At 33.1% G+C, this 56,395-nt stretch carries 71 protein-coding genes (2 of these 71 only partly in view); 34 read left to right on the top strand and 37 right to left on the bottom strand.

Going from position 1 to position 56,395, the window contains the following annotated elements; translation table 11 throughout:
* The 3 genes in view from WDZ98_RS10465 to WDZ98_RS10455 are tightly spaced (at most 4 nt apart) and all read right to left on the bottom strand, a layout consistent with a single transcriptional unit that may run on beyond the window.
* A protein-coding gene (locus tag WDZ98_RS10465; RefSeq protein ID WP_368057626.1) for a type II secretion system F family protein crosses the window boundary here: on the bottom strand, positions 1–223 show its beginning. Its footprint begins 683 nt before the window's first position; the window shows 223 of its 906 coding nt (coding positions 1–223); the start codon lies at positions 221–223; its stop codon lies beyond the left edge, outside the window.
* Positions 224–227: 4 nt separating this feature from the next.
* On the bottom strand, positions 228–1,151 hold the full coding sequence (locus tag WDZ98_RS10460) for a type II secretion system F family protein (RefSeq protein WP_368057628.1): 924 nt from the start codon (positions 1,149–1,151) through the stop codon (positions 228–230).
* Positions 1,148–2,815, bottom strand: coding sequence for a type II/IV secretion system ATPase subunit (locus tag WDZ98_RS10455; protein ID WP_368057630.1), 1,668 nt, complete (start codon positions 2,813–2,815; stop codon positions 1,148–1,150). Before WDZ98_RS10455 ends, WDZ98_RS10460 begins: the two co-directional genes overlap by 4 nt.
* 88 nt (positions 2,816–2,903) lie before the next feature.
* On the opposite strand from WDZ98_RS10455, the gene WDZ98_RS10450 reads away from it, so the two are divergent.
* The 4 genes from WDZ98_RS10450 (at position 2,904) to WDZ98_RS10435 (ending at position 7,096) form a co-directional block, all read left to right on the top strand.
* Entirely contained in the window at positions 2,904–4,055 is a 1,152-nt protein-coding gene (locus WDZ98_RS10450; RefSeq protein WP_368057632.1) for a hypothetical protein, read from the top strand.
* Positions 4,052–4,570 carry a hypothetical protein gene (locus WDZ98_RS10445; RefSeq protein ID WP_368057634.1) on the top strand — a complete coding sequence of 173 codons (519 nt, stop codon included), beginning with the start codon at positions 4,052–4,054 and terminating at the stop codon, positions 4,568–4,570. Before WDZ98_RS10450 ends, WDZ98_RS10445 begins: the two co-directional genes overlap by 4 nt.
* Before the next feature lie 7 nt (positions 4,571–4,577).
* Positions 4,578–5,297 carry a hypothetical protein gene (locus WDZ98_RS10440; RefSeq protein ID WP_368057636.1) on the top strand — a complete coding sequence of 240 codons (720 nt, stop codon included), beginning with the start codon at positions 4,578–4,580 and terminating at the stop codon, positions 5,295–5,297.
* Positions 5,298–5,398: 101 nt separating this feature from the next.
* On the top strand, positions 5,399–7,096 hold the full coding sequence (locus WDZ98_RS10435) for a hypothetical protein (protein WP_368057638.1): 1,698 nt from the start codon (positions 5,399–5,401) through the stop codon (positions 7,094–7,096).
* Between the two features lie 73 nt (positions 7,097–7,169).
* On the opposite strand, the gene WDZ98_RS10430 is transcribed toward WDZ98_RS10435, so the two are convergent.
* Positions 7,170–8,597 carry a hypothetical protein gene (locus tag WDZ98_RS10430; RefSeq protein WP_368057640.1) on the bottom strand — a complete coding sequence of 476 codons (1,428 nt, stop codon included), beginning with the start codon at positions 8,595–8,597 and terminating at the stop codon, positions 7,170–7,172.
* 68 nt (positions 8,598–8,665) lie between these two features.
* On the opposite strand from WDZ98_RS10430, the gene WDZ98_RS10425 reads away from it, so the two are divergent.
* Entirely contained in the window at positions 8,666–9,310 is a 645-nt protein-coding gene (locus WDZ98_RS10425) for an archaellin/type IV pilin N-terminal domain-containing protein (RefSeq protein WP_368057642.1), read from the top strand.
* Between the two features lie 64 nt (positions 9,311–9,374).
* Positions 9,375–12,080, top strand: coding sequence for a hypothetical protein (locus WDZ98_RS10420; protein WP_368057644.1), 2,706 nt, complete (start codon positions 9,375–9,377; stop codon positions 12,078–12,080).
* On the opposite strand, the gene WDZ98_RS10415 is transcribed toward WDZ98_RS10420, so the two are convergent.
* Complete coding sequence (locus tag WDZ98_RS10415; protein WP_368060988.1) at positions 12,077–12,289, bottom strand: hypothetical protein; 213 nt, start codon at positions 12,287–12,289, stop codon at positions 12,077–12,079. The two genes, WDZ98_RS10420 and WDZ98_RS10415, sit on opposite strands and share 4 nt — an antisense overlap.
* An 84-nt stretch (positions 12,290–12,373) precedes the next feature.
* Between WDZ98_RS10415 and WDZ98_RS10410 the strand changes: the two genes are divergently transcribed.
* The 6 genes from WDZ98_RS10410 (at position 12,374) to WDZ98_RS10385 (ending at position 15,535) form a co-directional block, all read left to right on the top strand.
* Positions 12,374–13,258 (top strand): prenyltransferase, encoded by an 885-nt coding sequence (locus WDZ98_RS10410; protein WP_368057648.1) that lies wholly within the window; start codon positions 12,374–12,376, stop codon positions 13,256–13,258.
* A gap of 38 nt (positions 13,259–13,296) precedes the next feature.
* Positions 13,297–14,397, top strand: a complete 1,101-nt coding sequence (locus tag WDZ98_RS10405; RefSeq protein ID WP_368058418.1) for an aldo/keto reductase — start codon at positions 13,297–13,299, stop codon at positions 14,395–14,397.
* 64 nt (positions 14,398–14,461) lie between these two features.
* Positions 14,462–14,827: a DUF6659 family protein gene (locus WDZ98_RS10400; protein WP_368057650.1), complete on the top strand. Its 366-nt coding sequence runs from the start codon at positions 14,462–14,464 to the stop codon at positions 14,825–14,827.
* Positions 14,828–14,893: 66 nt separating this feature from the next.
* Positions 14,894–15,088, top strand: a complete 195-nt coding sequence (locus WDZ98_RS10395) for a hypothetical protein (protein ID WP_368057652.1) — start codon at positions 14,894–14,896, stop codon at positions 15,086–15,088.
* Positions 15,085–15,336 carry a hypothetical protein gene (locus WDZ98_RS10390; RefSeq protein ID WP_368057654.1) on the top strand — a complete coding sequence of 84 codons (252 nt, stop codon included), beginning with the start codon at positions 15,085–15,087 and terminating at the stop codon, positions 15,334–15,336. The genes WDZ98_RS10395 and WDZ98_RS10390 overlap by 4 nt, the downstream gene beginning before the upstream one ends.
* 52 nt (positions 15,337–15,388) lie before the next feature.
* A complete protein-coding gene (locus WDZ98_RS10385) occupies positions 15,389–15,535 on the top strand; it encodes a YHS domain-containing protein (protein WP_368057656.1) in 147 nt (48 codons plus the stop codon).
* Here WDZ98_RS10385 and WDZ98_RS10380 read toward each other — a convergent pair.
* Positions 15,532–16,476, bottom strand: a complete 945-nt coding sequence (locus WDZ98_RS10380; RefSeq protein WP_368057658.1) for an asparagine synthase C-terminal domain-containing protein — start codon at positions 16,474–16,476, stop codon at positions 15,532–15,534. The two genes, WDZ98_RS10385 and WDZ98_RS10380, sit on opposite strands and share 4 nt — an antisense overlap.
* 108 nt (positions 16,477–16,584) lie before the next feature.
* On the opposite strand from WDZ98_RS10380, the gene WDZ98_RS10375 reads away from it, so the two are divergent.
* Positions 16,585–17,001 (top strand): transcriptional regulator, encoded by a 417-nt coding sequence (locus tag WDZ98_RS10375; RefSeq protein ID WP_368057660.1) that lies wholly within the window; start codon positions 16,585–16,587, stop codon positions 16,999–17,001.
* On the opposite strand, the gene WDZ98_RS10370 is transcribed toward WDZ98_RS10375, so the two are convergent.
* A complete protein-coding gene (locus WDZ98_RS10370; RefSeq protein WP_368057662.1) occupies positions 16,998–17,312 on the bottom strand; it encodes a DNA-binding protein in 315 nt (104 codons plus the stop codon). The genes WDZ98_RS10375 and WDZ98_RS10370 overlap by 4 nt on opposite strands.
* Positions 17,313–17,363: 51 nt before the next feature.
* A complete protein-coding gene (locus WDZ98_RS10365) occupies positions 17,364–17,879 on the bottom strand; it encodes a DNA-directed RNA polymerase subunit K (protein WP_368057664.1) in 516 nt (171 codons plus the stop codon).
* A gap of 52 nt (positions 17,880–17,931) precedes the next feature.
* Between WDZ98_RS10365 and WDZ98_RS10360 the strand changes: the two genes are divergently transcribed.
* Positions 17,932–18,318, top strand: coding sequence for a cyclophilin-like fold protein (locus WDZ98_RS10360; protein WP_368057666.1), 387 nt, complete (start codon positions 17,932–17,934; stop codon positions 18,316–18,318).
* On the opposite strand, the gene WDZ98_RS10355 is transcribed toward WDZ98_RS10360, so the two are convergent.
* Positions 18,300–18,611 carry a winged helix-turn-helix transcriptional regulator gene (locus WDZ98_RS10355; protein ID WP_368057668.1) on the bottom strand — a complete coding sequence of 104 codons (312 nt, stop codon included), beginning with the start codon at positions 18,609–18,611 and terminating at the stop codon, positions 18,300–18,302. The two genes, WDZ98_RS10360 and WDZ98_RS10355, sit on opposite strands and share 19 nt — an antisense overlap.
* Before the next feature lie 106 nt (positions 18,612–18,717).
* On the opposite strand from WDZ98_RS10355, the gene WDZ98_RS10350 reads away from it, so the two are divergent.
* Positions 18,718–18,930 carry a hypothetical protein gene (locus WDZ98_RS10350; protein ID WP_368057670.1) on the top strand — a complete coding sequence of 71 codons (213 nt, stop codon included), beginning with the start codon at positions 18,718–18,720 and terminating at the stop codon, positions 18,928–18,930.
* Here the strand turns inward: WDZ98_RS10350 and speY are convergent.
* Positions 18,927–20,015, bottom strand: coding sequence for a deoxyhypusine synthase (gene speY / locus WDZ98_RS10345; protein ID WP_368057672.1), 1,089 nt, complete (start codon positions 20,013–20,015; stop codon positions 18,927–18,929). The genes WDZ98_RS10350 and speY overlap by 4 nt on opposite strands.
* A 103-nt stretch (positions 20,016–20,118) precedes the next feature.
* Between speY and WDZ98_RS10340 the strand changes: the two genes are divergently transcribed.
* Both WDZ98_RS10340 and WDZ98_RS10335 read left to right on the top strand, forming a co-directional pair.
* The gene (locus tag WDZ98_RS10340) at positions 20,119–20,454 is read left to right on the top strand and encodes a hypothetical protein (protein ID WP_368057674.1); all 336 of its coding nucleotides are present in this window, start codon (positions 20,119–20,121) and stop codon (positions 20,452–20,454) included.
* A gap of 73 nt (positions 20,455–20,527) precedes the next feature.
* Entirely contained in the window at positions 20,528–20,659 is a 132-nt protein-coding gene (locus WDZ98_RS10335) for a hypothetical protein (RefSeq protein WP_368057676.1), read from the top strand.
* A gap of 13 nt (positions 20,660–20,672) precedes the next feature.
* Here WDZ98_RS10335 and WDZ98_RS10330 read toward each other — a convergent pair whose 3' ends face one another.
* Both WDZ98_RS10330 and WDZ98_RS10325 read right to left on the bottom strand, forming a co-directional pair.
* Positions 20,673–21,170, bottom strand: coding sequence for a pentapeptide repeat-containing protein (locus WDZ98_RS10330; protein WP_368057678.1), 498 nt, complete (start codon positions 21,168–21,170; stop codon positions 20,673–20,675).
* 59 nt (positions 21,171–21,229) lie between these two features.
* Complete coding sequence (locus WDZ98_RS10325; protein WP_368057680.1) at positions 21,230–21,382, bottom strand: hypothetical protein; 153 nt, start codon at positions 21,380–21,382, stop codon at positions 21,230–21,232.
* A gap of 162 nt (positions 21,383–21,544) precedes the next feature.
* On the opposite strand from WDZ98_RS10325, the gene WDZ98_RS10320 reads away from it, so the two are divergent.
* The 3 genes from WDZ98_RS10320 to WDZ98_RS10310 all read left to right on the top strand — a co-directional run bounded on the left by WDZ98_RS10320 (position 21,545) and on the right by WDZ98_RS10310 (position 25,089).
* On the top strand, positions 21,545–23,413 hold the full coding sequence (locus WDZ98_RS10320; RefSeq protein ID WP_368057682.1) for a threonine--tRNA ligase: 1,869 nt from the start codon (positions 21,545–21,547) through the stop codon (positions 23,411–23,413).
* Positions 23,414–23,416: 3 nt separating this feature from the next.
* The gene (speB, locus tag WDZ98_RS10315) at positions 23,417–24,292 is read left to right on the top strand and encodes an agmatinase (RefSeq protein ID WP_368057684.1); all 876 of its coding nucleotides are present in this window, start codon (positions 23,417–23,419) and stop codon (positions 24,290–24,292) included.
* A 224-nt stretch (positions 24,293–24,516) separates the two neighbouring features.
* Positions 24,517–25,089, top strand: a complete 573-nt coding sequence (locus WDZ98_RS10310; protein WP_368057686.1) for a CDP-alcohol phosphatidyltransferase family protein — start codon at positions 24,517–24,519, stop codon at positions 25,087–25,089.
* A 2-nt stretch (positions 25,090–25,091) separates the two neighbouring features.
* Here WDZ98_RS10310 and WDZ98_RS10305 read toward each other — a convergent pair whose 3' ends face one another.
* Complete coding sequence (locus WDZ98_RS10305) at positions 25,092–25,379, bottom strand: 30S ribosomal protein S26e (RefSeq protein WP_368057688.1); 288 nt, start codon at positions 25,377–25,379, stop codon at positions 25,092–25,094.
* A gap of 261 nt (positions 25,380–25,640) precedes the next feature.
* Here WDZ98_RS10305 and WDZ98_RS10300 point away from each other — a divergent pair, with 261 nt between their 5' ends.
* Complete coding sequence (locus WDZ98_RS10300; RefSeq protein WP_368057690.1) at positions 25,641–26,510, top strand: PfkB family carbohydrate kinase; 870 nt, start codon at positions 25,641–25,643, stop codon at positions 26,508–26,510.
* Between the two features lie 40 nt (positions 26,511–26,550).
* Positions 26,551–27,549 (top strand): NAD(+)/NADH kinase, encoded by a 999-nt coding sequence (locus WDZ98_RS10295; RefSeq protein WP_368057692.1) that lies wholly within the window; start codon positions 26,551–26,553, stop codon positions 27,547–27,549.
* Positions 27,550–27,558: 9 nt separating this feature from the next.
* Here WDZ98_RS10295 and pyrG read toward each other — a convergent pair whose 3' ends face one another.
* Complete coding sequence (gene pyrG, locus WDZ98_RS10290; RefSeq protein ID WP_368057694.1) at positions 27,559–29,172, bottom strand: glutamine hydrolyzing CTP synthase; 1,614 nt, start codon at positions 29,170–29,172, stop codon at positions 27,559–27,561.
* A 131-nt stretch (positions 29,173–29,303) separates the two neighbouring features.
* Between pyrG and WDZ98_RS10285 the strand changes: the two genes are divergently transcribed.
* Entirely contained in the window at positions 29,304–30,077 is a 774-nt protein-coding gene (locus tag WDZ98_RS10285; RefSeq protein WP_368057696.1) for a plastocyanin/azurin family copper-binding protein, read from the top strand.
* 189 nt (positions 30,078–30,266) lie between these two features.
* Here the strand turns inward: WDZ98_RS10285 and trpA are convergent, their stop codons facing one another.
* Genes trpA through WDZ98_RS10255 form a run of 6 tightly spaced genes read right to left on the bottom strand, consistent with a single transcriptional unit; the run spans position 30,267 to position 35,992 of the window.
* On the bottom strand, positions 30,267–31,067 hold the full coding sequence (gene trpA / locus WDZ98_RS10280) for a tryptophan synthase subunit alpha (RefSeq protein WP_368057698.1): 801 nt from the start codon (positions 31,065–31,067) through the stop codon (positions 30,267–30,269).
* Positions 31,054–32,244: a tryptophan synthase subunit beta gene (gene trpB / locus WDZ98_RS10275; RefSeq protein WP_368057700.1), complete on the bottom strand. Its 1,191-nt coding sequence runs from the start codon at positions 32,242–32,244 to the stop codon at positions 31,054–31,056. Before trpB ends, trpA begins: the two co-directional genes overlap by 14 nt.
* Positions 32,241–33,017, bottom strand: coding sequence for an indole-3-glycerol-phosphate synthase (locus WDZ98_RS10270; protein WP_368057702.1), 777 nt, complete (start codon positions 33,015–33,017; stop codon positions 32,241–32,243). Before WDZ98_RS10270 ends, trpB begins: the two co-directional genes overlap by 4 nt.
* A complete protein-coding gene (gene trpD, locus WDZ98_RS10265; RefSeq protein WP_368057704.1) occupies positions 33,007–34,056 on the bottom strand; it encodes an anthranilate phosphoribosyltransferase in 1,050 nt (349 codons plus the stop codon). Before trpD ends, WDZ98_RS10270 begins: the two co-directional genes overlap by 11 nt.
* Positions 34,053–34,646, bottom strand: coding sequence for an aminodeoxychorismate/anthranilate synthase component II (locus WDZ98_RS10260; RefSeq protein ID WP_368057706.1), 594 nt, complete (start codon positions 34,644–34,646; stop codon positions 34,053–34,055). Before WDZ98_RS10260 ends, trpD begins: the two co-directional genes overlap by 4 nt.
* Positions 34,643–35,992, bottom strand: coding sequence for an anthranilate synthase component I family protein (locus tag WDZ98_RS10255; protein WP_368057708.1), 1,350 nt, complete (start codon positions 35,990–35,992; stop codon positions 34,643–34,645). Before WDZ98_RS10255 ends, WDZ98_RS10260 begins: the two co-directional genes overlap by 4 nt.
* A gap of 151 nt (positions 35,993–36,143) precedes the next feature.
* Here WDZ98_RS10255 and WDZ98_RS10250 point away from each other — a divergent pair, with 151 nt between their 5' ends.
* Positions 36,144–36,332 (top strand): hypothetical protein, encoded by a 189-nt coding sequence (locus tag WDZ98_RS10250; RefSeq protein ID WP_368057710.1) that lies wholly within the window; start codon positions 36,144–36,146, stop codon positions 36,330–36,332.
* A 72-nt stretch (positions 36,333–36,404) separates the two neighbouring features.
* Complete coding sequence (locus WDZ98_RS10245; protein WP_368057712.1) at positions 36,405–37,235, top strand: thermonuclease family protein; 831 nt, start codon at positions 36,405–36,407, stop codon at positions 37,233–37,235.
* A gap of 287 nt (positions 37,236–37,522) precedes the next feature.
* Here WDZ98_RS10245 and WDZ98_RS10240 read toward each other — a convergent pair whose 3' ends face one another.
* Positions 37,523–40,162 (bottom strand): DEAD/DEAH box helicase, encoded by a 2,640-nt coding sequence (locus tag WDZ98_RS10240; RefSeq protein ID WP_368057714.1) that lies wholly within the window; start codon positions 40,160–40,162, stop codon positions 37,523–37,525.
* 238 nt (positions 40,163–40,400) lie between these two features.
* Between WDZ98_RS10240 and WDZ98_RS10235 the strand changes: the two genes are divergently transcribed.
* Together WDZ98_RS10235 and WDZ98_RS10230 are read left to right on the top strand one after the other, a co-directional pair.
* Positions 40,401–40,811 carry a hypothetical protein gene (locus WDZ98_RS10235; protein WP_368057716.1) on the top strand — a complete coding sequence of 137 codons (411 nt, stop codon included), beginning with the start codon at positions 40,401–40,403 and terminating at the stop codon, positions 40,809–40,811.
* Between the two features lie 41 nt (positions 40,812–40,852).
* Positions 40,853–41,518: a PD-(D/E)XK nuclease family protein gene (locus WDZ98_RS10230; protein WP_368057718.1), complete on the top strand. Its 666-nt coding sequence runs from the start codon at positions 40,853–40,855 to the stop codon at positions 41,516–41,518.
* A 3-nt stretch (positions 41,519–41,521) separates the two neighbouring features.
* On the opposite strand, the gene WDZ98_RS10225 is transcribed toward WDZ98_RS10230, so the two are convergent.
* Entirely contained in the window at positions 41,522–42,058 is a 537-nt protein-coding gene (locus WDZ98_RS10225) for a hypothetical protein (RefSeq protein ID WP_368057720.1), read from the bottom strand.
* Between the two features lie 682 nt (positions 42,059–42,740).
* On the opposite strand from WDZ98_RS10225, the gene WDZ98_RS10220 reads away from it, so the two are divergent.
* The gene (locus tag WDZ98_RS10220; RefSeq protein WP_368057722.1) at positions 42,741–42,863 is read left to right on the top strand and encodes a hypothetical protein; all 123 of its coding nucleotides are present in this window, start codon (positions 42,741–42,743) and stop codon (positions 42,861–42,863) included.
* A gap of 8 nt (positions 42,864–42,871) precedes the next feature.
* Positions 42,872–43,036 (top strand): rhodanese-like domain-containing protein, encoded by a 165-nt coding sequence (locus WDZ98_RS10215; RefSeq protein WP_368060996.1) that lies wholly within the window; start codon positions 42,872–42,874, stop codon positions 43,034–43,036.
* 3 nt (positions 43,037–43,039) lie between these two features.
* On the opposite strand, the gene WDZ98_RS10210 is transcribed toward WDZ98_RS10215, so the two are convergent.
* Positions 43,040–43,390, bottom strand: a complete 351-nt coding sequence (locus tag WDZ98_RS10210) for a hypothetical protein (protein WP_368057724.1) — start codon at positions 43,388–43,390, stop codon at positions 43,040–43,042.
* A gap of 69 nt (positions 43,391–43,459) precedes the next feature.
* On the opposite strand from WDZ98_RS10210, the gene WDZ98_RS10205 reads away from it, so the two are divergent.
* A complete protein-coding gene (locus tag WDZ98_RS10205) occupies positions 43,460–43,687 on the top strand; it encodes a hypothetical protein (RefSeq protein WP_368057726.1) in 228 nt (75 codons plus the stop codon).
* 724 nt (positions 43,688–44,411) lie between these two features.
* Here the strand turns inward: WDZ98_RS10205 and WDZ98_RS10200 are convergent.
* The 6 genes from WDZ98_RS10200 to WDZ98_RS10175 all read right to left on the bottom strand — a co-directional run bounded on the left by WDZ98_RS10200 (position 44,412) and on the right by WDZ98_RS10175 (position 47,095).
* The gene (locus WDZ98_RS10200; RefSeq protein WP_368057728.1) at positions 44,412–44,873 is read right to left on the bottom strand and encodes a hypothetical protein; all 462 of its coding nucleotides are present in this window, start codon (positions 44,871–44,873) and stop codon (positions 44,412–44,414) included.
* 231 nt (positions 44,874–45,104) lie between these two features.
* Positions 45,105–45,338, bottom strand: a complete 234-nt coding sequence (locus WDZ98_RS10195) for a hypothetical protein (protein ID WP_368057730.1) — start codon at positions 45,336–45,338, stop codon at positions 45,105–45,107.
* Between the two features lie 286 nt (positions 45,339–45,624).
* A complete protein-coding gene (locus WDZ98_RS10190) occupies positions 45,625–45,774 on the bottom strand; it encodes a hypothetical protein (RefSeq protein ID WP_368057732.1) in 150 nt (49 codons plus the stop codon).
* Between the two features lie 132 nt (positions 45,775–45,906).
* Entirely contained in the window at positions 45,907–46,236 is a 330-nt protein-coding gene (locus WDZ98_RS10185; protein WP_368057734.1) for a hypothetical protein, read from the bottom strand.
* A 23-nt stretch (positions 46,237–46,259) separates the two neighbouring features.
* The gene (locus tag WDZ98_RS10180; RefSeq protein ID WP_368057736.1) at positions 46,260–46,850 is read right to left on the bottom strand and encodes a hypothetical protein; all 591 of its coding nucleotides are present in this window, start codon (positions 46,848–46,850) and stop codon (positions 46,260–46,262) included.
* A 41-nt stretch (positions 46,851–46,891) separates the two neighbouring features.
* Positions 46,892–47,095: a hypothetical protein gene (locus tag WDZ98_RS10175; RefSeq protein ID WP_368057738.1), complete on the bottom strand. Its 204-nt coding sequence runs from the start codon at positions 47,093–47,095 to the stop codon at positions 46,892–46,894.
* Between the two features lie 544 nt (positions 47,096–47,639).
* Here WDZ98_RS10175 and WDZ98_RS10170 point away from each other — a divergent pair.
* From WDZ98_RS10170 to WDZ98_RS10160, 3 genes are all read left to right on the top strand, one after another.
* Positions 47,640–48,542, top strand: a complete 903-nt coding sequence (locus WDZ98_RS10170; protein WP_368057740.1) for a matrixin family metalloprotease — start codon at positions 47,640–47,642, stop codon at positions 48,540–48,542.
* A 563-nt stretch (positions 48,543–49,105) separates the two neighbouring features.
* Positions 49,106–49,639 (top strand): hypothetical protein, encoded by a 534-nt coding sequence (locus WDZ98_RS10165; RefSeq protein ID WP_368057742.1) that lies wholly within the window; start codon positions 49,106–49,108, stop codon positions 49,637–49,639.
* 53 nt (positions 49,640–49,692) lie between these two features.
* Positions 49,693–49,836: a hypothetical protein gene (locus WDZ98_RS10160; protein WP_368057744.1), complete on the top strand. Its 144-nt coding sequence runs from the start codon at positions 49,693–49,695 to the stop codon at positions 49,834–49,836.
* Here the strand turns inward: WDZ98_RS10160 and WDZ98_RS10155 are convergent.
* The 3 genes from WDZ98_RS10155 to WDZ98_RS10145 all read right to left on the bottom strand — a co-directional run bounded on the left by WDZ98_RS10155 (position 49,833) and on the right by WDZ98_RS10145 (position 51,050).
* Positions 49,833–50,099 (bottom strand): hypothetical protein, encoded by a 267-nt coding sequence (locus WDZ98_RS10155; RefSeq protein ID WP_368057746.1) that lies wholly within the window; start codon positions 50,097–50,099, stop codon positions 49,833–49,835. The genes WDZ98_RS10160 and WDZ98_RS10155 overlap by 4 nt on opposite strands.
* 327 nt (positions 50,100–50,426) lie before the next feature.
* A complete protein-coding gene (locus WDZ98_RS10150; RefSeq protein ID WP_368057748.1) occupies positions 50,427–50,669 on the bottom strand; it encodes a hypothetical protein in 243 nt (80 codons plus the stop codon).
* 63 nt (positions 50,670–50,732) lie between these two features.
* Positions 50,733–51,050 carry a GIY-YIG nuclease family protein gene (locus WDZ98_RS10145; protein WP_368057750.1) on the bottom strand — a complete coding sequence of 106 codons (318 nt, stop codon included), beginning with the start codon at positions 51,048–51,050 and terminating at the stop codon, positions 50,733–50,735.
* Between the two features lie 96 nt (positions 51,051–51,146).
* Here WDZ98_RS10145 and WDZ98_RS10140 point away from each other — a divergent pair, with 96 nt between their 5' ends.
* A complete protein-coding gene (locus WDZ98_RS10140; RefSeq protein WP_368058422.1) occupies positions 51,147–52,829 on the top strand; it encodes a helicase C-terminal domain-containing protein in 1,683 nt (560 codons plus the stop codon).
* Positions 52,830–52,839: 10 nt separating this feature from the next.
* On the opposite strand, the gene WDZ98_RS10135 is transcribed toward WDZ98_RS10140, so the two are convergent.
* From WDZ98_RS10135 to WDZ98_RS10115, 5 genes are all read right to left on the bottom strand, one after another.
* Entirely contained in the window at positions 52,840–53,037 is a 198-nt protein-coding gene (locus tag WDZ98_RS10135; RefSeq protein ID WP_368057752.1) for a hypothetical protein, read from the bottom strand.
* Positions 53,038–53,071: 34 nt separating this feature from the next.
* A complete protein-coding gene (locus tag WDZ98_RS10130) occupies positions 53,072–53,281 on the bottom strand; it encodes a hypothetical protein (protein WP_368057754.1) in 210 nt (69 codons plus the stop codon).
* 179 nt (positions 53,282–53,460) lie between these two features.
* On the bottom strand, positions 53,461–55,134 hold the full coding sequence (ilvD, locus tag WDZ98_RS10125) for a dihydroxy-acid dehydratase (RefSeq protein ID WP_368057756.1): 1,674 nt from the start codon (positions 55,132–55,134) through the stop codon (positions 53,461–53,463).
* A 69-nt stretch (positions 55,135–55,203) separates the two neighbouring features.
* On the bottom strand, positions 55,204–55,815 hold the full coding sequence (locus tag WDZ98_RS10120; RefSeq protein ID WP_368057758.1) for a transcriptional regulator: 612 nt from the start codon (positions 55,813–55,815) through the stop codon (positions 55,204–55,206).
* A gap of 50 nt (positions 55,816–55,865) precedes the next feature.
* Positions 55,866–56,395, bottom strand: the 3' portion of a protein-coding gene (locus WDZ98_RS10115) for a response regulator (RefSeq protein WP_368057760.1). Its footprint extends 100 nt past the window's final position; the window shows 530 of its 630 coding nt (coding positions 101–630); its start codon lies beyond the right edge, outside the window; the stop codon is at positions 55,866–55,868.

Genomic DNA, 56,395 nt, shown 5'->3' with positions numbered 1-56,395 from the left:
TTAACTGATGTATAGTTAATGGTATTATCCCTACCATTATTCCAAAAATTAATCCTACATCTCTAATTGTAGTCGAGTCTGAAAATTCTGAAAAATAGAAACTCATTGTCAGTACACTGATAGATGCAATTAATGAAAATGTGATTGTCTTTAGAATGTTATTTTTTAATATTGATTCTGAAGGCTCTAATTTACTAGTTTGTTTTCTTTTTACTACTTCCATATCTTTACCTCTTTGGTACCATAGTGTCCATCATTACTAGCATCAACACTCCACTAAGTGGAATTACTGCAAATGTTAGTATGTTCATTAATGTGAGTAGATCAAATCCTGCAAGACTGGGACTCATTATACCCATAATTGATAACATAATTACTGCGAGTAATGGAAACACAATTAGTAAAATAGTATAAATTTCCGCAACACTGCCTAATGATTCTGTAGTTTTCTGCATTAGCATTTTTTTTTCTTCTAGCTGAACTTTTGCAGTTGCGTTAAAGTATTCTTTAAGATCTCCTCCTGACTGAACAGTCACAATTGCACCTTCTAATAATTCTGAATATGGTCCAACAGGGGTTCTGTGAACTAAATCTCTGATGGCACTAATCAAATCCATACCTAAAATATCTATATTTCTGACGATATATCGTGCATCCTTTACCATGTCCTCATCTGTCTCTTCTTTTGCAATGGCTTTGAAAATTCCCTCTAAAGTTAGACCACTTGTAGCTAGTGTTGACATGTACCCAATAAAATGCGGAATCTCTTCGATGAGTTTTGCTGATCTGTTTTTTACTCTGATTGCTGGAATGATTTGTAACACCACAAATGTCATTCCAAACAACATTAATCCACTTAACAATGGAAGGATCATTCCAATGCTGGCTGGCTGAATGTTGATAAATTGAGATGCAATTAATCCCATAACTGCACCACATGCACCTGCAATCATACTAAAGAACACCATGCTTGAAACATACACTTCAAATGGAATTGGCATCATTGCCTGTTTGATTGATTTGTCTAGCGATGTTAGTTTTGGATGTAAGAATTTCACATGTTCGTTTAGTAGTTTATAACTATACACGTGTAACTGTCCTACCGATTCTTCTTGTTCTTTTCTTTTTTGTTTACTGTTTGCTAGTTTCAAACTTGTACCTCTAATCTTTTTCTTTCATAGTATCTTTCAGGGTCTGCATAATAGTCCATTACATTTGAAGATACTTCCTTATGATCTCTGATATCATTTTTAACCATCCATTCTAATGCTAATCTTCTCTTTGTCAATTCATAGTTGATCTTCTCTTCTGTATCTCCATCTCGCTCTTTGAGTTTTTTGAAAATTACGCTATTTCCCATGTATTCATGAATGTCTGTTTTTGGATTCCATTTGAAAATCTCATGAGTTTTAATTTGGCCTGTTGTTTCATCAATACCATCAATTTCCGAAACCTGAATGATTCTTCTCAGAGATTTATCTCCTACTCTGATCTTTAATTGAAGTGTAATCAAATCTAGACTGTTTGAAATTAGTGCTTTTGGTACATCCATTGGAGACGAGGTTAATCTTGTTAGTGTTGCCTCTACAGAATCTGCGTGAATTGATGAGAATCCTCCGTGTCCTGTAGCCATCGCTTGAAATAGTGTGTATGCTTCTCTTCCTCTGGTTTCTCCTACGATGATGATATCTGGTCTCTGTCTTAGAGCTGCTCTGAGAAGGTCGAATTGATTAATCTCTCCTACCTGTGTATCTGTAAAATTTTGTCTAGATACTGCTGGAATCCAGTTCTCATGAGGTAGGTTAAGCTCCTGTGTGTCTTCAATGCTTACTACCTTTTCTCCTGGTCTGATAAACGTGGCAAGTGCGTTAAGGGCTGTGGTTTTCCCGCTGGCAGTGCCTCCTGCAACAAGCATGGTTGATTTTTTTTCTGCCAAATACCACATGTATGCTGCAATATCTATTGACATTGTTCCAAATTTTATCAAATCAATGACTGTGATTGGATCAGCCCTGAATCTCCTGATTGTAAATGTACTTCCTCGTTTTGTAATCTCATGACCTAAAGTTAGATTGATTCTGCTTCCGTTTGGTAAAGACGCATCGATGATCGGATCTGCCATGGAGACATGTTTCCCACAAATATATGCCATTTTTCTTGAGAAGTTATTTAGCTCTACATCTTTTTCAAATATGATATTAGTTGGCATTGATTCATGTTCTCTATGCCAAATGTAGATTGGAATATTTGTTCCATCGCAACTAATCTCTTCGATCATATGATCCCTCATTAATGGTTCAATCTTTCCAAGGTATACAAAATCTCTAACTGCAAAATAGTTAATCTTTGCAATATTTTTTGGTGGTATCTTTAATCTGTATTTTTTTATCATTGATGTGATTTTCTTTTTGAGTCTTCGTTCTGCATCTTTTTTTGATTTAATGTCGTGTAACGAAACTGTAAGCTCTGTCATCAATAATTTTTTTATGATTTCAAAAGCCTTTTGGTCTCTTTCTGAAAGTACTGGTTCTATCACTTGATATCTTAATCCTCCCTTGGCTGTAGGGTCTTTGATTATCCCTGCATGAATTTCATTATTGTCCCAATCAAGCTTTGATAATGTCATGTATTTTGGAATGTTGAAATCGTCTTCTAGTTCCTCTGAAACTGTTTTATGATGTATTTTAGTTGGTTTGTGTTCAAACATGTTTACTGGTTGCAGTTTTTGTAACACTGACAAACTATCTTTAAAAATATTAAATTTCAATTTCAGCATATGTGCGTCAGATATGCGTTTTAACACTTGTTCGTTCATTTGAACAACATTTTCCTTTTACTCTCTGCAGTGTATAGAAAACTACCATGGCAGAGGATATGTTCACATTGTGTGAGGTAGTGATATAATGTTTAGAAAAAAAGTAGCGCCAGATGTATCTTTAGATGTAAAATCTGGGCACAAAATATCTAATCTTGGAAACATATCTTCTATTTTTAAAGGAAATTCGAATAATTCTAATGAATCTGAGCCTCAACCATCTTCTGTTGAAGAACCCATTTCATTAGAAACTGACGTTATCAAACCTTCTACAAACAAGGCTGTAAGATTAATTCAAGAAGTTCAAAAACTAGAAGATAGGACAATCAAACCATTTGTAGATTATAACAAGGGTCTTTTACTCTATCCAATTTTATCAAAAATAGATGAAATGCAAGACAATGTTTCTTGTCTTGATGATCTGGTTTCTGATGGGATTTTAGAGAAAAAAGTATATGAAAAATTAATTGTTTGTCCTGTTCATCCTGAAACTTTTTCATCTAGCATGCGCCTTTATTGTCCAAAATGCCATTCAATGAATGTTGAAAAGCTTAATCTATTTGAACACAAAAGATGTGGTTACATTACTGAAAGTACAAATTTTGATTTCTCAGATCATGAAAATTCAATCTGTCCTTCATGTAAAAAACAAATTAAAAATTTTGAAAAAGAAGTACGTGTACCTGCAATGTGGTATCAATGTAATGATTGCAATGAAAAATTTGACAACGCAGTAATTAAATTACATTGTAGAAAACACGAACATGATTTTGATACTAATTCTGGGCAATTCATTACAACTTTTAGCTACAAGCTGAAAAATTCAGAAATCTCCATCAACTCAGATACCAATCAAATCAAAGATGAACTGTTAAAATTATTACAGGGATTCAATTTTGATGCTAAACTCAATATTTCAATCAAAGGAAAAAGCGGTAACATTCATGAAATTCCAATATATGCAAAAAGCAAGACAACTGGTGAATCTATTTTAATTTTCATCCGAAATCAACCAAGCGGCGTTGACCAATCTGATATGAATTCTATATTGGTTCCAAAATTAGATATTGATCCAACTAATACCTTATTGGTCACTGTATCTGGTGTTAATGATGGAATAGAGAATCTGGCCACCCACTATGGTATTCATTTGATATCTGAACCTGATTTCTCACAAATTCTCTCACGCGTTGAAGAATTTGTTTCTGAATGGTATTCTAAAAATGGTGGAAAAAAATGAGTCATGGTTTGTCTTATTTTCCAAAAAATAGGCGTGCAGTAAGTCAAATAGTTGGCAGTGTCGCAATTTTGGGAATTGTTGCCTCTGTAGGTTCTGTAATTTTGTTTAATGGTATGGAAAGTATTAGTGCTTTTACATATGATTTATCTTTTCATGAAGCATCAAAGAACCAAATTCATAGAGAAGATATTGTGTTTGAACATATCCGATTTGAACCTGGCACGAATAATCTTGAAATTGATTTAATAAATGTCGGAACTGTTGATTCTGATATTTCCACAATAACAATTGTAAATATAGATAATCAGGAAATTGTTGCAAATTGGGTTGACATAAATCAATTTATTCAAATTAAAGACAATCAACGAATCTCTTTAGGCGGCACTGATATTTTATTGCCTTTAGGTTCTGGTACTTGGGATGAATCTGTATATCGTGATGCAAATTACAAAATATCATTAACTACTGTCCGAGGTAATTTTTTTACAACTATTGCTAGTCCGTATAATACTTAGAATTAATATGAATGAATCAGTACAAAATCCAAATTTAAAAAAGAAAATCTCACCTCGTCTAAAACATCGACGTGCAGTAGCTGATATTATTAGTACGATGTTGTTGATGGGTGTGACTGTAACTGGTGCTAGCACTTTGACTTATTTTATGAATGATGCATTTGTCTCTGGTACTCTTGGGACTGCAACGACCTTGGATTCTTCGTCATTAAATGTATTGCTACTAGCATATGATACACGTGATGCTTCATCCCTAATGTCTTTGAGTACAATTAATAATGAAAATACAATTAACAAATTTTTATGTGGTGTCACCTGCAGTGGAAATCAAAATCGTATTCCTCGTGATAGTCCAGGTGGTACTGAGTTTATTGTATTTCAAATTCAAAACAACCACCTTAACTCTCTGTTTCTTGAAGATGTTATAGTTAATGGTGTTGTTCATTCTTGGGATCCGCTTACAGGGAATGGTGTCACATTAGATGCTTCAACAAGTGCTCCACTTAGTGGAAAATATCCTGCAGATGGGATGTTTTCCATAGTTCCAACTAATACTCTAATTCAAAAAAATAACATCCAAATTCAAAGTGGGGAAATTGCAAATATTTTAGTCAAATTAGGTCCTGACGATTCTGATATTGACCTCAATAAGGGCATTCAAGTCAAGCTAAATGTTGGGAAAATCCATCTTGTGGAATTCATACTTGAAAGTGGTGACGCACGATAATCCTTACAAAATCCACTTGTATCCCTCAAACTAGGCGTGGAATATCATCTGTAGTTGGGGCACTGTTTTTTACTGTCTTAATGGTTGCTGGCTTTTCAGTATTGAGTTTAGCGTTGGATGCTCAAACTGACATTGTCACAACTCAGAGAATGATATCTGATATTGAATTAAAAAAACAGCAAGAAAATTTTGGAATCGCTGTCTCTACTGATGCAAATAACCTGCTTAGTATTTCTGTCACTAATTTGGGACAAAATCCTGTTGGAATTGAAAGTTTTTGGATAATTAATAAAACCTTGACAGCAGAACCTGCCACTCGTTATGACATTAATTATACTGATTCTTTTGTAACTGGAGGCGCAACTACGCAAATTCTTACATCTCAATCACTATACATGATTCCTGACATATATGACATCAAAGTAGTTTCTTCTTTAGGTACAATTGAGATTGCTGAACTTGATGTTGGTGTTGGTGGCTCATCTAGTAACAGTTTACGTTCTGTATTGGTAACTGCTCCTCCAGATGTTGTTTTAGGACAAAATGTTACAATAGGAATGGTTGTGACTAACATTGGACAATTACCGATTACCGATGTTACTCCTTTACAACCCGCTGTCAATCCTTTAGGTGTTGTAATTGAAACGTCTGGACCAAATCTATCTTCAGTTGATTTGATACCTGGAGAATCATTTTTGTTTTTGTGGGATTATGTTCTTGATGGAACTGCTGACACTGTTGTGAATTTTTCAAATTACGCTACTGGTATTGATCAAAATGCTAATTTAGTTCAAAGTAATATTGCAACTGATACTAGTATTTTACGAGAAGATGCAAATGGTGATATTGCTGAAACAGAATTAATTATATTGACACAAGATCTTTTAGCTAAACCTGAACTTTTTATTATTATGCCTGCTCCTTTTGGTGAATCTGGACAACAAGGAGTATGGGGGGTTAATGTTGTTAATCCTGTAGATAAGGATCTTGAAGTAAGTAAAATTGTCTTTACTGCAACTTCTACAAGATATACTGGTGGGGATGAAATTTTTACAGACAATAATGGCAATGCTTGTGGAGCTGCTCATGTAGATGCAAGTGTTGGTGGGACTTGGAGTTGTCCTATGCCTAACCAGTTAATGTGGAAAAATTTGAATGATCCTCTTACTGTGCCTGGATTTTCAACTGTATCTTTTTTGGCTTACGTTGAACCTGGATTCATAGGCAGTAGTGGAGATTTTCTAGAAACTGTTCCAGTTGATATCACCGTATATACAACATTAGGACAATTTGGTAAATCCGGCTATGCAACGTCATACAATGAAGGTTCTACAACATTACCTAATGTTTTTTTAACTGATGAACCTGGCTCTATTGCTAGTGCAAATATTCTTTCAAGTCTTAATGGAATTCCTAGTGGAAGTATAGTTAAACTTAATGCAACTTTGACTGATTTTGATACTACTGTTACTAGAGTAATTCAAGGAATTGATTCTAGATTGATTGTTAATATTCCCAAAGGCTGGACAAATCCTTCAATAATTAATGCGCCTGGATTTACTATGGATCCTATAGCAACATTTGCAGATGGTTCATCACAAATTGTTGGTGTGCTAAATTCTGACATTACTGGTCCTGCAGATACACAAACAATTGAACTTCAAGTCACTGCACCTGATGTTACTTCCACACAACTTTACGTGATGTATATTTTAGCAGATGGTATTAGTAATTCTGGTAATGGAGATGTTGCAGTGGGACCTTTAGCTGAAGTAGTCTTACAGGTAGTTCCACCTTAAAATAAAGTTTTTTTGGTGTATTTGAAATATTTTTTCATTATTAGTTAAAGTTTTATTAAAAATAAAAAAGGTGTTATGATCCAAAAGTCGGATCAATCATGATGTAGTTGACTTTGTGATTTTTATCATTATCCATTTCAGGACATCCAAGCATTACCATTAGATTATCTGTAGGATTTGCAGGTGATTCTCCAAAGTTATCTATTAAGAACATTGTATTATTATGAGATATTATTCTCTCTAGCTCACATTTGGCATCTTTTGAACCTTCCATTAAATCTACATCGGTTTGTACTACACTAAATAACACAATAGTGGTAGTTGATTTCAATTCAGAATCTACTATTCCAATATTTCCGTTATCATCTAATATCTCCACACATGGCATCTTTTGAATTCCATCCACAAATACATCACAACTATCTAATGTGTTTGCATCATTGAGAATTATTTCCATTGAATTATTCTGGAATACAATGCCTCCTGTTCCTCCTATTGAACCGTCCCCATTATCATCATTGTAAATTGTACATGAAATGGTTTTTCCTTTTTTAATGGAAATTGGCTCGCCAGTCATAGGTGGACATTTTTCATCCCCTGTGATTAATACTTCAGTGTATGATCCGGTTCCTGCAATTGTTTGACTTAATGTGTAAGTTCCTTTAGGAACTTTTACTTCATTTAATGATGGATCATTTATGTTTTGAATTAAATCAAATTCCACGCCTGAATCCACATCGATCAATTTGTAAGTAAAGTCTTCAAACATTGCGTCTCCACCATTATCATTTGTCAATGCATTCTTTATCACGATAGTTCCTGTTTGTTCTGGTGCAGGTTCATCTCCACAAGTCAAAGGATTTGATTCTGAAATTGATGTTTCACCATTTTTCAAACCATCAGAGATTTCTAATGAATATCCCATATCCATGACTGTCAATCCTTTGTAAAGAGGTTGTGAGCATGATGTATGCACTTCAATTGAAGAAACTAATATGTTGTCTTGTCCTTCTACAATTTTATAAATTGCAAAAACAGTGTTTGGATTTAGTTTATCTTTTCCAAAACTGGATGATTCAATTCGATAATCTCCCATATTTGTAACATCTACAATACTGGTCAATTTTTTATCTTCATTACCAATATCGTTTAGTTTTTTGTAAACTTCAATTTTAAATTCACTGTTTATTTCTGCACTTGGTGTAGAAAATTTGAACTTTAGTGTATCTGGTTTCTCGCAATCACATGGATCTTTAGGTGTATCTTCATTATCACAATCATCATTATGGTTGTATCCATAATTCCAATTATCACAATCATCATCGTCATCATCATGATGACCACCGTATGTTGAAAATGCATTTGGAGTTGCTGTAGCAAAACCACCAATAATCAATATTGATGCAATTGCTGAAACTGTCAAAGTCGTCATTAATTTTGTCATTACAAATGAGGTTGTTCTATTACATTTACCCTCATTGTTGTACAGTTTGAACAACATTTGTAACCAGCTGTGTTTTTTGAACAAAGATCTCTTTAACATCTTTTTCAATTCTAAGAAATTCAGAAATGACAAAACTACAGTCAAAACAAAACAAGTTGACTTCAAGAAGAGCAGTTGCTCCAGTTATCGCAACACTTCTTTTGGTAGCAATCGCAGTCGTTGGTGGAAGTATTGTCTTTGTGTTCTCACAAGGATTCTTTAGTTCTGCTCAAGTCAGCGGTTCACCAAACATCGAATCATTGAGAATCATTGGATATGATGCAACTGATGGCACTACCTTGAAAATACATGATGGAACTACTTCAACAGTACTTTCAGGTGCAACCGGTAACGGATTAGCTGATGGTGAACGTGTTGCCATCTATGTTCAAAACAATGGTGTAAGTAAAGCCACATTAGGTGAACTTAGATTTGGAGGCACAGTCTATGACTTTGTCGCAAATTCAGGTACTACATTAGATGATTGGGATGCAGCACTTGATAATGGAATTATTGGACTTCCTCCAGGTGCCGGATATGTAATTCTGACACAAGGTCCTGATGCAATTCTTGATGCAACTTCTGGAACCATTCAACCTGGTCAACAAGCAACGATCATACTTGAACTTGATGAAAACGTCAAAACAGGTAGAGATGCACAATTCAAGCTAACTACAACAAACGGTGCAGTCTTCGTTGGAACTGTTATCGCAGGTCAACAAAGTGGATAACTCCACCCTTTTTTCCTTTTTATGAAAAAAAAACGGAGTAAAAAATGAAAAATGGAGAAAAAAAATGAACACAAAAAAACCAATCCTCTTCTTACTTGCTTTATCTCTTTTATGTGGGGCAAATCTACATTCAGCATCTGCCCAAAATTTAGAAGCATTATCTGATTATTCTATTAAACTTGCAATATCTCCCTCACACTTGGAGAGTGGAATTGCAGAACATCAAGTTGGCTATCTATTCGTTTTAAGCAAATTTGGTGTTCCTATTACATCGTCATATGATGTGCCAGTCAGTCTCAGTTCGGATGATCCTTCTATTGTGTCAGTACCTAACAAAATTATTCTAAAGGCAAATCAAGAATTTGCATCATTTCCTGTAACTACAACTGAGAAATCAGGAACAACTACAATCACTGCTAATCTTAATGGAAAAATCACATTTCAAAAAATTGAAGTGGGAACTGACGAAACACATCTTCCTGATGACTTGATTTTGGAATTAAATCTACCAACAAATAAAATGCATGTAAACTCAGAAATGCCATTTACCGTATTTCTAAAGACTTCTGATGGAATTAACATCCGTGCCCCTAATGATATTGACATTCTCTTAGAATATGATGGAATTTTGGCATCAAGTGATTCTAAAGTTTTGACCATTCACAAAGGTGATTATTACGCGTGGGGCATATTACATGCTCATGATAAAGTTGGAAATACATTCCTACGCATAATTCATGAGGATTCTGGTCTTGATGTTGCAAAAAGTATTCAAATCTCATCCACTCTCCCTACTGGATTAAAATTATCTATATTTCCAAAATTAATTCCTGCAGAAATCGACAGAACATTAGATATTTTTGTTAGCGTTGTTGATTCTGATGGTAATCCTACAAAAACGCCTAATGACATACCACTTGATTTTTTCTCTAGTGAGCAATATCCAATTGGTGAAAATTTAGATAAATTTGGAAAATCTGAAAAACCAATGATCAAAAAAGATCAATTTGGTTATTTACTTCAACAAAAATATAGTTTACAAAGCTTGCTTAAAAATAATATTTTAATCGGTGTAAGCTCCAAAGGACTGGGTACCGCTACTGACACTTTCCGTACAGTAGGTGAATCTATTGAAACAGATCAAAATCAACGCACATCAAACTTTCAGTTTAGTTTGAAAGATTATGATACAACGGTAAATGTTTTTGGATTGGATAAAATTCCAAGTAACGCAACAGCATTTTTCACATATCAATTATCTTTAATTGAAGATGATGAAGATGATGATGGAATTAGGCCTGATGGAACTAAAATTAAAATTCATCCAGATTGTGCCGAAGTATCAGATGACAATCTTTCTGGCTCATCTACTGAAGGCGTAACTCATAATACAGAATTAGACCCTGAAGATATGATCTTATACACTATTGATTGTTTAGAAGACGGAGAACTCTATCCAATACAATCCAATGCAAATCTGTACACTGATGGCTTTGTACAAAAAATTAATGTCATTTCTAGTGATGATAAATTAGCTACAATAGAGGATGGTGGAAAAATTGTCAGTTCATACTCATATGGGACGGCAAAAATCTCAACAGGACAAAAAACAGGCCCTGTGAAAATATCTGCATCCATTAATGGCATGGGAACAGGCTCATTTACTTCAGAAGTCATTAACACATTGGAGCAAAAAGAAGTACGATTGTTTTCTCCCACTGGTGAGAATGGCATAATTTTTGATCGTGATGGGTTTTTTGATATCTTTCTAATTGCGCTTGATGAAAAAGAAAGACCAAAAATAATGAAAGAAACTGAAAAATATTTGGTAACTCCAACAAATGGATTGATTGAAATTAACAAAGGTTCCTCATTTACTTTTGCCCAACTAAGAAGTGACTCTTTCAATGTTTCTGAATCTGAAACAGAAATCACTCTTACTGTTGAACCTATTGGTGAACATGCTAATTTGAACTTGGAAGGAAGTAAAACTTTTGTTACTCATCCAACTTCCCAAATGCAAGTTTCACTTCCTCTAGAGAAAATTAATGCAAATCATCATCAAAATATGGGAATTGTTCAACTAGTTGATTTACAAGGAAATCCAGTAATTCCAAAATTCGATGTAAAATCAAAAATTGTATCCTCCAAAGATACGGTTGTTCAGATTATTGATGATGCTATAATTCCTACTGGTTTTTCATATGCAACATTTCCAATTAAAACTACAGGTTCTGTAGGGAATGCAATAATTTCGGCAAGTGCAAAGGGTGTTAATGGAACTTCATTACTCATAAACACTGCATCCTCGCAAACACAATTACAAGTATTTACCGGAGGTTTAGATAATGAGATTCCTGTTGACACACCAATCGAATTTAGATTATTTGTAGATGATGATAATGCAGATTCTATTTCTGGTGCATCAATCAAAATAGTTGCAAATGAAGAGGATGTATTGATCACACCAAATGTTATAAGAACAAGTTCTGATGGAAGCGCCATACTAAGTTTAACTGCATTAAAAGGTCCAAACATTTCTTTTGATATTATAGCTACTGCTGAAGGATATGCTGAAGGAAAGGATAGTTTCACTGTTAATGTTGATGCTCCTGAACAAACATTTAATGCAATAGATTTGGAGCTACCTGAATGGATAATCTATATTGTTATTGGTGGCATCTTGATGGTAGGTGTAATTGTGATTATGTTCTTAAGAAAATCTAAAACCGATTTGGAAGAAGAATGGGAAGAAGAGGAAGAACTTTAATCTATTTTTGAATTCTTTTTTTTATCTCTACAAATCCCACAAAGATAATTTTTTTCAAACAAATCTACTTCTTTTTTAAATGGATCAGTTCCATAGAATTTTTCTGATGTTTTTAAACCTCCAGGCACTTTTTTTCCGCAATTAGTACAATGTAACTCTAAATCAAATTTTTTTATCTTTTCATTTTTATTGATTTTTCCAATAATCATGTCTGAAATACTCTTATTTTTGATATAAATTTGATTTAAATCAAAACTCATGAATATTATATTGAAAAATCCAACCTTCATTACATGTTATCTGTGTGGTTTCGTGTGATTAGAGTAAGGTTTCTTCTCGCATCTGTAATTGCAGTTTCTGTAGGATTGGCATTAAATTGGTGGCAAAACTCTACAATACAACCATTTGAGGCAGTTTTAACTTTTGCAGGAGTGATGGCACTTCATGCAAGTGTCGATTTGTTAAATGATTTTTGGGATTTTAAACGTGGTATTGATACTAGAACCACTAGAACAAAAATGAGTGGAGGTACTGGCGTCTTACCAGAAGGACTACTCAAACCATCTTCAGTGTATCGTGCTGGAATTGCATTTTTGATAATCGGTTCTTTGATTGGAGGATATTTTGTAATTACTGATGGAATAATTATTGCTGTAATTTTGGGATTTGCCATAATCTCTATCTATTTTTACTCTACAAAAATTGTAGATTCTGGTTTAGGTGAATTTTTTGTTGCAGTAAAGGGCTCAATGATTGTAATTGGAACTTTCTTTATTCAATCAGGGCAAATATCTCTGGAGTCAATTCTTGCAGGAATAGTTGTAGGTTCTTTATCTTCTCTAGTGCTGTTTATTGCATCATTTCCTGATCATGATGCAGATAAATCAAAGGGTAGAAAAACTCTAGTCATTGCAGTTGGAAAACAAACTGCTTCAAAATTATTCTGGATTTTTCCTCTAATCTCTTACTCTGCAATACTCGTAGGCGTTTATGCAAATTTGTTTCCCCTGTTTTCTTTGATTAGTTTTTGCAGCTTGCCATTAATGATAAAATCTGGACTTGGCTTGCAAAAAAACTATGATTCAGTTACAGAACTTGTCCCATACATGTCCTCGACTTTGATGTTTGGAAGAATTACTGGTGCATTGTTTGTTATTGGATTTCTGATAAAATTCTAATGCCCTAAACATAAATTCAGCAAATGTTGAGAGTATACATGATTTCAGGCAATGCAACATTGGAAGGAACTACAAAATTTGCTGAAAATTCAGGCATAAATAAGGCAAATTTTAAAAAATTTGCAAATCTGTTGCTCTCAAATGTCGGTGTGGGGACTTATCTTGGTGATGCTGATTCTAAAACAGATGAATTAGTAACAAATGCTGTAAAACAGTCTATTCTATCTGGAATTAATGTCATAGACACTGCAATTAATTATAGATCCCAAAAGGCAGAACGTTCTGTTGGAAAGGCAGTTGCAGAATTAATTGAGGAAGGGAAAATTTCACGTGATCAAATATTTCTAAGCTCAAAAAACGGCTATCTTACTAATGATGCTGATGTTCAGTTAGGATTTTGGGAGTATGTTAAGGAAGAATATTCTAAAAAGGGCATCATCAAAGAAGGTGACGTTACATCTGGTTATCACTGTATGACTATTCCTTATCTCTCTGATCAATTAGAAAGAAGTTTGAAAAATTTGAATCTTGAGTGTCTTGATTTAATGTATTTGCATAATGCCGTAGAGGGTCAAATCAAAGATATATCAAAAGAACAATTCTTGGAGAATCTAAAATCTGTCTTTGAATTATACGAACAAAAACGAAAAGAAGGAAAAATTAAATTTTATGGGATGGCTACATGGGAATGTTTTAGAGTTTCCTCTGATAATCCACAATATCTTTCACTTGAAGATACCGTAAATATAGCAAAAGAAGTAGGTGGAGAAAATCATGGTTTTAGATTTATTCAATTACCTTACAACATGAATTATGATCAGGCATTACTTGGAAAAACTCAAACAATTGGAACTGATTCTGTATCTGTTTTAGAAGCCGCAACTAGTTTGGGAATTGGTGTTTTCACAAGTGTCCCATTTATGCAAGGAAGATTGTTACAGCCAGGGGTAATGCCAGAATTTAATGATTTGAAACCATCGTTACGTGCTTTGCAATTCATTCGCTCATCTCCTGGTGTGATTGCCCCCTTAGTTGGGCAAAAATCTTCAGAACATGTATTTGAAAATCTTGAAATTATGAAAATTTCACCATTAACTGAAGATGAATTTTTAGCATTGGTGAAAAAACTGACTTCTTGAAATTGTTCGCACAGACATAGATAGAAAGATAATAAACAGGTACAATTTATCATGACATATCACTTTGTCTGCAAAAATTTACGACTATTCAAAAATCTGTAGTTCTGTTTTGTCAATTGATCCTAAAATTAGATTTGCAGGTGTGATAAATGAACGAGGACGTTTGGTTGCAGGTGGAATGAAAGAAAATGTTGAACCCTTAGAAAGTGAAAAAGACGATGAAATGATTTTCATGGAGCTTGCATTGCGTGTAAAAATGAGAAAAGAGTTTGATAAACAACTTGGCCCAGTAAATTTTGCAATGGCTTCACGTGAACGTGCACTTGCAATTAGTGTATTAATCAATGATGACATTTTGTATGTTGTATCAGAGCCTGACGCTGATTATGGTGTCTTGCCAAAGCAAATAATTAAAATAATTAATTCTTGATTGATCTCTTTTCCAATTTTGGGACTTTGTGATCTTCTTAATTAGTAATACATTCTGATTTTCATTATGACCGTAAATGAAAAAATCGATTTTGATTATTTGGCCATATCTGAATTAACTAAAGAAATTGGTTCTATCGTTGACAATTCATTTAGTATTGGAAATGCCAATTTGACTCCTTCAGATATTGAACATATTTTAAAGATCACCTCTGATGTAACCTCTAGGATAAAATCACAAATGTTGGAATTAACAGCATGAATTATTGTTGTGATCGTCATGATCCAACGTATCAAATAACATACAAACTAACTCATCCAAATGCTATTCCAAGTGAATGGCTTGTATGTGAAAATTGTTTTGGAAAACAAGAATTTTTTGGCGTCGCCGATGAAATCGAATCAATCGTATCCTTACGTGGTTTGAAAATTCCACTTGAAATTGATCAACTCGTAATCATGACTAGAACTGTATCAAAAAAACTCAAAAAAATTCTTTTAGTCAATTAGCTTCTTTCGTATCTAGATGAATCTATAAATAGAATTTAAAAGTGGAAAGTTTGTGCCAGTAGATCCTGTTTGTGGAATTGAATTAGATGAAGATTTAGCATTACTGCATGATCATGATGGAAAGAAATTCTATTTTTGCTGTAATGGTTGTAGACGAATTTTCATTAAAAAACCACGCAAGTACAAAAGTAATTCCTAGATGGGAAACGCGCCACACATTCTACAAAATTTTGATTCTCCCACTCCATGTTTACAGTATGGGCATTTTTGTTCAGATGTACTTTCAACCGGTGTTCCAAATAATTTTTTAAAAATCTCATAATAATGCATAGACTCTCTGCTTCTGATTATGACTCTGTCTTCTTTCTCAACTGTTAATTTCTTTTCTACATATTTTTCTTCTGTAATTACCGAATTGAACAAATCTGTTAATCCTACTGTACCTGCACCTTCTTGCATGGGTGATTTCTCTCTCCATACAATTTGTGATGGTATGTATTTTTCAAATGTTTTACGCAGTATCCATTTTCCATGTCTTTTTTCGTTTTCTTCTTTTACCTTCAAACTTACTGGAATTTCATTAGCTAGTTTCATGACTTTTTCGTTTAGAAAAGGTGATTCGATATTAACTCCTAGTGCTTTTCCTATTTTTTGTGTTGGAAAATGCATCACACTACAAATCCTTTTGATCTCTTTTTCCAATTCTTCTTCTGATTTGTTTATAAGGAAACTATACCCTGCAAATAATTCATCTGCCCCATCTCCTGTGATGATTGATTTTTCTCCGTTATCTTTTGCCCACTTTGTTGCTAGATACATCACAACATTGTTTCGTATTTCAATATCGTTAAAATTTTTTAAAATTCTGATAGTTTCTTCTATGCCTTCTAGAATTAAAGATGTTTTGACATTGTAAATTGTTAATGGTAACTGCATTTCTTTTGAAATCATTTGACAGTATGTCAAATCTGTCGATACAAAATCTTCCGTAATCACCGCAACAGCTTTTGGCTTTTTTTGTTTTAGAAAATATGCTATAATTGAACTATCTAATCCGCCTGATAATGAAATTAAATTTGATTTACACAAATTACATGATTCTTCTAAAACATTGTAGATTTTTCTGGAAAATTCTTCCAATAGTACGGGTGTGTTGATGAAATTAAAATAGCTATGCCTAATCACGCCCCCAGATGAATCTTAAATATTATTGCAAACTTTAAATTCGCTATTCCATCCTTGAGAGTTATGTTACTTCCTGCTGAAATTGAATCAAAGACTTTGATTCCTGCATTGCGAGCTATTCTTGCCAAAAGACTTGCAGAAGATCACAATATTAGAGAAGATGAAATTTCAAAAATGTTGGGTGTGACTCAAGCTGCAATTAGCAATTACATTAGAGGCACTCGTGGGGATCCTTCTTTGATTGCCAAACTTTTGGCAGAAAAACAAGTTGCAATCATGATAGATGAATTAAGCGACAGTCTTTCTTCTGATATGGCATACACCCCATCCAGCCTTTCTAAATTCATTGGACTTTGCAATTATATCAAATCAAGTTTGTTAATCTGTGAAATTCATCACAATTTGGAATCAAACATAGATGAACAAGTATGTAAAGAATGTGAAAACATGCTTCTCAAAGGTCCTGGTAGTATTTACTAAATTTTATTTAAAATAATTTGTATTGTAGATGTCATATTGCCAATTCCTGCGGCTGCTACTGTATCTAAGATGATTTTCTCTACTTTAGAATTGCCTTTTAGCATTTTTTCTGTAATTATGTTTGCCACAGCTACTGCATTAGGGATTGAATTTCCTCTTGATTTTAGAATTATTCTTTTTTTCTTACCCAAAATTGCTAATACCTCTATAGCTGATTCCATCACTGGATAATTTCCAATTTCTATAATGGCTACATCAGACTTGTCGGTCTGCTCTTGACCATGTGGTATGTTTGTCTCTTCCATGAGCATTGTTCAATTACCAGAAATTTTATGTTCTTTTAAGTTTTATCGACCATTGATTCATTTTTCAAAGAAGTCAATTGGTATATTTTGATAATCTCCATTTGGGAGTACTCTTCTAATTGTTATTGGGATTACTCTTTCCTCTAGTTCCTGCATCGAAATATCTAATGATATTCTTGCATTTTTTGGTATTGGGATGAACGGTGGTGCACCTAATGATAACTGTAATGCTCTTGCCCCCATGATTCTTGCTTTTTCAAATCTTGTTAATGTTGGTGGGCCGATTGTGATCTTTCCTTTCTCACAAGGAATTTCTACTGCATCATGCTCTTCGATTTTTTCAACAACTTCTCTTTCTTCAATCTCTTTAATTCTTTTTTCTAAATTGCTTTGTTCTTTTTCAGTTAATGGGTCGCCTCCTTCATTTTTCTCAATTAGTTTTCGATAAGTATCAATTGCTTTATTTAATCCTGCATTTTCTTCTGGCTCTTCATCCAGATTCATGTCTGTTTGTAACTCTTCTTCTTCTGGTTGTGGAGCTTCTAACAATTCAGTATCATTGAAATCAGACAAGTAACGAAATTTTCTTAAAACGTTATATAATCTAATCATTTTAAAGTACGAATTGAGTACATCATCAGTCTCGAGAAAACAACTTGTTTTAGAAATTCGAGGAAAAGCAAAAATTTCATGTGATCTTAAACGTCATCTATCTCCTAGAACTGTTGGAAACATACTAAGATCTTTACCTCTGGAAGGACATGCTCATCAGTTGGGAAAAAATATTTTCTATTTTGAAACAAGCGTTGATTCTGGAATTGAAAGGTCTAGAACTGAATTTAAAAAAGGCGATGTTGCATTTTTACCCTCTACTGGAAGTATCTGTTTTTTTCTCAATGACGTTGATTCTGGAAAAACTATGACTCCACTTGGCAGACTAGGTGAAAACATTGATGCATTAAATGATGTTAAATCTGGTGATGTTTTCTGTATCTATGAAGAAACAGATTGATACAAGTAATGACCTGAATATCCGCCAACTCTTTTTACAATTCCTTTGTTTGTTGCTTCTCTTAGAAATGCATTTGCTGCAGATATTTTAACTCCTGTCTGTCTTGCTAAATCTTGAATTGTGACAACTTTTGAACTTTGAATAATTTTGAGTGCTTGTTGCTCATTTACCTTAACTGTGATTTCTGCTTTCTTTGGTCCGCCTTCTCCTTTTTCTTTCTTACCTTTCTTTGTGTCTTTACTGCTTGCAGATTTGTCTTTACTTGCAGCTGTTGGTTTTTTTGCTCCACCCATAAATTAAGAAAAAAATATTCCTCTTATAAACGATGAACCAATTCTAGTCTCTGTAACTCAATGATTTTTTTCTCAAGTATAAATAACATTCATGCTATTATCTTGTATGGGCGTAGTTTCAAAAGGTGCAAAATGCAATGTATCTAATTGTGACAAAGATGGTGCACGTTCTCTTAATACTAGTAAAGTTGAAAATGCTGGTCTTAGTGTAAATTCATCCGGCAAAAAAACTGTTCTTTGCAAAGAGCACTATAAAGAATACAAAAAAGAATCTAAAGATGATCGAGATCTTGAACGTGCAAGATTTGACAAGTTTTAGTTTCTTGATTTCTTTTTCTTGTTTGCTGGATTTTTAAAATAATCTTCACTTAGTTTTTCATATAGTTTGTTTAATTGTTTGTACAGCCTTTTTGGTTTTCTTGCTTTTTGATTACTAAGAACATACAATGCAAGAATTGGAAACGCTATTGTGGCATCTGCATATACTGTGATCATTCCATTATGTGCATCTTGAACTTTGCCCCAACTCTTTCCTTCTTGAAGTGTTGCACCTGACAATCCTCCGGTATCTGGACGTGCATCTGTAATCTGAATGATATAGTCTTGTCCTCCATCTTCTCTTTTCAATATTTGATCCAATAATGGCCCTGTTTGCTGCGCTGTGTTTTTTGGCACTCCTCCCCCTAATTCTAAAATTCCTGATTTTTTTGAATTGTATAGAATTGCCGCTTGTTCAATTATCTCCCTTACAAAGTCAAGATTGTATATTTTATTTTCTAATCTATGGACTGCTAAATTAAGTGCCAATGAAGAATCTTTCATAGTTGAAATGTATACTGGAACATCATAATCATATGCACTTGTTATGAAGCTTTTTTCTGGATATTTGGCGTTTTCTTTACTTAATTTTCCCATCAAATTACAAAACTCTGCAGTTGTGAATGGTTTATCTGGAAAATCCTTACCAAACATTTTTTGAACAAGCGCATCTTGTGCTTCTAATGTCTCATGAAATTTGATATACACGTCTCTGATCCTCACAATTTCATTTTCATACAATTTCATATCATCTACATCAAAACTTCCTTGTTTTACTGGTAGGCCCCATGCAAAATGATCTTCGTGATAGACATTGGCACCTGTAGTGACTATCCAATCAATGAATCCTTTCTCAATCAGTGTCTTTATGATTCCACCAAAACCCACAGGGGTCATTGCTCCTGATACAGTAAGACAAATTGTAGCATCTTCATTGATCATTTTAGCATAAAGTTTTGCAGCCTCTCCTAATTGTCTTCCATTATACCCTGAACTTGCAAAAACATCTACCAAGTCTTCTATTGTCATTTTTGGATCTAATTTTATGTGTGGAATGTCTTTCCCATGAAATTTATGAGGATCCATATTTTGCAAACTGTTTTTTCACTAAATAATACTATCGCATGTTTATTTTATAATCATTTGAATCTCTCAAGTACTTATTTAGGAACAATTCATCATCTAATCATTGAACATCATTGATTTATACGATCCACAAAGAGTTGATAAAATCCCAGACGATGTCAAAGTCTTACTTGATTCAGGAAATTTTATTCAAGATGAATTTAAAATTTTAAAAGTTGAATTGAGACTGTATGTTGAAAAAACTGATCTATCTTTGGGTACTTATTCCTTGATTACTTCATTTGTTCAAACTGACAAAGGCTCAATTGAGATGATTTATGATGAGGGATTCAGAGGAGAGGATTCCCTTTTAAGATCTGCTGACTTTCTAACTTCCAATTTAGGGGTATCTGGGTTGATTTTACGCTCAATCATATCTCTTCGTGAAAAAATAAATTAATTCTTGCGTTTTACGTCTGTTATTAGAATTACAAACTAGTGATTTTATCGTTAATTTAACTATCTTGCTTAGTATGAATACATCTATTTCACAAGTTGAAAAAATATTTGATGATGAAGCTCATAAACTAAACACGGAACTTCAAATTGCATTGTTGAAATGGAAGATAAGTTCTATGCAGAAAAAGACTACATTTACATTTTAATTATTTTGAATGATTACCACGGTTTACCATGTTTGACTAACTCCATTTTTGCCTCATACGACATGGTCTCTAATGTATGTAAATCATAGTTTGCATTTGTAAAATTCACAGATGTAAGAATTGCACCATCAAAATTTGCATGTCTGAGATTTACTCCACTGAGATTTGCATCTTCTAAATCTGTGTTTCTTAAATCAGTATAAAATAAATCCGCTCCACTAAGATTCGCATCCTTCAAATCAGCACCGTATAATTCCGCATCCCATAATTTTGCATTGGACAGATTGATTCTTCGCATATCTGCTCCTCTTAGGCTGACATAAAATAATATTGAATCACTCAAATCTGCTTCAGTGAGATCAGTGCAACTCAAATCAGCATTGTGGATGTCTCTTTTTTTAAGATTGGCTCCTTTCATATTGGAATCTGATAAATCCCTTCCAATCAATTCCTCATACTCAAAATTTATCTTTGTAAGATCTCGTTTTCTAAAAACATCTGATGGATTCATCGTATGCTTGATTATCAGAACTAACACATTTGAATTTAGATCTATCTTATTTTTGATATCTAATTGAACAGTTCCAACTCTTGTAAGATTTTACCCATGGAGTGTTTCCACCGTCGCATCTCTTCTACTCCGTGAGGCCTGTTATCTTCTAATTCTTTTTTCTGCTTTAGTAACTCTTGATGTCTTTTGGAATCATTTCTTTTTGCATGCACATCTGGTATTGTTCATTTTTGAATAAATTTCTATTCAATACTGCTAACTCTGCCTCTTGCTAGAATCTATTTGGTATGTCATTTTGTATTCAAATATTCATATTTTTGAGAATCTATTGTTTTGAGAATCGTATATTTATGCCACTTTTAACATGTCTAAACATGCGCATATTGCAACTTCACTGTGATAATATTGAATACACTCCTACCAAAAAGGAGATACAATCCGCTGAAGATATTGAAAATCCTCAAACTCAAAGACTAGAAGAAGTGGTTGTTGTATTTGTTGCAATAGAAAATGGCGATGACTCATCAGTTGCCAAAAACGCTATTTCTCAAATAAAAAACTCTATGGAAAAAATTGGCTGTAAAAAATTATTGTTATATCCCTATGCTCATCTTAGTTCTAATCTTGCAAAACCGTCAATTGCAATGAATCTACTCCAAGAGATGGAAGATGGTGCATCTGATCTTGAGGTATCTCATTCTCCCTTTGGATGGACTAAATCATATAAAATACAAGTTAAAGGCCATCCTCTTGCTGAAAGCTCCAAAGTTGTTACAAAGGATTCTGGTGACTCAAAACCTGATGAAGAGTTAACCTCTGACGCTTTAAAAGGTGAATCTAAAATTCGCTCTTATTGGAAAATACTCTCTCCTGATGGAACAATGACTAACATTGGTGATTTTGATTTCTCAAAACATAAAAAATTAGAAATTTTAGCAAAATACGAATCTGCAAAAATTCGTAAAGTTGACCAACCTCCGCCACATGTTGCATTAATGAAAAAAATGGGAATTGCAGATTATGAACCTGCATCTGATTCTGGAAATATGAGATTCTACCCTAACGGTCGTTTGATCAAATCGCTGATTGAACGTTATGTTACTGACAGAGTCAAAGAGTATGGTGGGTATGAAGTTGAAACTCCAATCATGTATGATTCAGAACATCCAAGTATGGTTAGTTACTTTAATCGATTTCCAGCCAGACAATACAATATCGACTCTGAAGGTAAAAAACTCTTCTTGAGATTTGCTGCTTGTTTTGGGCAATTTCTTATGGCAAATCAATATCAATTATCTTACAAGAATTTGCCCTACAAACTCTATGAACTAACTCGTTACAGCTTTAGACGAGAGCAGTCAGGTGAACTTGTTGGTTTGAGGCGATTAAGAGCGTTTACCATGCCTGATTGTCATGCATTTTGCAAAGATATGCCTCAGGCAATTAATGAAATCAAAACTAGATTTGATTTATCTCAAAGCGTTCTTCGAGAACTTGGAATTGATGATTCTGATTATGATATGGCCATTCGATTTACAGAGGACTTTTACAATGAAAACAAATCTGCCATCACTGAACTAGTTCAAAAGCATGGAAGACCTGTACTAGTTGAGATGTGGAAAGAGAAATTCTTTTATTTTGTCTTGAAATGGGAATTTAATTTTGTGGATAGCCTTGGGAAAGCATCTGCATTATCTACTGATCAAATTGATGTTGAAAACGGAAATCGATATGGAATTGATTTTGTTGATGAAAATAACGTAAAACACAATCCAATCATTTTGCATAATTCTCCTAGTGGTGCTATTGAAAGAATAATCTACGTATTATTGGAAAAAGCAGCAAAAGACTCCTATGAAGGGCGAAAACCACAATTTCCTTTATGGTTGGCACCAACTCAAGTTAGAATCATTCCACTTACAGAAGACTTTGATGATTTTTCTGAAACATTAAGAAACAAAATTTCTTTAAGCAACATTCGTGTGGATATTGATGATAGAAATGAAAGTATTGGAAAGAGAATACGTGAAGCAGAAAAAGAATGGATACGATATATCTTGGTAATTGGAGAAAAAGAAACAAATTCACAGAATCTAAGTATTCGTGACAGACAAACCGGTGATGTTAGGGATCTCTCTTTTGATGATTTTATTAGTGAAATTAACAATCAGACTAGTGGAAAGCCTTTCACCGGTTTGAATCTCCCAAAATGTCTCTCAAAGAGACCCAACTTGATGGTGTAGATTATGAGTTTTCTTGATTTATACATGAACAAAAACCCTCTGATTACTGCATCTGATTCTGATTCTGAGCCTGTAGCTACAATATTTGGAATTCCTTTTGATGCCACACACTCTTACAAACCTGGATGCAGATTTGGACCTGATGCCATCCGTGATTCTTTTAATAACATTGAAATTTTCCACCCTGATCTTAAGATTGATTTAGAGACTGTAAATATTGAAGATTTAGGAAACACTCGTCATACTGTAGTTGCATCTGAAATGATGGATATGGTAAGAAAAATCACTACTGAACTTGTAACAAGACAAAGACAACTATTCATCTTAGGTGGCGAGCACTCTCTTACATATGGTACGTATACTAGCTTTCCCAAAGAGACTGGGTATGTAGTTTTTGACGCTCATTATGATTTACGAGATGAATTTGCAGATATAAAATTGAGTCATGCATCATATTTACGAAGAATTGTTGAGGAAAGAGGCCCTGAAAACATTTTACATGTTGGCGCTCGAGCTTTTGTAAGAGAGGAATTAGAATTTCTCACTGAAAACAAAATTAAAACAATTTCTGATAGAGAAATCCGAGATGGAAAAGGACCTCGACTTTTAAAAGATTATGTATCTACATTTGATACAATTTATTCTAGTTTTGATCTTGATGTTTTGGATCCTGCATATGCTCCAGGTGTTGGTAATCCTGAAGCATCTGGTATTACTTCTAGGGAATTATTTGACATGATTCATTCTTTTGACAATATCAAAGTAACTGGTGTTGATATTGTTGAATTAAATCCATATCATGATAATGGTGCAACTGCTTCACTTGCCGCAAAAATTATCTCTACATTAATCGCATTAAATTTATCTCAAAACAATTAATTTTTTTTAGAATACGTCTTTATGTAAATTGTAAATAATCTGCCAAAACTTGTAATCCCTGAAATTACAATTTTAAGTGCTACATCCATGCATGTTATCATATATGCATCAGATTTACTATTTCAAATGTTGATATATTCAGACATAATTTTGGGCATTTTTGTGCTGTTTTGCCTCATTTTCACTCCTGTTTCCTTTATTAGATGGTATTTTGGGTGTATCACGTGTTAAATAATCTAAGAGATGCTCTGCGTCCAACTCTTGAGAAAATTGGAAAAAGATTCGCATCTACAGGTCTGTCTCCTAATTTTTGGACTGTGGTTGGATTATCCTTTGCATTGATATCTGCAATTGTTTATGGATTGGGAGTTGAATTTGGACTAGTTATTGGTGGTATTCTGTTACTTGTATCTGGATTCTTTGATATGGTTGATGGACAGGTTGCTAGAGTAACTGGCAAGACTACAAAAAAAGGTGAATATCTTGATTCAATGTTTGATAAAATTGCAGAAGTTGCAATCTTTTTAGGAATTTTAGTTGGTGGATATGCCGAGCCATATCTTGTGTTACTTGCAATTACTTTGTCATTGTTGGTAAGCTATGCTAGAGCAAAATCTGATATTATCAACATAAAACTCCAAGGTATAGGTATTGGTGAAAGAGCTGAAAGGCTTTTGGTAATTGCAATTATTGGAATTATTGGTTTTATGGATTATGCTGTAGTTATTGTGGTGATAATATCTGGAATTACTCTGATACAAAGAATGATTTTCACTGCAAAAAATATTAAAGAATAATACTAACGAAGTTTTCCACGTTTTCTTCTGCTATCTTCTGATCTAATTTTGAGAATCTTGAAGTGAATTGCACATGAAATACAATAATGTTTCAAAACTGTTGGGGATGCAATGTATGCTCCTTGTGCACGTAGTTCTTTAGCTAATGTATGCTCTACTAGATTTAATCTAGATGTGACTTTTTTTGCTTTATCTTTAGGAACTGTTTGTCCACAGTTTGTACATTGTACTGTTCCTGTTGAACCTTTTCCTCCTTTTGTACGACCTCTACTTGCACGTTTAAGTGGCATGATGATGAGCAAATTTGCCTACTTATATTCTTGTAGAATTCTCATAGAAATTTGGTAATTGGTGCCTAAAACATGAGAAAAACACATCATGTTTTAATTATAGGGCGAATTAATTCAATCGATTATAGTGCAAGGCTTGTGTCATAGTTGCTTTAGATCCGGGGTTGACTTGGAAATACACAAAGGCAGGATTCTTTGTAAGGATTGCCTTGACAAAAGTAATGCAAAAAACTAAATCCACATCCTCCTAAATCAATGAAAATGAAATTAGCAATTTTTTCACATTGTGCAATTGACACCATAACAATTAATGGAAATAACTACGAACAAATCGGTGGTGCTGCATGCTACTGTGGAATCACTGCAAGACAATTCAAATTTGATGTTGATTTGTTTACGAAATTTGGTTCTGATTTTCCAAAACAATATTTGACTGAACAAAAAATTAATTTGATCAATTCTAACTCTGAAAAAAATACTACTAAATTCACAATATCAATCACTGACTCTGATAGAACTCTTACACTTGAAAATGAATGTGATCCTATAGAATATTCTAGTATTGGTGCAGATGGTCATCTTGTTAGCCCGATTTTTAATGAGATTTCTAGTGTCGCTCTACAAAAAATTAAAGATGACTCTAATTTTTTATTTATTGATCCTCAAGGATTTCTAAGAAGAAAAGATTCACAAAATAATATATTTCTAGCAAATACTGATTTGGATTTGTCAGATGTAAATGCAATTAAAGTAAATCCTGAAGAATCACAATGCATTGTAAATGGAACTCATGATGAAATGATGTTGTCTTTACAGAAAAAAGGAGTTGAATATGTATTGTTGACAAATAAAACGGATGTGTCTCTTTTGGTAAAAGACAAAATTTATTCTATCACTCTTCCTATTGGAGAAATACATGACACCACGGGAATTGGTGATATTTTTTGCTCTGCATTTACTTGTACAATGCTTAAAGAAAAAGACTTTTTGTGGGCATTGTGTTTTGCAGGCGGTGCCGCACAAGCTGCATTAGAATCAAAAAATGTTGGATTGCAGAAAATTCCTAAAAAAGGAACAATTCAAACTAACGCATCATATTTCTATAATTTGGTAAAATTTCGAGACATATAGTGCATTATTCTTTTATTGAAGCCAATAGATTGTCTCTTCTGTGCAAATAGGTATCTATGGTTTTGGAACTGCTAGCAATGCAGCAAAAACTGTCAAAAAAATTCTAGATGATGCAGGTATTCATTCATTTCCAATATCAAAATCAAAGACAAAACAGGCAGATATCATAATTGTCTTAGGTGGCGATAAGGGGGTTAGAAACTATTTTCACCGGACATTTGATTCTACTTCTCCTGTTCTTGGAATCAATGAAGGTGAGGCGAGTGGGTTTTTGGCTCAGGTTGAACTAAGAGAATTTTCAACATATGTTAACATATTAAAAAAACAAAATTACACTGTTGAAGAAGTTCCACGATTAGGTGTAAAAATTGATGGAAAAAATGTTTATCCTGTTTTAAACGATGTGGCAGTGTTTTCATCTAAAAGTGCAATGTTGATGGAACATACACTTCGGGTTAATGGTGAAGAAGTATGGCACGACAACAGTGATGGGATAATTGTATCTACTCCTATTGGGTCTTCTGCATATTCAATGTCTGCTGGAGGTCCTATACTATTTCAAGATTCTGCAGTGTTTGAGATAATCTCTGTAAGCTCACTTGATATAACAAGAAGACCTATCATAGTATCTAACGGAAGTTCAATTGAGATTGATGATATTTCTGCTAGATTACACTGTGAGGTAATTCTTGATGGTTTGGATAGATACAAAGTAAACAAAACTGTTGAGTGTACTCAATTTTTTCCTCCTGCAAAAATTATTAGACTAAAAAAAGACTCAACTGCAATTTCTGCACTAGCAAAAAAAGTTCATCTTGCTGAAGAATTACTTAGTATGCCACCTAGCTCAAAACTGTTATTGAAAACTCTAGAGTATGAAGGGGCCTTGACACAAAAAGACTTGGCAAACAAAACACTACTCCCTGACAGAACAGTCAGATTGGCTTTGAGTAATTTATTGAAAAAAGGTTACGTCAAAAAGAAAGTCTCAATCCGTGATGCCAGACAGAAAATTTATGAGATTTCAAAGATTGAATGATTTTTAAAATTATTCTGAAGCTGCTTTGATAAATGCTGTAAATGCTTCTTCTGGGAATCCTGGTCTACTGTTAAATTCAGGGTGAAATTGTACTCCTAGATAGAATTTGTGGCTAGGTATCTCAAGAATTTCCATTCTTTTTCCATTGTCACTGTCGGCTGAAAATATCAATCCATTCCTCTCAAATTCTGGGATGTATTCTTGATTAATCTCGTATCTGTGTCTGTGACGCTTGCTAATTATAGAAGCGTTGTAAATTTTCTTGGCATTTGTATTTTCTTTGATGATGACATCATTAGCACCTAATCTTAATGAACCTCCCATATCTGAAACATCTTTTTGTTCTGGTAGTAAATCCACAATTGGATTTTTTGCATCTGCCTTAATTTCCGTAGAATTGACATCTTCTAATTTTAATACACTTCGTCCAAATGCAATAGCAGCTAATTGGAATCCAAAACAAATGCCCAGATATGGAATGTTTTTCTCTCTTGCATAGTCTGCAGTCTGGATGATTCCTTCCGATCCTCTAGTTCCAAATCCTCCTGGAACTAAAATTCCATCATAGTTTGATAAAATAGAATAATCTGTGATTGATTCTGAATCAATCCAATCAATATCGATTGACTTTCCAATTTTTGCACCTGCATGCTTTAGTGCATGATTCACACTAACATAACTATCTGTAAGTGTAACGTATTTTCCAACCATTGCAATCTTTACTTTGGAATTCTCGTGATTTATCATGCTTTGAGATATGGCATTCCATTTATCCCAATTAGCTGATGCGTTAACCATTCCAACAATCCCAAATTTTGTAAATATCGAATCCATTATTCCTTGATCATATAATATCTGAGGCACTTCAAAAATTGATTTTGCGTCATGACATGACAGTACATCTTTTGGTGTTACATTTGTAAACATTGCAATCTTTTGTTTAGTTTTTTCTTCTAATGGTAATGTGCATCTAACAGCCAAAAAATCTGGCTGAATGCCTATTCTTCTTAATTCCTGAGCACTGTGTTGAGTTGGTTTTGTTTTTTGTTCACCAACTACATCTAGGGAAGGAGCTAATGTGACATGAACGAATATTACTCTTTGTGGACCTTCTTCAACTTTCATCTGTCTTAATGCTTCAAGAAATGGCAATGATTCTATATCTCCTACTGTGCCACCACATTCTACAATCAAAAAATCAAGTTTTTCATCTTCAGCAATTTTTCTGATTCTATTTTTGATTTCATCTGTAATGTGAGGAATGATTTGTACACATGCCCCTAGATATTCTCCTTTTCTTTCAGCCTCTATTACTGAGGAGTATACTTGAGCAGTTGTAATGTTGTGACTTTTTGGAATGTCTTGATTTAGAAATCTTTCATAATTTCCAATATCCATATCACATTCTCCGCCATCATTAGTTACAAAGACCTCTCCATGAGCTACAGGATTCATGGTTCCTGCATCATAATTTAGATATGGATCTATTTTGACACAGGATACTTTTTGATCTGCCAATTGTAATAATTTTGCAATAGATGATGTGGTTACGCCTTTTCCAAGGCCTGACATTACTCCTCCTGTGACAAAAATAAACTTCGTCTGCACATTACTGAAACACATATCTGGTTTTTGTATGTTTTGTCGACTTTATCAAAACTAATGTCTTTAGATCATGATCAGTTGAAATACTGGTTATTGTCAACTACTATGTGCACACTTTTGTTTTTGCCCTACCGATACTGATTGCAATCATGTCCGTTTCTACTGGATTTGCTTTTGCAGAATCTACTTTTGAAATACTGATCCCTTCTGGAGCATCTGACCCTGGTGCTCCTTATTTTTGGTCTGAAAAATCTACTGGGGTAACAACTGGGGTGATTACGGTATATCCAGGTGACTCTGTTAAGTGGAAAAATGCTGATACTGCATTTCATACTGTTACATCTGTAACTCAATCTGGTGAGATTGATGGTGTTTTTGATAGTGGGTTATTTACTGCAGGTAGTTCATTTGAACAAAAATTTTCAGAGTTGGGTGATTTTTACTACTTTTGTACTCTTCATGAATGGATGAATGGAGTGGTTCATGTTGTAACGAATCCTGGAAGTGTCCAGTCTATTCATAATGTGGGTTCTGGATATAGTGATGATGGTTTAGGATTTGAGGTCAAATACATTCTTGACACAACTCTTCAAAAAGCAGTACATCTTAATCCTGATGCAAAGAGTATCACATTTACAATTTCTGGTGAAACTCAAAATGAACAAATCACACTTACTCTACCTACTAAACTAATTGAAAACCCAAACACTGTTTTAGTTGATGGTACAATGACTGATTTTGATTCAGAGGTGACATCGTCTGGAACAAAGCTAGTAATTCCTATTACTATTGGTACTAAAGAAATTAAAGTTATGGGTAGTAAGGTAATCCCTGAATTTGGATTTTTGGTATTAAGTATTCTAAGTGTTGGTCTTGTCTCAACATTATTTTTGACACGCTCAAAGTTATCCGTATTTCGATAACACAATCTTTACACTTGTGAAGAATTTTTATCTTTTTTAAATAAATTTTAAAAATTCACAACAAAGTTTTTTTATTTTTCTTTGTGTATTGTATAGTGATAACCTCTAGTTTGGCGGCCATAACTAAAATTGAGTTTCCCCTCCATATGAACTTGAAAATTTGACCGCCAACTTTAACGATTTTTAATATTAAATGATGGTTTGTTTCTTGAGGTTTTTTGTAAATAATGCAATCTTTGATTCAAGCTGTTTTTGAGGTGTGTTTTCTATTAATTTCAAATATGCGCTACCAACAATTACTGCATCTGCACCTGCATTGATGTATTTTTTTACGTCGTCTGGAGTAGACACTCCAAATCCTACTCCTATTGGAATTTTCCCCTGAGTTTGTCTTTTGACTTGCTTGATAGCATCAATTGTGTATTTTTTAATTCCAGTTTTCACTCCTGTTGTACCAAATACTGCTACAAGGTACAAAAATCCCGATGTTGCTTTTGATATTCTCCTAATTCTCGATATGCTGGTGTTAGGTGAGATTAGAAATATTGTATCTGCCTTATTTTTTGCGGCATTTAGATATTCTTTTGATTCTTCAATAGACATGTCAGGCAAGATAAATCCATCAATTCCTGCTTTTTTTGCATCTGTGATGAATTTTGAATATCCTCTATGATATAGAATATTTGTGTATGTCATTAAGACTATTGGGATATCTGTTTCTTTTCTGATCTTTTTTACAAGATTAAAAAATTTTGCAATCTTTGTTCCTTTTTCAAGTGATATTGTACTTGCATTTTGAATAACTGGCCCATCTGCTAGTGGATCTGAAAATGGAAATCCTAATTCTATAATGTCTATTCCTCCCTTCACTAATCCTCTCACCACTGACATTGTGGCTTGCTCATTTGGAAATCCTACCATGATGTATGATATTAGAGCCTTTTGATTTTTTGATTGCAATTCTGCAAACTTTTCTTTAATTCTTGTCATGTTTTTCCAAATATTTTTGTACTTCTTCTACGTCTTTATCGCCTCTTCCAGAAAGTGTCACAACAATTGATTCTGATTTTCTACTTTTTCTTGCAATCTTGATTGCTTCAGCTATTGCGTGTGAAGATTCCAAAGCTGGAATAATTCCTTCTGTTCTTGTCAACATTAGAAATGCATCAATAACTTCAACATCTGTTGCAGAGTGATATTTAATACGTTTAGTATCTTTATAGTATGAATGCTCTGGTCCTACACCTGGATAATCTAATCCAGCTGAAATACTGTGGGTCTCAGTTATTTGTCCTTCGTCATCTTGTAGCAAATATGTCATCATACCGTGTAATACTCCTTTACTACCAGCTGACAGAGTAGCTGAATGCATTTTTGATTTTAATCCTTGACCTGCAGCTTCTACTCCAATGATTTCAGAATCTGTATCAATTAACGGATAAAATGTTCCAATTGCATTCGAACCTCCACCTACACATGCAATTACGGTATCAGGTGATCTGTTATTGATTTTTTTCATCTGTAATTTTATTTCATTTCCTATTACACTTTGAAAATCTCTAACCATTACTGGGTATGGATGTGGGCCTACTGCTGAGCCAAGCAAATAATACGTATTTTCAACATTTGTTATCCAATCCCGAATTGCTTCATTAATTGCATCTTTTAGTGTCTTGGAGCCTGATTTTACTGGATGAACCTTACAACCAAGCATGTTCATTCGAAATACGTTTAGTTTTTGTCTGATGGTATCTTTGTATCCCATGTATACTTCTGCTTTCATCCCAAGTGCTGCACATGCCATTGCAGTTGCAACTCCGTGTTGTCCTGCTCCTGTTTCTGCAATGATTCTTTTCTTGTTCATCTTTTTTGCAAGTAATGCTTGGCCTAATGTGTTGTTGATTTTGTGAGCTCCTCCATGTAACAGATCTTCACGTTTAAGGTAAATTTTACCTCCTCCTAATTTCTCAGATAAATTCTTTGCATAGTAGAGCGGAGTTGGCCTTCCTGCATATACTTTGAGATAGTAATCTAATTCTTTTTTGAACTCTTTATTGTTTTTGAATTTAAGGTAATTCTCTTCTAGTTCCTCGACTGCTGGAACTAGTGTCTCTGGAATATATTTTCCACCAAATTCTCCAAATCTGCCATTTTTAGGATATTTCAATATGCATTCACCAATTTTTTTACTTGTTCTTCAATGTTGTCGCTTTTCATTATGCTTGATCCTATTAGGAATGCATCAGCCCCACACTTTTTTAGATATTGAATGTCTTCTGGAGTATCTATGCCACTTTCTGATAGTATTGGTCTTGATTTTTCCATTCCTGCTAGAATGATTTCAGTAGTTTTAAGATCAATCTCTAATGTATCTAAATTCCTGTTGTTGATTCCAATCAAATCCGCTTCTGTACTTAGTGCCTTTTCTAATTCTTGTTTTGTATGTACTTCAAGTAGAATTTTCAACCCTTGTTTGTGACCATAATCGATAAACTCGTCAATATCTGAGAGAAATTTTTGATCATAAAGTGATTGAATAACTAGCATGTAATCTGCACCAATTTTCTTTGCAGTATCAATTTGGATTTTGTCGATCATGATGTCTTTCATGAGCATTGGCACATCTACTGCCTGTCGTACCTTTATGAAATACTCTGGAGATCCATTAAACAGATGTGGTTGAGTTAGAACTGATAATGCCTTCGAGCCTCCGGCAATCATTTGATTTGCAATACTTACAGGATCTGTTAATGTTTTGATTTTACCTAGAGATGGCGATGAAAACTTTATCTCAGTTAGTAATGTTGCATGAGGGTTTGTTTTGATAATTTGAATAAAGTCTTTACTTGATTTTTGTAAATCTACATCCACATCATAAACTCCATCATCTATTGCTAATTGAGAATTGTTTACCAGTTTTCGTAAAATATTATCCGCCATCAATAATCTCCTTCAATTTTGAAATATCTCCTGTATCTTGTACGAACTTTTCTAATCGTGTAAATGCTTTTCCACTTTTGATTATATTTGACGCAATTTCTACTCCGTCTTCAAAATTTTTAGAAATATTTGCAACAATTAACCCTCCCGCCGCATTTAGTATTGTGGTTTCAATCATTGCCTGTGGTGCAGTATTATTCAACACTCCCACAAATGATTCTATTGCATCTTCTTTTGTTTTTATTTGAATATCTTGTAATGATGATTTATGCAACCCTACAACTTCTGGGTCAATTGCATTCATTACTACTTTGTTATTTTTTAACATCCCTATACGATTAACTGCACTGGTGGAAAACTCATCCATGCCGTCATCAGAACGAACTGTCATGATGTTTTCAGCACCTTTTCTTTTTAGAATTAATGGCAATCTATCTAAATATTCTGTAGAGAACACCCCTATTAGCTGATTTTTTACTCTTGCTGGATTTGATAATGGTCCTAAAAGATTAAATGCTGTCCTTTTTCCTAGTTGTTTTCTAGCTGCTGCAACATGTTTCATTGCAGGATGAAATTTTTGTGCAAACATAAAACAAATGTTATGTTTTTGCAAAATATCTGCAATCACTGCTGGTTCTGAATTCAAATCATATCCAAAATACTCAAAAATATCTGCACTTCCAGAAATTCCTGAACTTGAACGATTTCCATGTTTGGCTACCATTCCACCAGCTGCTGCTACAACAAATGATGCAGTAGTGGATATGTTAAATGTCTGGAGTTTGTCTCCTCCTGTTCCGCACATATCAATTACGGTTCCTTGATTTTTAACCTCAACTTTTAGTGAAAATTCCTGCATTTTATCTAACATGGCAAGTAATTCGTCATCGGTTTCTCCTTTTTCTGCAAGATATGAAAGAAATTTCGAATTCTGGATATCGTTTGTTTTGCCAGATAACATGTCTGTCATGATCTGATTCATCTCGTCATATGAGATATTGATTTTTGCTTGCAATTTTGCAATTAAATCTGAAATCATTTTCTCTCCTTTACTTGTTTTATGAAATTGCTTAGAATTTTCTTTCCATCTTCTGTCATTATTGATTCCGGATGGAATTGTACTCCTTGAATTAGATATTTTTTATGTTGAACAGCCATGATCTCTCCATCATCAGAAGCTGTTGCTGTTACTTCTAATATGTCTGGAATTATTGTTTTATCTCCTACCAAACTATGATATCTTGTTGCTCTAAACGGATTCTTTACATCTTTGAATAGTTTTGAATCTGTATGATTGACAGGACTTGTTTTTCCATGTCTCACACATCCTGCATTTGTAACTTTGCCTCCAAATGCATCTATAATTCCTTGATGTCCTAAACATACTCCTAGTATTGGAGTTTGAGGACCAATATCTTTTATCACCTCACTACACACTCCAAAATATTTTTTATCTTCTGGAGTTCCAGGACCTGGAGAAATTATTATCGCATCATATTTTCTTTGTTTGATCTCTTGCAATGTTATTTTGTCATTTCTGATAACATCGCATTCAACTCCTAACTCTCCTAAATATTGTGCAATATTGTATACAAATGAATCATAATTGTCAATGATCAAAAATTTCAACTTGATGCCTCCTTTAATGCTTGAAGCATAGCTCCTGCTTTATGTTCAGTTTCTTTGAATTCATTTTGTGCAATTGAATCTGATACGATTCCTGCCCCTGATTGTACAAAGCCTTTATCGTTTTCAATGAATATACTTCTAATTGCAATTGCAAAGTCACAACATCCATTATATGAGAAATATCCAACCGCTCCAGCATATGGCCCTCTGGCTTCAGCTTCTAACTCATCTATGATTTCCATAGCTCTGACCTTTGGTGCTCCTGACACAGTTCCAGCTGGAAATACTGCCTGAAACGCATCAAACATGTCATTTTCAGGTGCCAAATTTCCTACAACATGACTGACAATGTGCTGAACATGACTAAATCGCTTTATCTCCATTAATGATTCCGGATGTACTGTCCCATACTTGCATACTTTTCCAATGTCGTTTCTACCCAAATCTACTAACATGGTATGCTCTGCCAATTCTTTTTCATCATGAATTAGTTCTTCAGCTAGAGATTTGTTTTTTGCTTCATCATCTGTTATTTTTCTAGTTCCTGCAATTGGAAATGTTTCTACTTTGCTCCCTGTAATCCGTACTAGCATTTCAGGTGATGCTCCTATGATTGTCTTTGTATTTTGTTTTAGGTGATACATGTATGGTGACGGGTTTAGATTACGCAATGTTTTGTATAACGTAAGGCTGTCTCCTTTGGTTTCAAATGCAAACTTTCTTGATAACACTGCTTGAAAAATATCTCCTGCATGAATGTATTTTTTTGTTTTGTTTACAATTTCTGAGAATTTCTCCTCATCCATATTCGGTGTAACTTCACTTGAATAAAAATCTCCAAATTCTTCTTCATTCATCTTTAATTTTTCAAATCTATTCTCGTCATGATAAAAATAAAACAATTTTTCATGTATTTTGTCATATATTATACCGTCATCATAAATTCCAAACTCCATCAGTGGTTGCGGGGAATTATGTGAATCTTTGATATTCTCTACTAGTCTAATTGCATCATAGTTTACTACACCAACTGCACCTCCAAGATAGCGATATCTCTGATCATCTGATTTACCTAGTAGTTTTTTTAATTCTTCAAATGGGGTTGTAGTTTGAATTGTTGTTGTTATTTTATTTTCTATTGTCTCTACTTTGTCAGAATATCCTTTAAAAATTATTTTGGGATCAAACCCCATAACTGATGTCTCAGATAATACCTCAGGCCCTGTTAAAGATTCGAAGAGAAAAGAATGTGAATAATTCCTTGAAATTTTATTATAAATTTGAAATTGGTTTTCAGATAAATCTAATGGTATTACTTTTGCTTGAGTCTTTCCAAAGATGTCCACCCATAAACCAATTTCTAATGGGTTATTATTTAAAGTGATGACATTGTTTGAATCTTTTTTATTTTGTTTGCGATTATTGCTCAGTCAGGCATACTGTTATTACCGTATAGTACGGTACCTTTATAGTCTAGTTTGATCTAGTGATTATATCATGCAGGGGGTAAACCAAACAATCATCCATGACATGCAAATTCTCAAAACACCTCGTATTCTTACTTCTGTAAGCAAGGTGGAATGCTATGTTTGTGGGAAAGGACTAGAAGATGGACATTCTATAACTGCTAAAACATTACCAAATGGTATAGTTCTGTTTTGTGATGTTCATTACTCATTACAGTGAAAAGAACTGATCAAAATTATTTTTTGATAATTTCAAGAATAACTTTAAGTAAAATTTACTGAATAAATATTTATGATAAAACTTCTTGTTGTGTTTTTTGGAATAATTTTACTTTCTCATAGTTTTACCATTTCTTTTGGTCAATGGACTGATCACAATGAAACCAATCCTGGAGTAAACCAAGAAATTCCTGATTGGATACGAAATAATGCTGCATGGTGGGCTAATGGTTCTATAGATGATCAAACATTTGTTTCTGGAATTGAATATCTCATCAAAGAAGGTATCATTTCAATCTCTACAACGCAATCTAGTGAAAAAACTACCGATGAAATCCCTTCATGGATTAGAACAAATGTAAATTGGTGGGCAGATGGAATGATTTCTGATTTTGATTTTGTGAAAGGAATTGAATTTTTGATAAACAGTGGAATAATTCAAGTAAAACAAACAACTCAAACCCAACCTGATCCTCCATATCTCGATATTGATGTTGGACCAAATAATGACACAATTAATATCCAATATGATTTATGTTCAGGAAATGCAAGATGTATTTCTGGAACTATAGTTAAAGTTGTTGACGGAGATACAATCCAAGTTGATGATGAGATTGTAAGGTTTGCGTTGTCTTCCGCTCCGGAACTTCGAGGATATGGTGGAGTTGAATCAAGAGATTTTATCCAAACTCTTTGTCCTGTTGGTTCTAACGTTATAGTTGATGAAGATGATTCTCAAACAAAAGGTAGTCATGGCAGAATGGTTGGAGTAGTTTACTGTAACGAAATAAATCTAAATAAGGAATTATTAGATATAGGATTGGGGTATCTATCTGTACAATTTTGTGATTCTAGTGAATTCAGATATAGCGATTGGGCACAAAAACATGGATGTGAATCATGATCTACTATAAATGGTTCAAGCTTCTATGGACATGAATCTAAAATAAAATTAACCTCAAATTTAAAGAAAATAATAGTGAAAAATTGACAGTCCATTACAATAATAAAACGATTCAAAGTTCCGTTGTGGAATACACTTTTTGTTTAAAATTCCGCCATCATTAACTGCTTTTTTTATATTGTATATTCATGGTACAATGTCCTCACTGTGAAATGAATCTAATTAGTAAGGGATTTCTAAATAGACATTTGAGAGCAATTCATCCTCCTGAACGATTTATCTCTACATTACGTTAATTGAAAAGCAAAGAAAAATTCCTTTGCTCCTTTTTTAGATAGTTCTTTGTTTTTGGTTTGGCAAAAATTTGTACTGAATGTGCATTTTGGACATCCTCCCCAATTTTCATCATTTTGATTTTTGTCAGTTGGACAATCACAATCATTTATCAGTGAGAATCCAATACTCAATACTTTTTCAAATTCATCATAGATGATTTTACTGCATCCGTTGAACCCGTCTGAAGAATTATCATAAATATGGATTATTCCTTTTTCATAATATACATCAATATCACTTGATTCTGACTTTGTAAGAATTTTACTTGCGTTAACTAGTACGTGTGATATTGTGTGAATTTTGGGGTCATTAACTATGGGACTTTTTGAATCTGAAATATGTTTTGAGATGAATTCTGCAGGGAGTGTAATACTAACACAAGAGTGTTTTGATTTCCAATGGAAATTTCTCCATGATGATATGTTACTACCATTATACATCTCAAACTTGTCTGCAGATTCGTTATAGTTTCCTTTCATATATCCTGTAATGGTTTTATCTAGTGAAATTATTCCATAGCGAAGAGATATTTTTTTGTCCTTAACTTTGATTTCTTTATGTGTTGCACTGCCTTCTGATGTTTGAATAATTGATGTTTTAACTATTGGAATAGTTTTCTTTTGTTTTTCATTCGATCTAACAAGATATGCTCTGGCCCCATTTTGAGATTTTATCAAAGAGTTTACCTCGTAGTTTTGTTTATTGAAATGATAGATTGCCTTTTGATGCAATTGATAATATCCTACTGGCACTCCTCTGGTTCCTATTTTTCTTGAATTATAATATATGGCAATTTCGCCTGATGCTCCTCGTAAGTTGACACTATTTGCAAAATCAAAGAATTGTGATTTGTCTGATTCATCTGCAGATTGGTCTTCAATCGCTGCTGATTCTTCGTGTTTTTCTGAAATGATTGGGTTTTGCTTGTTAATCGGTATGACATGATCTTGTGATAGATACTCATCAATATGACGTGCAAAATAGTGACATGCAGCATCATCTGGATCAAACACGCAAATAGCATATGATTTCTGACCCATTCTTCCAGCTCTACCAATCCTCTGAATAAAAGAATCAAATTCATTCTTAAATGCCGAAATCACTACGTCTACATGCCCTATGTCAATTCCTAATTCTAGTGTTGGTGTACATGATAAAACATCTAGTTCGCCTACTTTCATTTGAGATTCGTAAAGCTTTCTGTCGTTTTGGTCTAACCCTCCTCTGTGTACTTGGATTCTAATTCCATTGTTTGTTTCCTCTACATTTGATGCTAAAAATTCTGCATCGTTATGCGAATTACTGAATACTAATTGTGTAGAATTGTTCTTGTAACAAATAGATGATAACATCTCCATCGTGGTTCTTTGTTTGAACTTTCTTGGCATGATAAAAAACATGTGCATGTTTTGCTTTCGTCTGAATTTGCTTTTGATATATGTGAATGAATCTTCAGGCAAATCAAACATGTTTGAGAAAAATTCTTTTGAGTTATCTAACGTAGCTGATGACCCAACAAATTGAACTTTACTCATATATCGCTTCATCCTTTTTAATACATGATACACGTTAGAACCATGAAAACTAGTGTAGGAATGAGCCTCATCCATGACTATGATTTTTGCATTCTTGAATAATTCGTTCCATTTTTTATCTTGTAAAATTAAATGATAATTGATAAAATCAAAATTTGTTGCGATGATTAGAGATTTTTGACTAACATCTGAAATTATCATGTCCTTGTATTCCGTACTCTGACCACCGTGAATGGAGTAAACTGCAATTTTATTTGCTAGATTACATTTTTGAATTAAATCTGAAATTTTTGATACCTGATCATCAATTAGTGCATTAAGCGGGTATACAAGTAACGTAAAGACTCCTGGGATTGGATTTTCTGAAATTTTTTGCAAAATTGGTATTGCAAATGCTTCAGTTTTTCCAGATCCTGTAGGTGCTGAAATAATTGAATTCTCTCCCCTTAGAATTGCTCTTACTGATTCCTCTTGAAATGGTAGCAATCCTGTGAATCCATACTTTGCCAATCCTTTGATAATGTTGTCTGATAGCACATCGCTAAGAGTTTCAATAGGAATTTTTTCTGCTTCTGGTGCGATTAGTCTTTCATAATGAACCAATGCAAGAGATTCTTCTTTATGACCTTGAATAATTTCTCTGATTATCTTGTCATTGTCAATTAATGATTTTGGAATTTTAGAAATATCATACATGATACTTTCTGGCAGCGGTATTTTGTTTTCAGATTCTTTCGGTTTTGGTTTTGCGTATTTTTTTATCTCTTCAGGGTAGTATGATGTTTCTGATTCAATTGAGTCTTCACATCTATGTGGTTCATCAGTTCGTGCATCAATTGGGATAAACTTTCCACTGTCTGACTTGAATCCCTCATCCCAGTAAATTTCAGCACCACAGCCTTTGGAACACTGTTTTGTTTTTCCAGAATAGTTTACACCATAAGTTGGTATTTTTATCATGATCTTTTCAGGATTACATTTTGGACAAACCCATGGACCTCCGACATCTTCATAGCCTTGAACGAGTCTGGAGTCACAATTAGAACAGAATTTCATGAATGAATTTCAGACCAAATTACCATTAATGAACATATGATATTCTATGATTACCTAGTTTACAGGTTTTCAAATACATTTAAGACTAAGTTTTATACAATTATGTTATGGGATGGAAAAAAACCTTAAGCAAATTCTGTGTAATGAAAAAGGTTCGAGACAAGGCAAATACCTCTGATGAAGAATAGTCTTCAAATTTATTTAAAAAATTATTAAACAATTCACCACATTTCTAATTATGCCGTTAGATAAAATGTCTGATCCTGATGAATTTGTTTTAACTCATAATTCTAAGGTATTACATACAAAGGGAAATCCGGTTGCATGTATAATTGATAATGAAAACGATTCTCGGTATGCATTACTGTCTAATGATTCCTCTTTAAAGGCAAGTCTAATTGGATTTTTGAATAAACATGATGATTTAGGATTATTGATGGGTTTTAAATTAAAGATTAAAACTGATACTGAATTTTTTGAGTATACTGTGTATCCTGATGAGGAATTCATAGATGCAGTAATTCTTAATGAAACAATTCATATCATCAACAATTCCATGGAAAATCTTTTTTCATTAAGAAAAATTGTAACGGATCAATTTGTAAAAACAAAATCAGAGTTTGATAAATTTAAAAAAATGATACTCTAGAATTCAAATCATTCAATAACTCCTATTGTTAGAAATTTTTAGTGGCAAATTTTACACAAATGCTCAAAGCACGAGAACCAGTACTTTTGGATAGAGAAGACGGACATTGGTATAAGACAAAATTTGACAAGATTTATCCGTCAATTAGCACGATATTGTCTGCAACTGCACCTGAACATAAGAAAAATGGACTACAATCGTGGAAGGAAAACGAACCCGCTCACGAATACATCACAAAACAAGCACAAGATATTGGAACTCAATCTCACAAAATCATAGAAGATTACCTATGTCATAATTTGTCTTTGGAGGAATTTGACTTGCTACCTGTCGCACATTTTAATAATCTAAAGCCCTTTCTTGAGAATATTTCAGATGTTGTATGTATTGAACAAAGAATGTATTCAGACAAACTTCAGGTTGCTGGAACTAGTGATTTGATTGCAGAATACAATGGAGAGTTATCCATTATTGATTACAAAACAAAAAGAAAACCCCAGATTGATGAATATATGTATGAATATTATCTACAAACTACCTGTTATGCTCACATGTTTGAAGAAGTAACTGGTCAGAAAATAAATCAAGTAATAATTCTAGTTAGCAGTGAAAAAAATACCAGACAGGAATTTATTAAATCATGTGATGATTATGTAGAGCCCATGATGGAGAGAATTGAAAAATATTATTTAAATAATTTAAAATGATTTTTAGGATAAACTATCTAATTTTTTATCCAAATCTTGAATTTGTTTTGTCAAATCATTGACTATGTTATCTAAAATTTCTGTTTTTTTGTCTTCAATCCGTGTTTTTCCATTTGCCCAATCAAGCATTGCATCTAGAATTTCAGTAGCTTGTATGGCATTGTCAGCTAAATCTTTGATATTAAGCTGTTTTTTCATTTCTTCATCTTTAGGATAAATTATAATTTCTCCTGATTTGTGAATTCTATATTGTTGTTGTGTGATGGCATTTGTAAAATCAAGTAAAAATAATCCTCTGATGGAGTTTTGTAGTTTTTCAGAATAGTTCATTTTTTTACAAATTCTATTAATCATTTGTTCCAATGTTGTATCTTTACCAAAACCTTCTTCAAGCTTTATTGGGTTGGTTATGATCTTCAGAAATTTCTTTATCAAATCCAAATGTGAATTGATGTAGGATAATTCTAAAAAAGTCACAAAAATACGCATCTCTCCATGACTGGTTTGCAATATGTCTGATTTACTAATCAGTTCACTCATTGAATGCGAAAATGCTTTTTTAAATTGAATAAAATTTCTGAAAAAACCTTCATCAAGGTACTCTTTGTTGAATTGAACTAATCCATGTAATTCTATATCATTTAAAATAACTAATGTGGCTTTATAATTAGGATTTAGGCTCACATTTTTTTTGAATTTTCTGTGAACTTAAGCTTATTGATCTATGCTCTGAGTGTATCAAAATAATCAATTTGTTGTAAACTATTTCTTTATGAAATTTGAAAGGTAAAATTATTGGCCTCTATATTGTATTATCATGAATACAAAAGAAATCAAAAATCTAAAAAGAATTACTTGGAAAACTATACTCTATAGACAATTTGTGTTTGGATTGTCACTTGAAAATTTTATTTTGAAAAATTGATTTTAATCTTAGTTGAGACTAATTAGAAGGAGCTAATTAGGAGACTCTAATTTTACTAGTGTTTAAATTGAATAATATGCATTCTAATTTATGAAACAAGATTCATGCAGACGATGTGGAAATGAGTTAGAAGTAAACAAAAAATGTGATGTTTGTAATAAAGAAAACCAATTCTATTGTCATAAATGTGGGTATGTGTCAGAAGAGCAAATTCACTTTCAATGTATGATGACTAGACGTAGATCCTTGCATACTAATTTGATACAGAAATAAATTGTACTATAGTTAATGATATTCATGGCAGATAAAATTACTGCAAAAGAGCTAATGTCACAAAAAAATGATTTTGTCATTATTGATGTCAGAGAAATAGATGAACTAAACAGTGGAATCATTGAAGATTCTGTTCATAGCCTTTAGGCCTAAGCATTAAAAATGCAAAGAAGAAACAAATCGAAGAATATAGGAATAAGAAAATCTGTACCTACTGTGGAACTGGTTATAGAGGAAACATTGCAGCTGATGAACTAGTCCAAGAAGGATTCAATGCAATTACTTTGGAAGGCGGATATACTCCTTGGAATCAATGCTGACTTTTATTCATTCCAAACTGTTTGGGTTTTAAGCCAAGTGATCAAATCTTTGTAAAGTTTGCTTTTTTGCATGTTTAGCACTCCAATTTCAAGATTGGTAGATGATTTTACTGTCTTTGTATATTTTTCATACCCTGCAAAAATTATTTTATCTAGATACATTTCATTTTGCATCTCTTTCTTTGCTAATTCTTCAGATTCTGACATTGCAAAACTTGCAAACAACACACCATCTACCCAATATGCATTTGTAGCTTCTAATGATGACATCATACCTATTAGATCGTCTAGGTTTAGTTTTATCATGTCTCGAACATAGATTTTGTCATATGGTTTATGGATAAATTCTGTCATGATGTACTTTTTTTGTTTGGTTTAAAGAACATTTGGAAATTTTATAACTAGTTTTCCATAAATGGTATTATGAGTGAAACTCCTGATGTTTCTGAACATGATATGTTTGTGACAGAATTTCCAAAAAAAGGATTTGGTATTGTAGACTATCTTCAAGGCAGGGTACATTTTTCAATAATGGATCAAATGAAATTAATGTACAAATCTGGAATGAGTCAAACCCAAATCAAAGATACAATACTTGCAAGTGTATCTGAAATTATAGATAATTTTGAGCCTGAATCAAAGAATCCTTGATTCCAATTTGGATGATTCTGCCATGATTATTTTGTGACAATGGCAGTAACAATTAGTATGTGGCATATCATTGTTCATTCTATACTTACACTCTTTGGTGTGATCAATCATTGACATATTTGGGATTTTATTTTGTATGTTATAGTGTTAATGAATTGATCGATAAATATTATGAATTTTTTATTGTAATGACTGCTTTAATTCAAAATCCTATGTTGATGCATCCTTGAAATCCTTTAATTTTTCCTATCATATTGGATTCTTTAAGGATTTGCCAATTCCTCTCAATGTTTTCTTTTAGAATAAACAATGTTCGTTTATCGTCACAATGCATAATATTATCTTAAAATCTGAATTTGTTTATTTATGAGTATTATGAATTAAAAAATAAATGCTTAGATGATTCTAAAGCAATTCATCAGTCTTATTGGGGTTATCTAATTTACACCAACAGTTTGGACTACAGCCATTCTCTGACATTTTATTCATCTGAGACAAGCCAAGAGAGGCCTATTACTTCTTCCCAGTTTTGTTGATTATTGTTATCTTGCATATCATATAATACAGAAATTTCTATTTAACAAAGATGAATGATTTCTCAGTATTGTTCATTCGTAGAAAAGAGTAGTGATGCTTTATATCTAATTTGAATGATTATTACTAACCGACCATACCTGGTGAAGATTCAATCCTAGATTCATTTTGAATCTCACCTTTTTTAATTCTATGAATTTGCAGTTTTTTCATAATAGTATTCTTGTTTCTTCAAATCTTTTTCAGAGATTATTCTGCATTTTCGCATTGGGACTAGTCGTGAAATTTGTTCATAAGTATTCATGTCTCTTACATCTGCAGCATATGCTATTTGCAATAATGGTGATTTTTCTTTTATCATTGGTTTTGCCTGCTCATATCCACCACTTTGTCTCATTCCTGTTCGAAATAATCCTAAATGACTATCATTTTTTGAAATTTGAGGATCTTGGTAACAACAAATTGCAAATTCATCATTTTCCTTCTCAATGATTGTAAGTCTAGTAAACTTGTCACTCCAATCCTCTATTTCCTTAGCAATTGAAATTGCTTCTTTTTTATCCTCAAATACGGTTGATATCACTAACCTGTCTTTTTCATATGCCCATGAAATTCCATAAAAATTCTTTTTCCAATCAATCTCTAATGACATGTATGTTGTCAAATAATTATCAAATTAATGCTTTCTAATTACAACGTGGTTTCTGGACAGTTTGTTTTATGATCCCCTTCATGATCCATACCTAACTCACATCTGCAGTTATTTTTTCTAAAGTAACATCTAGGTGGTACTGGGAAAAACATGCTTACTCACATTTTGTTACTGGACTTAAACTCATCTACCAAATCACACTCAAATCTGAGCCTGAATAAAAAAACTAAACTAGCATTGTCTTTCGCATTCGCATTGTCTACTTGTAAACAGTTTTTTGAATGCTTCAAATTTTGACTGACCAATTGTAGGTTTTTCTCTTCCAACAATTTTGAATAAATTGATTCCAGTCTCAGCGCTAGTTCCTTTTAGTGCCCATGACCCATTTTTCATAAGATATGGCTGTGGGTTTTTCATTGACACTTTTTTTCGTGCTTTGATATCATATGCCTCTATGTTTGACATGTGCCCTTATTGCAAAGTTACTATTACTTATTCAAAGTAAATTTTTCCTCATCGATTAGCTGAAAAAATCTTTCATTTTGTCTTTGAAATATTTTCTATATGCTATTCCTATCTCAATTCCACAAAATGGCTTTACATTGAAAATTGTTATTGTTTTTTGATTTAAACTAAACAAATGTTTGAAAAATGATTAATCTGTATTTTATATCTCGAGGCTAGATGATATGTGACGCCTTCGATTAGTGGTCTAGGCATGCTATAAACGATCACTATTCCAAGACGTTGGTTAACTTCGTTTTTTTAATAATGCCTCTTCTGGTGACTTTTCTTTGTTTTCTTCCCAATGCCAACTATGATGTTTTTTCCAGTGTATTTCTAATTCTTCTGTGGATGGCTCTTTTCCTAATGGTGTACCGCACAATTTACACTGAATCATTTTTGACATCTTCAATTTTTTTCTTTTTAGGTTTCATCGGGTGACACTGTACTGGTAAATTCTCATCATCCATGATATGTTTTGAAATCAATTTTAAATTAAAAGAGTTTTCTTTTGTCTTGACTGACACATTTATTTTTCTGTGGCGTGTTTTTTTGATTTATATTTCTCTCGCTTTCTTTTTCTTTCCAATTCCATGATTTCGTATTTTTTTCCATATTCGCAGAGTTTCATCTCTCCAGAATATTCATCGTGTACTGATTCAAATGATCCATTTGATAATAATTCCCCTACTATATCCCATGTCCTATCTTTTGACACTTCAAATTTGTATGGTATTGTTGAAACTTTAGTAAAAAATCCACTCTTTGAATTTCTCATTATGAAACTTTCAACTTTTTGTTCAATAGTTTGACTAGGTTCTCTCCTTTTGAAATTTCTGTATGGTTTTCTGTCTGACATTTTTGTTCTCTCATTTTGATGTGCTATTCTGCATTAAGCGTATCTGGATCATTATTTCCTGGTAAATATCTGTCCCCTAAGATGTTTGTCATTTTTTCATCAAATTCCTCTTGTAATCTTGTAAGATACATCTCAGCTTCTGTTTCATCATTTGGAATTCCTGTATTTGTATCATAGTTAAATCCAGTTGCTAAATGATAAAACGCTTCAAAAAACTCTTTACAGTCAATCACATCTGCTTTTTTGTCAATTGATGCTACTAGACAATTATTATCGATTCTAAAATTAAGACATACTTCTTCTTCAATCATGACATCTGCCATAACTGCCATTAGATATGCTACATACTCTTCCTCTAATTTCCCCTGACCCTTGTTTGCAATGCATAACTCATTACCGTCTAGCATATAGTCAAAAGTTCTAACTACCACATCCCGCACATCTGAATCTGGATATGCCATTTTTGATTTCCAAGAGTTCTCTTGAAAATTTTTAGGCTCTACATATACTAGATCAAATCTTAAATTTTCATTTACTTGCTCAAATTCCCAAATCTGTTTGTTGGTCCACATTGGTGAGAACTTCTCTATAATTTTTCTAGTTGTTTGATCCAATAGACTGTTTTTATTTATCTGTTGTTTAATCTTATCTTGAACTAGTTGGTCTCTGATTTAAGAAACTCTATGGTACATTCAGCAAGCTCTTTGCTTGAATGTTTCTCAATACTGTGTTTACAATTAGGACAAATACCTGTTGACTCTTCATCAAATTCCTCCCCAACTTGTTTCATACAACATTCCATTAATTCATTAGTTGAATGTGATTCCATTGCAAGTTTACATGTTGGACATATTGTCAAATTACAGTTTCACGATGTTCTTATTGCTAATAAATTGTTTTTTGTAGTAAGAATAATTAATTAATATTGATTTTGAACTACGTGGATTTAACTAAATTTCAAAACAAAATTTGATGTGTTTGTAATGATTTTGTGATTTTGATGTTATTGCTAGCATTGAATGTGATTGAATCTCTTATGTAGTGATTCAATGTCCAAACTGTGGAAAGTTATTTCCAGTAGATGGTGATGCCCTGCTTTTTCCAGTATTTCAAAATTGTTTCAAAATACTCTTCTCTTTATTCTGATGATAAAAAATTGACATACAATTCTCATTTACCTATTTGATGTATTGGCCATAGATAAAATTGGTAATCAATATAGAATTGCGTTAAAGCGATTACCAATATACATCTCTTCTATGGCAATGATTCTTTTTTGTATTTTTTCATAAAATAAAAAAAGTATGTAAAAGCTGATTCGAAAACTCAATAAATCCAATCCAGCCTAAAATCTTGTTGTTTTGATAGAAAGTTTTAGTTATTGTTATTTTGTTGCTTTATTATTGAAAGTAATTTTTGTGATAATTGTATCCATAGTTATTGCAGGTTATGTAATGTATTCTGATTTATTGCCTATTGATTTTGAAAATCCTGTCAAGGCATTGTCTCCTACACCTGAAAAAATTCAACAAATTTCTAATGCTATAACATCAAGTGAAAACGAAGTCATCTACTATTCGTTTGATGATGTTCCATCTGTACCTGATAAGCAAATTCCTGTAAATGCATTAAAAAAAGCAATTCAAACATGGGAAACAAGCAATCCTAATTTAAAATTTGTACAATCTGAAAACGCTAACATTGAGATTAAATGGCAAGTATATGCCGCATCTACACATACTGGGCTTGCAACATGTAACTCTGTACTGTATGGAATTTTGAGTCATTGTATCTTGGATATTTCTATTGGTGCTGAAGATTGTAGTGGTAATTTTGTCCAAAACGATGAAAACATGGTATCAAATATTTTGATGCATGAGATTGGACATGCACTTGGTTTGGGACACACTAGTGAATCAGGACACTTGATGTATTCTACTGAATCTCCACAAATTTCTTTTAATACTAAAGGGTATGTGATTCCTGATAGATTTGAGGAACTATATGTTGGACAATCGGTATTAATACAACAAGAAAAAGAGATTCGTACGGAGATTGATTTACTTGAAATCAAAATATCCAGAGAACAATCCCAATATGACGAGTATAATAAACAATACAATTACTATGATGGTAAAACACTTTCTCCTGAAGAATATCAAAAAGCTCAAACAGCTTTTAATAAACTAGATTCTCAAATTAAAAAAGTAAATGGAATGATTGATCAACAAAATGAATTAATTGAAAGACTCAATAATATTATCAATGATCTTGGATGTAATCCTAACTTTGATATTGTGTCTTGATTAGCTAAATAGCAAAAATAATCCAACAACTAATGCTGAAACAGAAACTCCCATCCAAATATAGAATTTTTTCATCATAGTTGTGTTAGAAAATTCACTGAGATTAATAGTTTAGAATTGTGAAAGCAAGCAAGTCTGATATCTGTTATCATCTACCCTTTGGGGGTTACAGTTAGATATCACACCCGCAATCATCTTGCTTTCAATATTTGTATTGATTTATCTTCTCAAAAATTCATAAAATAAAACATGTCTTGAAATTTGATCAAAAAGGGTTGAAAAAATGATCCTTGTTTTGATTTTTGTAATGTTGAGCCTGAAATGTGAGAAATTACTTGATGAATGATTCTGTTCAAATCGCACACACTATTTCTTTTAGTCTAATTTGTATATCATATGTTGAGTCATCTGTTTGACGGCGTTCATATATTTGCCTTAACTGACCATACCCTAGAATTCGTTAGCCGTCAAACACTCATCTTTTAGTGTCTGTAATTCTGTATAAAATAGATCTAGAATATAGGATAAAGAATAATTTATTCTCTATCAAAACACTATTTGTCATGAGTGAGAATCTTATTTTAGATTGGACCAAGGGTTATTTTTTAAAATGGTCTGACTTTAAAGCCGAATCTAATCCTGCAGTTTATGAGGATTCTCACAGTGTTATAAAATATCGATTCACTTGGACAATAAGCTCTGATATTGTTGATGGTAAAATTATGTTTTTAATTGACAATGTCTCTCTTTTTGTAGAGTTTCATCCTTTATTATCTTGGGTTAGATCTGAATTAACTGAAGAATTACTATTGCATGAGCAAGGATGTTTTGATTTAGCTGAATTAGTTAAACGTGAAAATTTTAAAAACTTACAAGAGCAATTTCATCTTCAACATTATTCTACAAGAGGTAACAACGAAGAGCAAAGAAAGCAGTTCGCAAAAGAAGATTCAGGAAAAATGATTGCAATTGAGGTTGAAAAACTACAAAAACTATATGATGAACAATGCAAAAAATATCGAAAAGACACAAATTTTGGTCAAAATATAGACGAACAATCAAAATATAATTTGATTTTTAAACAATTAAGAGTCTGATTGTCTTGCAGTGTAATCTGATTCTTTATATCTAATTTCTTTTGTAATCCTTCATGGACACTGTAAAGTTACCAAAATTCAAATGGAATGAATTATCTGAATTAAATTCAGGTCATACCGAAAATGAATGGGGAATACAAAAGAAAAAATCAAATCCTATCACATTTGTGTCTTATACTGTATCTTGGGATATCTAAGTTCTATTCTCAAGAACTTTATTTTCAGGAATTGAACTAATGTAATTTACCAATCCTCTATAGTATTTTAAATGAAATTCAATATCTTTGATTTCTGTTGCTTTTAGCTCTTCTAATTCTGGACCAAAATCTCTACTGTCTAATTGAATGTGATTTAATGTATTTTCATTAACTTCAATCATATGAAATAGACTGTGGAGTACCTCTCCCTTTGTGAGTGTTTTCTCGCATGATTTTTTGAGTAAGACTTCAACCCAATCCATGATTGCATTTCATATGATTGTATATCCTACCCAGAATTTGAAATTTTTTGACTTTTACTCTATTTTTTTTGCTCTAGACTGTAGTGATTATTTTTTCCCTTTTTTTCTGTTCATTATTTCCTTGTTTCTTTCAATATCTGAATGAATCTCTACATGGTCATACAACTGTTCCTTTGAATCAAATATTTGTTCGCAATAGTAACATTGATGCATTTCTGTATTACGTCTATCTAAGTTAAATTACTTTTCCCGTTTTTTGAAGAATCTGTTCCTGATATTGTGGCATAACTGTTGCTTTAAAATAATATGGATGATAATCTGAATCGATTATCTCCCATTCTGTTCTCTAACTTTTTGTGCTAAATCACCGAAAGGATCCTCATGCCATTTTTCTTTATTTAAATCGGCTCCAAAGGTTCCTGTCTTTGGTAACAATCCCTGTTCTGCTGCAGGAGCTAATACTGCATCATCAGGAATGTAGTTTTTTTGGTTTTCAGTACCATATGCGATTGCTGCTGCCATTGCTGCAACGCCTACGACAATACCAATGTAAATCATCGCGTTTGACATGAGGTGATGAGTTGATCTTTCCTATTAATCAAGTAAGACTTCAGTGCAATGCACTGAAATGATCTAATGTGTTTCTATCTTTATTTCTGAATTACACACAGGAATATTTCCTGTCTCTTTTTTGAAATTTTCAATTAATTGTGATTGCATCTCTTTTGGATTCTCTGCAAACACTCTTTGATATAAGGAAGTCTTTTGTTTACATTCATTTCCTTCAAAATCTGTGTCGTAATATTTTGTAAATGTTGTCTCTAAATTATCTGTCTCGCCAATGTATATGGGATCTTTATTTCTATTATATAGAACATATACTCCTGGAGCTGGTTTTACATATTTGGAACTTTCCACCCAAACTCTCATTTTATCATCTAACAATTCCATGACATTTTATAATTCAACTAGATATTAAACTAGATTGTGAAAATGATGATATTACAAGCACCTTCATGCTTTTAATATTGACAATGATGAGATGTAATCCTGTCTCTTTTAGAAAAATTTCCTGATCATTTCACTCCTAGAGATATTCAAAAAGAAATAATTTCCAAGATAGAGGAGAAATTAAAATCAGGATACAAAAAAATTATTTTATGTGCTCCTACTGGAGTTGGAAAATCTCTTGTTGGTGCAACCGTTTCAAGATATTTTGACAGTTCATTTACTGTAACTGCGTCTAAACATCTTCAGGATCAATACATTAAGGATATACCATTTTTAAAATCAGTAAAAGGAAAACAGAATTTTCCCTGCCTCAAACTAATGTCTATTGAGAAAGTAGATAATGATAAGCGAGCCATGAGATGGGGTTTGACGTGTGATAAAGGTGAATGCCAGGAAAGAGTAACTAAAAACGGCAAAGAGATTTTTGAGGTATGCAAATTCAAGCCTACAATTAAACAAGTTGAGGAAAACACGCAGGATTCTCAGGTTTGTCATTACTATCTGCAAAAATATCACGCTCTAGTGGCAAAACATTCTTTGTGGAATTACCATGCATTTTTTACAATTATGAAATTTAACAAGAAACTTTTTGAGGAATATCTTGATAGGCAGGTAACTGTCTTTGATGAAGCACATAAAATTGAAGACCAAATTATTCAATTTGTTGGATTTGATATATTCAGTGGACAGGTAGATGAATGCAATCTTACTTCAGAAAAATATGATTTTAGAGATTTAGATTCTATAATACAACTAACTGATGATATGGCATTTTCATATGCAAAAAAAATCAAAGACATCAAGGAAAGTTCAGCATTTCAAAAAGAGCCTGATTATGAATTAATTGCAGGATTAGAGCGCCGTTATGATAGAACTGCACAAGCTAAAATCGATATTTTATCTGACAAAGATAATTTTGTTGTAAATGATCCTGTAAAAGATTTGAATGGAAATTTCAGAACCATCTCTGTAAAGCCAATCGATGTATCGAAATTTGCAAAATCTTTTTTTGACACAGATTATCAACTCTTCATGTCTGCAACAATTGACAAATCAAGTTTTTGTGAAAATATAGGGTTGGAAAAAGACGATGTGGCATTTGTTGATACTGAAAAATCTCCGTTTCCAATTGAACATAGAAAAATTGACTTGCTTAACATTAGACGATTAAGATATGGCTCTACTGATGAAGATGAACTTGAAGTAATTAAAACAATTGATAGGATAATGGATGAACATTCAAATGAACGTGGATTGATATTGACTTCATCAATTCCTAGATGTCATAAAATCATACGATATCTTTCACCAAAAAATACTCGACGAATACGACTATGTCATAGTAGGAATCAGGATGGTAAAACACAAGATGAAGTAATTTTAGAACATGCATCTGATCCTACAGGCGTTTTACTCTCTTCTTCTCTTTGGGAGGGTGTTGATTTGAAGGATGATTTATCCAGATTTCAAATTATTGCAAAGATTCCATATCCAAACTATACTGAAAAAAGAACAAAAGCAAAGATGGATAAATTTCCATTATGGTATACTTCTCAAACTCTTACAAAGATCTTACAAGGATTTGGCCGTTCAATTAGAAGCGATGATGACTGGGCACGAACATATGTTTTAGACACTGCTGTTAATAACGTCTTTTTCAAAGGACAACAAATGATACCTAAAGCATACTATGATGTATTGGGAATAGAAAATAACTAATCTTAAAAAATTATTTTCTTTGTGCACAACCACATTTTACATAAACCATTTTGAATTTACCGTCTGTTTTGATATTATGTGACATTGGTCTACGACATTGTTGGCATTCTGTAAATCCAAAATATTCTTCCACATGAACCGTTTCATAGTCCCACGATTTTTTCTTTTCATTCCAAAACACAGAATTTATTTCAGATGGACCTTCCATGCTTCTTTTATAGACTATACCTTTAATTAATTTCCTATGGATTCAAATTTTTAAAATCTAAACATTTTGAATCAAACTCGTTTAGATATTTTTTAGCATTAATTTTTTGGTCTATGATGTATAATTCACATGTTTCTGAATCTATTAATTGATTAGAATTGCTATTACTTGATACTTGTAATGCCAGAATGCATACTAGTACAATGATGACTATTATTGCAAATTTGTTTGAATAAATGTTCACTGTTTTTCTTTAACTATTATGAACTTAAGTTTAATCTAATGCTTGTTTGAATGGATGTATTTTTTAAGAAAACCTGTAGTAGACAACAGTAGTATGATAAGCATAATGTTATTTTTTTCTGTTATCTCTGAAGAATATCTTAGATTGAGATCTATAAATCTTATGGATAAATCGTTCATCTATGGATTTGCAGTTGTAATTGCACCTTGTGCGGCTGAGCCTACAAGTGTTGCATATTTTGCAAGAGCACCAGATGTGTAGTTTGGTTCTGGTTTTCGCCACAATTGTTTTCTTTTTACTAGTTCTTCTTCTGAAACATGAATGTCTATGATACATGTTTCAGTATCTATTGTAATTTCATCTCCATCTTTGACTAGTGCTATTGGGCCTCCCACATATGCTTCAGGTGCAACATGTCCGACCATGAATCCTCTAGTGCCTCCTGAGAATCTTCCATCAGTAACCATTGCTACTTTTTTGCCTAATCCTTGACCTACTAATGCTGCAGTTGTTGCAAGCATCTCTCTCATACCTGGTCCTCCTTTTGGACCTTCATATCTAATTACTATAACATCTCCTTCATCAACATCTCCTTTGGCAACTGCATCAAATGCATACTCTTCTCTATCATACACTTTGGCTTTACCTGTGAATTTTGTCATTTCAACTCCTGCAGTTTTAATTACTGCTCCATCTGGTGCAAGACTTCCTTTGAGTACAACTGCGGTTCCTACTGAATGTAATGGATTTTCTATTGGTCTGATAATTGATTGCACTGGTTCTGGAATGGTCATTGAATCAAGATTCTCTTGCATCGTTCTACCGGTAACTGTAATACAATTTCCATTTAGTAATCCTTTTGATGCTAATTTTTTGAGAACAAATGGAATTCCACCGATTTTATCAAGACTGTTCATCACATAACTTCCGCCAGGTTTCATATCTGCAATATGTGGTGTCTTTTTTCTAATTTTCTCAAAATCATCATAAGTTAATTTGACTCTGGCTTCATTTGCCATTGCCAACAAATGTAATATCCCATTTGTAGAACCTCCAACTGCGTTTAACATAATGATTGCATTTTCAAATGCGTCATACGTCATAATGTCTCTTGGTTTAATGTTTAGTTCTAGTAATTTTGCACATGCTGCACCTGTATCGTACACCATTTTGTTACGTCTGGCATCTTCTGCAGGAGGACTGGCACTTCCTGGTAATGCTATCCCAATAGCTTCGGAGATTGATGCCATTGTATTTGCAGTAAACATTCCACCACATGATCCTGAACTTGGGCAAGCAGTGTTTTCAATATTTTTTAACATTTCTAAAGATATTTGACCTGCATCATATGCCCCTACAGCTTCGTATACATCAACTACTGTTAGTTCTTTACCTTCTAAAATTCCTGGCATGATGGTCCCACCATAAACAAACACTGATGGTAAGTTTAGTCGTGCCATTGCCATCATAGTACCGGGTAAACTTTTGTCACATCCTGCAATACCTACAATTCCATCATATTGGTGTGCTCTAACCATCAATTCTATTGAATCTGCTATAACTTCACGAGAAATCAACGATGATTTCATTCCTTCATGACCCATCGCAATTCCATCACTTACTGCTATTGTAGAAAATATTCTTGGGGTTGCACCGTTTTCTGCCACTCCTCTTTTTGCTTCTTCAGCAAGTGTTGGAAGTAAGATGTTACACGGTGTTGCTTCATTACCTGTATGGCAAACACCGATGAATGGTTTACTAAGATCATTATCGTTTAACCCCATAGCTTTGTACATTGCTCTGTGTGGCGAGCGTGCTGTTCCATCTACAACATTTTTACTAGAAATCTCCATAATACGTAAATTTTAGATTGCTATAATTTAAGATTTGTATTTTACAATCCCTTGATGCTAAATCAGATCTTATTTGCCATACACTGTCTGAAGAACAGTACTGTTTGCAATTACTTCTTGCGTGAATTGTACATTGACAGTTATTTTGTTGTTAAAATCAATATTTACATTATCAAAGAGTGATTTGTACTTGTCAACTGTTCTTTGATTTGCAGTATACTCATGTCCAGATTTTATCAACAATCCATGCTCAATTAAAAAATTAATTTTTCTGTATCCAGATGTGGTAGGAATGTGCAATTTTTCTAAAATTTCTGTAATTGTCCATGGCTCACCAATAGAAGAATTGAGAATTTTTGACATTTCATCATCGCCAAATGCCTTGAGGATTGTCTGACTAAGTACAGGATCAGATATTGTGAATCGATTCTCAACTTTGTCTTTTTTAGACTTGATGCTACAAATACGGTCCATGAATTTCTTCTCTAGATCTTCAGCACCTGCTCCAAAGAATTCCCGCAATACAGAATCAAGTTTTGTAAATTCCTTTATTGATTGTGTAATTGATGTGCCATATTTTTCAAACAGACGGTTCTGTATGCTGCGATATGTGGTATCGCCCAAATTATCACGTATCATATTTTCAAGGGATGATGCAAAAAAAGTATCTATCTCAGCCATTATGTTCACCTGTTAATACTTTCATATTAATTCTTATAGGAAAGACACGCTCAAACATGCACAATCTCCGATAATTTACGAATATGACTGGTATCATTTTGCATGACCAAATCAAGGGCTCTTTGCATTTCCTCTTCATGTGGCTGTAAAGTTTTTTGTGTGGTTACTATCTCGCACTCCTCAATAACAGGTAATCGTTTAAAGTTTCGATATTGGGGATATGTCACAGTACACAAATAATAGTTAATGTCATCTTGGAATTTGTAACGGATTTCAAACGGTAAAATAGGATTGCCTTCAGAAGATAGAACTACATCTATGATTCGTTTTATTTGAGCAACATCAAATGGCTTGCTAATTACTGGCACGTGCAACAAATCAAAGAGGTTAGAGTGTATTGCGTCAAGATTTCCTGTAACAACTACTAGATTAGCATCAGGATTCAAATCCTTGATGGCTTCGACTGCATAATAGCCATTGTATATTGGCATCTGCAAATCAGTAAAGACGATATCAGGGTTGTGTTTTTCATACAAGTTGACTGCGTCTTTGCCATTATTACCAGTTGCAAGAACATTAA

Source organism: Candidatus Nitrosopumilus sp. (genome assembly GCF_040878665.1).
In the GTDB taxonomy this organism is placed as follows: Archaea; Thermoproteota; Nitrososphaeria; order Nitrososphaerales; family Nitrosopumilaceae; genus Nitrosopumilus.
The sequence above is the reverse complement of the archived record's forward strand: the minus strand, read 5'-3'. Positions and strand labels throughout refer to the sequence as shown.

Coding starts and splice junctions, on each gene's coding strand:
- WDZ98_RS10370 (WP_368057662.1), bottom strand. CDS start 17,312: ATGCTCATGGAAGAGACAAACATACCACATGGTCAAGAGCAGACCGAC.
- WDZ98_RS10245 (WP_368057712.1), top strand. CDS start 36,405: ATGATAAAACTTCTTGTTGTGTTTTTTGGAATAATTTTACTTTCTCAT.
- WDZ98_RS10420 (WP_368057644.1), top strand. CDS start 9,375: ATGAACACAAAAAAACCAATCCTCTTCTTACTTGCTTTATCTCTTTTA.
- speY (WP_368057672.1), bottom strand. CDS start 20,015: ATGGATCCTCATAAATTTCATGGGAAAGACATTCCACACATAAAATTA.
- WDZ98_RS10455 (WP_368057630.1), bottom strand. CDS start 2,815: ATGAACGAACAAGTGTTAAAACGCATATCTGACGCACATATGCTGAAA.
- WDZ98_RS10350 (WP_368057670.1), top strand. CDS start 18,718: ATGGGCGTAGTTTCAAAAGGTGCAAAATGCAATGTATCTAATTGTGAC.
- WDZ98_RS10240 (WP_368057714.1), bottom strand. CDS start 40,162: ATGAAATTCTGTTCTAATTGTGACTCCAGACTCGTTCAAGGCTATGAA.
- WDZ98_RS10410 (WP_368057648.1), top strand. CDS start 12,374: ATGTTATCTGTGTGGTTTCGTGTGATTAGAGTAAGGTTTCTTCTCGCA.
- WDZ98_RS10440 (WP_368057636.1), top strand. CDS start 4,578: ATGAATGAATCAGTACAAAATCCAAATTTAAAAAAGAAAATCTCACCT.
- trpD (WP_368057704.1), bottom strand. CDS start 34,056: ATGATTTCAGATTTAATTGCAAAATTGCAAGCAAAAATCAATATCTCA.
- WDZ98_RS10300 (WP_368057690.1), top strand. CDS start 25,641: ATGAAATTAGCAATTTTTTCACATTGTGCAATTGACACCATAACAATT.
- ilvD (WP_368057756.1), bottom strand. CDS start 55,134: ATGGAGATTTCTAGTAAAAATGTTGTAGATGGAACAGCACGCTCGCCA.
- WDZ98_RS10155 (WP_368057746.1), bottom strand. CDS start 50,099: ATGGATTGGGTTGAAGTCTTACTCAAAAAATCATGCGAGAAAACACTC.
- WDZ98_RS10160 (WP_368057744.1), top strand. CDS start 49,693: ATGGACACTGTAAAGTTACCAAAATTCAAATGGAATGAATTATCTGAA.
- WDZ98_RS10390 (WP_368057654.1), top strand. CDS start 15,085: ATGAATTATTGTTGTGATCGTCATGATCCAACGTATCAAATAACATAC.
- WDZ98_RS10145 (WP_368057750.1), bottom strand. CDS start 51,050: ATGGAATTGTTAGATGATAAAATGAGAGTTTGGGTGGAAAGTTCCAAA.
- WDZ98_RS10375 (WP_368057660.1), top strand. CDS start 16,585: ATGTTACTTCCTGCTGAAATTGAATCAAAGACTTTGATTCCTGCATTG.
- WDZ98_RS10185 (WP_368057734.1), bottom strand. CDS start 46,236: ATGTCAGACAGAAAACCATACAGAAATTTCAAAAGGAGAGAACCTAGT.
- WDZ98_RS10395 (WP_368057652.1), top strand. CDS start 14,894: ATGACCGTAAATGAAAAAATCGATTTTGATTATTTGGCCATATCTGAA.
- WDZ98_RS10405 (WP_368058418.1), top strand. CDS start 13,297: ATGATTTCAGGCAATGCAACATTGGAAGGAACTACAAAATTTGCTGAA.
- WDZ98_RS10210 (WP_368057724.1), bottom strand. CDS start 43,390: ATGACAGAATTTATCCATAAACCATATGACAAAATCTATGTTCGAGAC.
- WDZ98_RS10450 (WP_368057632.1), top strand. CDS start 2,904: ATGTTTAGAAAAAAAGTAGCGCCAGATGTATCTTTAGATGTAAAATCT.
- WDZ98_RS10445 (WP_368057634.1), top strand. CDS start 4,052: ATGAGTCATGGTTTGTCTTATTTTCCAAAAAATAGGCGTGCAGTAAGT.
- WDZ98_RS10305 (WP_368057688.1), bottom strand. CDS start 25,379: ATGCCACTTAAACGTGCAAGTAGAGGTCGTACAAAAGGAGGAAAAGGT.
- WDZ98_RS10330 (WP_368057678.1), bottom strand. CDS start 21,170: ATGAATCCATCAGATGTTTTTAGAAAACGAGATCTTACAAAGATAAAT.
- WDZ98_RS10120 (WP_368057758.1), bottom strand. CDS start 55,815: ATGGCTGAGATAGATACTTTTTTTGCATCATCCCTTGAAAATATGATA.
- WDZ98_RS10355 (WP_368057668.1), bottom strand. CDS start 18,611: ATGGGTGGAGCAAAAAAACCAACAGCTGCAAGTAAAGACAAATCTGCA.
- WDZ98_RS10430 (WP_368057640.1), bottom strand. CDS start 8,597: ATGTTGTTCAAACTGTACAACAATGAGGGTAAATGTAATAGAACAACC.
- WDZ98_RS10190 (WP_368057732.1), bottom strand. CDS start 45,774: ATGATTCAGTGTAAATTGTGCGGTACACCATTAGGAAAAGAGCCATCC.
- WDZ98_RS10165 (WP_368057742.1), top strand. CDS start 49,106: ATGAGTGAGAATCTTATTTTAGATTGGACCAAGGGTTATTTTTTAAAA.
- speB (WP_368057684.1), top strand. CDS start 23,417: ATGAGTTTTCTTGATTTATACATGAACAAAAACCCTCTGATTACTGCA.
- WDZ98_RS10150 (WP_368057748.1), bottom strand. CDS start 50,669: ATGTCAAACGCGATGATTTACATTGGTATTGTCGTAGGCGTTGCAGCA.
- WDZ98_RS10225 (WP_368057720.1), bottom strand. CDS start 42,058: ATGAGTGAACTGATTAGTAAATCAGACATATTGCAAACCAGTCATGGA.
- trpA (WP_368057698.1), bottom strand. CDS start 31,067: ATGACAAGAATTAAAGAAAAGTTTGCAGAATTGCAATCAAAAAATCAA.
- WDZ98_RS10415 (WP_368060988.1), bottom strand. CDS start 12,289: ATGATTATTGGAAAAATCAATAAAAATGAAAAGATAAAAAAATTTGAT.
- WDZ98_RS10425 (WP_368057642.1), top strand. CDS start 8,666: ATGACAAAACTACAGTCAAAACAAAACAAGTTGACTTCAAGAAGAGCA.
- WDZ98_RS10285 (WP_368057696.1), top strand. CDS start 29,304: ATGTCCGTTTCTACTGGATTTGCTTTTGCAGAATCTACTTTTGAAATA.
- WDZ98_RS10205 (WP_368057726.1), top strand. CDS start 43,460: ATGAGTGAAACTCCTGATGTTTCTGAACATGATATGTTTGTGACAGAA.
- WDZ98_RS10135 (WP_368057752.1), bottom strand. CDS start 53,037: ATGGAAGGTCCATCTGAAATAAATTCTGTGTTTTGGAATGAAAAGAAA.
- WDZ98_RS10250 (WP_368057710.1), top strand. CDS start 36,144: ATGCAGGGGGTAAACCAAACAATCATCCATGACATGCAAATTCTCAAA.
- WDZ98_RS10235 (WP_368057716.1), top strand. CDS start 40,401: ATGCCGTTAGATAAAATGTCTGATCCTGATGAATTTGTTTTAACTCAT.
- WDZ98_RS10335 (WP_368057676.1), top strand. CDS start 20,528: ATGAATACATCTATTTCACAAGTTGAAAAAATATTTGATGATGAAGCT.
- WDZ98_RS10220 (WP_368057722.1), top strand. CDS start 42,741: ATGGCAGATAAAATTACTGCAAAAGAGCTAATGTCACAAAAAAATGAT.
- WDZ98_RS10200 (WP_368057728.1), bottom strand. CDS start 44,873: ATGTCATTAGAGATTGATTGGAAAAAGAATTTTTATGGAATTTCATGG.
- WDZ98_RS10195 (WP_368057730.1), bottom strand. CDS start 45,338: ATGTCAAACATAGAGGCATATGATATCAAAGCACGAAAAAAAGTGTCA.
- WDZ98_RS10320 (WP_368057682.1), top strand. CDS start 21,545: ATGCGCATATTGCAACTTCACTGTGATAATATTGAATACACTCCTACC.
- pyrG (WP_368057694.1), bottom strand. CDS start 29,172: ATGTGTTTCAGTAATGTGCAGACGAAGTTTATTTTTGTCACAGGAGGA.
- WDZ98_RS10270 (WP_368057702.1), bottom strand. CDS start 33,017: ATGGCGGATAATATTTTACGAAAACTGGTAAACAATTCTCAATTAGCA.